Origin of the sequence: Streptomyces sp. AC550_RSS872, assembly GCF_019049285.1 — a bacterium.
Lineage (GTDB): Bacteria > Actinomycetota > Actinomycetes > Streptomycetales > Streptomycetaceae > Streptomyces.
The window spans coordinates 1-54,288 of the sequence record NZ_JAGMUL010000014.1 but is presented as its reverse complement, the minus strand read 5'-3'; the positions used below and the strand labels follow the sequence as shown (position 1 = coordinate 54,288).

General features: G+C 69.4%; 48 protein-coding genes, 1 tRNA gene and 6 pseudogenes. 23 read left to right on the top strand and 32 right to left on the bottom strand.

Features of this window, described 5'->3' with window-relative positions; genetic code table 11:
- Nucleotides 1–436 (top strand): annotated as a pseudogene (locus tag KUM44_RS05140) (carboxyl transferase domain-containing protein); the annotation flags it as partial.
- A gap of 157 nt (nucleotides 437–593) precedes the next feature.
- Here KUM44_RS05140 and KUM44_RS05135 read toward each other — a convergent pair.
- Both KUM44_RS05135 and KUM44_RS05130 read right to left on the bottom strand, forming a co-directional pair.
- Nucleotides 594–1,529: a hypothetical protein gene (locus KUM44_RS05135; protein WP_217206537.1), complete on the bottom strand. Its 936-nt coding sequence runs from the start codon at nucleotides 1,527–1,529 to the stop codon at nucleotides 594–596.
- A 201-nt stretch (nucleotides 1,530–1,730) separates the two neighbouring features.
- Nucleotides 1,731–2,021, bottom strand: coding sequence for a hypothetical protein (locus KUM44_RS05130; protein ID WP_217206536.1), 291 nt, complete (start codon nucleotides 2,019–2,021; stop codon nucleotides 1,731–1,733).
- Nucleotides 2,022–2,049: 28 nt separating this feature from the next.
- On the opposite strand from KUM44_RS05130, the gene KUM44_RS05125 reads away from it, so the two are divergent.
- Nucleotides 2,050–3,030, top strand: coding sequence for a threonine/serine dehydratase (locus tag KUM44_RS05125; RefSeq protein ID WP_217206535.1), 981 nt, complete (start codon nucleotides 2,050–2,052; stop codon nucleotides 3,028–3,030).
- Nucleotides 3,031–3,193: 163 nt separating this feature from the next.
- On the opposite strand, the gene KUM44_RS05120 is transcribed toward KUM44_RS05125, so the two are convergent.
- Genes KUM44_RS05120 through KUM44_RS05110 form a run of 3 tightly spaced genes read right to left on the bottom strand, consistent with a single transcriptional unit; the run spans nucleotide 3,194 to nucleotide 5,710 of the window.
- Nucleotides 3,194–4,354, bottom strand: coding sequence for an oxygenase MpaB family protein (locus tag KUM44_RS05120; protein WP_217206754.1), 1,161 nt, complete (start codon nucleotides 4,352–4,354; stop codon nucleotides 3,194–3,196).
- A gap of 32 nt (nucleotides 4,355–4,386) precedes the next feature.
- Nucleotides 4,387–5,442, bottom strand: coding sequence for a polyprenyl synthetase family protein (locus KUM44_RS05115; RefSeq protein ID WP_217206534.1), 1,056 nt, complete (start codon nucleotides 5,440–5,442; stop codon nucleotides 4,387–4,389).
- On the bottom strand, nucleotides 5,432–5,710 hold the full coding sequence (locus KUM44_RS05110; protein WP_217206533.1) for a polyprenyl synthetase: 279 nt from the start codon (nucleotides 5,708–5,710) through the stop codon (nucleotides 5,432–5,434). Before KUM44_RS05110 ends, KUM44_RS05115 begins: the two co-directional genes overlap by 11 nt.
- 508 nt (nucleotides 5,711–6,218) lie before the next feature.
- On the opposite strand from KUM44_RS05110, the gene KUM44_RS05105 reads away from it, so the two are divergent.
- Nucleotides 6,219–6,953 (top strand): family 16 glycosylhydrolase, encoded by a 735-nt coding sequence (locus KUM44_RS05105; RefSeq protein WP_217206532.1) that lies wholly within the window; start codon nucleotides 6,219–6,221, stop codon nucleotides 6,951–6,953.
- Nucleotides 6,954–7,210: 257 nt separating this feature from the next.
- Here KUM44_RS05105 and KUM44_RS05100 read toward each other — a convergent pair.
- Both KUM44_RS05100 and KUM44_RS45075 read right to left on the bottom strand, forming a co-directional pair.
- A pseudogene (locus KUM44_RS05100) lies at nucleotides 7,211–7,871 on the bottom strand (CoA transferase subunit B).
- A gap of 8 nt (nucleotides 7,872–7,879) precedes the next feature.
- Nucleotides 7,880–7,972, bottom strand: a pseudogene (locus KUM44_RS45075) (succinyl-CoA--3-ketoacid-CoA transferase); the annotation flags it as partial.
- Between KUM44_RS45075 and KUM44_RS05095 the strand changes: the two are divergent.
- A pseudogene (locus tag KUM44_RS05095) lies at nucleotides 7,971–8,286 on the top strand (transposase family protein); the annotation flags it as partial. The pseudogenes KUM44_RS45075 and KUM44_RS05095 sit on opposite strands and share 2 nt — an antisense overlap.
- A gap of 317 nt (nucleotides 8,287–8,603) precedes the next feature.
- Here the strand turns inward: KUM44_RS05095 and KUM44_RS05090 are convergent.
- Both KUM44_RS05090 and KUM44_RS05085 read right to left on the bottom strand, forming a co-directional pair.
- Complete coding sequence (locus tag KUM44_RS05090) at nucleotides 8,604–9,791, bottom strand: M20 family metallopeptidase (protein ID WP_217206531.1); 1,188 nt, start codon at nucleotides 9,789–9,791, stop codon at nucleotides 8,604–8,606.
- 200 nt (nucleotides 9,792–9,991) lie between these two features.
- Nucleotides 9,992–10,429, bottom strand: a complete 438-nt coding sequence (locus KUM44_RS05085; RefSeq protein WP_217206530.1) for an Lrp/AsnC family transcriptional regulator — start codon at nucleotides 10,427–10,429, stop codon at nucleotides 9,992–9,994.
- A gap of 169 nt (nucleotides 10,430–10,598) precedes the next feature.
- Between KUM44_RS05085 and KUM44_RS05080 the strand changes: the two genes are divergently transcribed.
- Entirely contained in the window at nucleotides 10,599–11,873 is a 1,275-nt protein-coding gene (locus KUM44_RS05080; RefSeq protein ID WP_254389064.1) for an ArgE/DapE family deacylase, read from the top strand.
- A gap of 327 nt (nucleotides 11,874–12,200) precedes the next feature.
- Here KUM44_RS05080 and KUM44_RS45070 read toward each other — a convergent pair whose 3' ends face one another.
- From KUM44_RS45070 to KUM44_RS05040, 8 genes are all read right to left on the bottom strand, one after another.
- Entirely contained in the window at nucleotides 12,201–12,377 is a 177-nt protein-coding gene (locus KUM44_RS45070; protein WP_254389063.1) for a hypothetical protein, read from the bottom strand.
- A 523-nt stretch (nucleotides 12,378–12,900) separates the two neighbouring features.
- Nucleotides 12,901–13,347, bottom strand: a complete 447-nt coding sequence (locus KUM44_RS05070) for a hypothetical protein (protein ID WP_217206529.1) — start codon at nucleotides 13,345–13,347, stop codon at nucleotides 12,901–12,903.
- The gene (locus tag KUM44_RS05065) at nucleotides 13,344–13,610 is read right to left on the bottom strand and encodes a hypothetical protein (protein ID WP_217206528.1); all 267 of its coding nucleotides are present in this window, start codon (nucleotides 13,608–13,610) and stop codon (nucleotides 13,344–13,346) included. The genes KUM44_RS05070 and KUM44_RS05065 overlap by 4 nt, the downstream gene beginning before the upstream one ends.
- A gap of 191 nt (nucleotides 13,611–13,801) precedes the next feature.
- Nucleotides 13,802–15,109 (bottom strand): helix-turn-helix domain-containing protein, encoded by a 1,308-nt coding sequence (locus tag KUM44_RS47105; RefSeq protein ID WP_217206527.1) that lies wholly within the window; start codon nucleotides 15,107–15,109, stop codon nucleotides 13,802–13,804.
- A gap of 64 nt (nucleotides 15,110–15,173) precedes the next feature.
- A complete protein-coding gene (locus KUM44_RS05055) occupies nucleotides 15,174–16,361 on the bottom strand; it encodes an FAD-dependent monooxygenase (RefSeq protein WP_217206525.1) in 1,188 nt (395 codons plus the stop codon).
- A gap of 76 nt (nucleotides 16,362–16,437) precedes the next feature.
- Entirely contained in the window at nucleotides 16,438–17,358 is a 921-nt protein-coding gene (locus KUM44_RS05050; RefSeq protein WP_217206524.1) for a fumarylacetoacetate hydrolase family protein, read from the bottom strand.
- A 64-nt stretch (nucleotides 17,359–17,422) separates the two neighbouring features.
- Nucleotides 17,423–18,505 (bottom strand): cupin domain-containing protein, encoded by a 1,083-nt coding sequence (locus KUM44_RS05045; RefSeq protein ID WP_217206523.1) that lies wholly within the window; start codon nucleotides 18,503–18,505, stop codon nucleotides 17,423–17,425.
- A 95-nt stretch (nucleotides 18,506–18,600) separates the two neighbouring features.
- Nucleotides 18,601–19,503, bottom strand: a complete 903-nt coding sequence (locus KUM44_RS05040) for a MarR family winged helix-turn-helix transcriptional regulator (RefSeq protein ID WP_217206522.1) — start codon at nucleotides 19,501–19,503, stop codon at nucleotides 18,601–18,603.
- A gap of 548 nt (nucleotides 19,504–20,051) precedes the next feature.
- Between KUM44_RS05040 and KUM44_RS05035 the strand changes: the two genes are divergently transcribed.
- The 6 genes from KUM44_RS05035 (at nucleotide 20,052) to KUM44_RS05010 (ending at nucleotide 27,037) form a co-directional block, all read left to right on the top strand.
- Nucleotides 20,052–21,497, top strand: coding sequence for an aldehyde dehydrogenase (locus tag KUM44_RS05035; RefSeq protein ID WP_217206521.1), 1,446 nt, complete (start codon nucleotides 20,052–20,054; stop codon nucleotides 21,495–21,497).
- A gap of 189 nt (nucleotides 21,498–21,686) precedes the next feature.
- Nucleotides 21,687–22,688 (top strand): hypothetical protein, encoded by a 1,002-nt coding sequence (locus KUM44_RS05030; protein WP_217206520.1) that lies wholly within the window; start codon nucleotides 21,687–21,689, stop codon nucleotides 22,686–22,688.
- Nucleotides 22,689–23,223: 535 nt separating this feature from the next.
- Entirely contained in the window at nucleotides 23,224–24,069 is an 846-nt protein-coding gene (locus tag KUM44_RS05025) for an IS5 family transposase (protein WP_217206518.1), read from the top strand.
- A gap of 308 nt (nucleotides 24,070–24,377) precedes the next feature.
- Complete coding sequence (locus tag KUM44_RS45060) at nucleotides 24,378–25,166, top strand: hypothetical protein (RefSeq protein ID WP_254389062.1); 789 nt, start codon at nucleotides 24,378–24,380, stop codon at nucleotides 25,164–25,166.
- A 27-nt stretch (nucleotides 25,167–25,193) separates the two neighbouring features.
- The gene (locus tag KUM44_RS05015) at nucleotides 25,194–26,354 is read left to right on the top strand and encodes a sensor histidine kinase (protein ID WP_217206517.1); all 1,161 of its coding nucleotides are present in this window, start codon (nucleotides 25,194–25,196) and stop codon (nucleotides 26,352–26,354) included.
- Nucleotides 26,351–27,037: a response regulator transcription factor gene (locus tag KUM44_RS05010; protein WP_217206515.1), complete on the top strand. Its 687-nt coding sequence runs from the start codon at nucleotides 26,351–26,353 to the stop codon at nucleotides 27,035–27,037. Before KUM44_RS05015 ends, KUM44_RS05010 begins: the two co-directional genes overlap by 4 nt.
- A gap of 545 nt (nucleotides 27,038–27,582) precedes the next feature.
- Here the strand turns inward: KUM44_RS05010 and KUM44_RS45055 are convergent.
- A complete protein-coding gene (locus tag KUM44_RS45055; protein ID WP_254389061.1) occupies nucleotides 27,583–28,992 on the bottom strand; it encodes an RNA polymerase sigma factor in 1,410 nt (469 codons plus the stop codon).
- Nucleotides 28,993–29,631: 639 nt separating this feature from the next.
- A pseudogene (locus KUM44_RS45050) lies at nucleotides 29,632–30,010 on the bottom strand (GNAT family N-acetyltransferase); the annotation flags it as partial.
- 229 nt (nucleotides 30,011–30,239) lie between these two features.
- On the opposite strand from KUM44_RS45050, the gene KUM44_RS05000 reads away from it, so the two are divergent.
- Nucleotides 30,240–30,800 (top strand): hypothetical protein, encoded by a 561-nt coding sequence (locus KUM44_RS05000; RefSeq protein WP_217206514.1) that lies wholly within the window; start codon nucleotides 30,240–30,242, stop codon nucleotides 30,798–30,800.
- A gap of 792 nt (nucleotides 30,801–31,592) precedes the next feature.
- Here the strand turns inward: KUM44_RS05000 and KUM44_RS04995 are convergent.
- The 4 genes and pseudogenes from KUM44_RS04995 to KUM44_RS04980 all read right to left on the bottom strand — a co-directional run bounded on the left by KUM44_RS04995 (nucleotide 31,593) and on the right by KUM44_RS04980 (nucleotide 33,604).
- Nucleotides 31,593–32,051 (bottom strand): hypothetical protein, encoded by a 459-nt coding sequence (locus KUM44_RS04995; RefSeq protein WP_217206513.1) that lies wholly within the window; start codon nucleotides 32,049–32,051, stop codon nucleotides 31,593–31,595.
- Nucleotides 32,051–32,575, bottom strand: a complete 525-nt coding sequence (locus KUM44_RS04990; RefSeq protein ID WP_217206512.1) for a hypothetical protein — start codon at nucleotides 32,573–32,575, stop codon at nucleotides 32,051–32,053. The genes KUM44_RS04995 and KUM44_RS04990 overlap by 1 nt, the downstream gene beginning before the upstream one ends.
- 57 nt (nucleotides 32,576–32,632) lie before the next feature.
- Nucleotides 32,633–32,932 (bottom strand): annotated as a pseudogene (locus KUM44_RS04985) (HAD family hydrolase); the annotation flags it as partial.
- Between the two features lie 186 nt (nucleotides 32,933–33,118).
- Nucleotides 33,119–33,604: a bacterial transcriptional activator domain-containing protein gene (locus KUM44_RS04980; RefSeq protein WP_217206511.1), complete on the bottom strand. Its 486-nt coding sequence runs from the start codon at nucleotides 33,602–33,604 to the stop codon at nucleotides 33,119–33,121.
- A 474-nt stretch (nucleotides 33,605–34,078) separates the two neighbouring features.
- Between KUM44_RS04980 and KUM44_RS04975 the strand changes: the two genes are divergently transcribed.
- On the top strand, nucleotides 34,079–35,677 hold the full coding sequence (locus KUM44_RS04975; protein ID WP_254389059.1) for a DUF4041 domain-containing protein: 1,599 nt from the start codon (nucleotides 34,079–34,081) through the stop codon (nucleotides 35,675–35,677).
- A gap of 10 nt (nucleotides 35,678–35,687) precedes the next feature.
- On the opposite strand, the gene KUM44_RS46705 is transcribed toward KUM44_RS04975, so the two are convergent.
- The 4 genes from KUM44_RS46705 to KUM44_RS04960 form a co-directional block, all read right to left on the bottom strand.
- Nucleotides 35,688–35,816, bottom strand: coding sequence for a hypothetical protein (locus tag KUM44_RS46705; RefSeq protein ID WP_302185963.1), 129 nt, complete (start codon nucleotides 35,814–35,816; stop codon nucleotides 35,688–35,690).
- Between the two features lie 180 nt (nucleotides 35,817–35,996).
- Nucleotides 35,997–36,069, bottom strand: a tRNA-Arg gene (locus KUM44_RS04970).
- Between the two features lie 109 nt (nucleotides 36,070–36,178).
- Nucleotides 36,179–36,715, bottom strand: a complete 537-nt coding sequence (locus KUM44_RS46700) for a nuclear transport factor 2 family protein (protein ID WP_302185962.1) — start codon at nucleotides 36,713–36,715, stop codon at nucleotides 36,179–36,181.
- Nucleotides 36,716–36,786: 71 nt separating this feature from the next.
- A complete protein-coding gene (locus KUM44_RS04960) occupies nucleotides 36,787–37,368 on the bottom strand; it encodes an isochorismatase family protein (RefSeq protein ID WP_217206510.1) in 582 nt (193 codons plus the stop codon).
- Between the two features lie 267 nt (nucleotides 37,369–37,635).
- Between KUM44_RS04960 and KUM44_RS04955 the strand changes: the two genes are divergently transcribed.
- Together KUM44_RS04955 and KUM44_RS04950 are read left to right on the top strand one after the other, a co-directional pair.
- A complete protein-coding gene (locus KUM44_RS04955) occupies nucleotides 37,636–38,640 on the top strand; it encodes a GlxA family transcriptional regulator (protein WP_217206749.1) in 1,005 nt (334 codons plus the stop codon).
- Between the two features lie 58 nt (nucleotides 38,641–38,698).
- The gene (locus KUM44_RS04950) at nucleotides 38,699–39,376 is read left to right on the top strand and encodes an NADPH-dependent FMN reductase (protein WP_254389057.1); all 678 of its coding nucleotides are present in this window, start codon (nucleotides 38,699–38,701) and stop codon (nucleotides 39,374–39,376) included.
- Nucleotides 39,377–39,415: 39 nt separating this feature from the next.
- On the opposite strand, the gene KUM44_RS04945 is transcribed toward KUM44_RS04950, so the two are convergent.
- On the bottom strand, nucleotides 39,416–41,131 hold the full coding sequence (locus tag KUM44_RS04945) for an IclR family transcriptional regulator C-terminal domain-containing protein (protein WP_217206509.1): 1,716 nt from the start codon (nucleotides 41,129–41,131) through the stop codon (nucleotides 39,416–39,418).
- 443 nt (nucleotides 41,132–41,574) lie between these two features.
- Nucleotides 41,575–42,855, bottom strand: coding sequence for a M6 family metalloprotease domain-containing protein (locus tag KUM44_RS04940; RefSeq protein ID WP_217206508.1), 1,281 nt, complete (start codon nucleotides 42,853–42,855; stop codon nucleotides 41,575–41,577).
- A 327-nt stretch (nucleotides 42,856–43,182) separates the two neighbouring features.
- Between KUM44_RS04940 and KUM44_RS04935 the strand changes: the two genes are divergently transcribed.
- Both KUM44_RS04935 and KUM44_RS04930 read left to right on the top strand, forming a co-directional pair.
- Complete coding sequence (locus tag KUM44_RS04935) at nucleotides 43,183–43,827, top strand: TetR/AcrR family transcriptional regulator (RefSeq protein WP_217206507.1); 645 nt, start codon at nucleotides 43,183–43,185, stop codon at nucleotides 43,825–43,827.
- A gap of 158 nt (nucleotides 43,828–43,985) precedes the next feature.
- Nucleotides 43,986–45,527 (top strand): MFS transporter, encoded by a 1,542-nt coding sequence (locus KUM44_RS04930; RefSeq protein WP_217206506.1) that lies wholly within the window; start codon nucleotides 43,986–43,988, stop codon nucleotides 45,525–45,527.
- Nucleotides 45,528–45,640: 113 nt separating this feature from the next.
- On the opposite strand, the gene KUM44_RS04925 is transcribed toward KUM44_RS04930, so the two are convergent.
- On the bottom strand, nucleotides 45,641–46,144 hold the full coding sequence (locus KUM44_RS04925) for a MarR family winged helix-turn-helix transcriptional regulator (protein WP_217206505.1): 504 nt from the start codon (nucleotides 46,142–46,144) through the stop codon (nucleotides 45,641–45,643).
- 118 nt (nucleotides 46,145–46,262) lie between these two features.
- On the opposite strand from KUM44_RS04925, the gene KUM44_RS04920 reads away from it, so the two are divergent.
- The gene (locus KUM44_RS04920; RefSeq protein ID WP_217206504.1) at nucleotides 46,263–47,051 is read left to right on the top strand and encodes a dioxygenase; all 789 of its coding nucleotides are present in this window, start codon (nucleotides 46,263–46,265) and stop codon (nucleotides 47,049–47,051) included.
- An 11-nt stretch (nucleotides 47,052–47,062) separates the two neighbouring features.
- Here KUM44_RS04920 and KUM44_RS04915 read toward each other — a convergent pair whose 3' ends face one another.
- Nucleotides 47,063–47,593, bottom strand: a complete 531-nt coding sequence (locus tag KUM44_RS04915; RefSeq protein ID WP_217206503.1) for a GNAT family N-acetyltransferase — start codon at nucleotides 47,591–47,593, stop codon at nucleotides 47,063–47,065.
- Between the two features lie 170 nt (nucleotides 47,594–47,763).
- Between KUM44_RS04915 and KUM44_RS04910 the strand changes: the two genes are divergently transcribed.
- Together KUM44_RS04910 and KUM44_RS04905 are read left to right on the top strand one after the other, a co-directional pair.
- Entirely contained in the window at nucleotides 47,764–48,762 is a 999-nt protein-coding gene (locus KUM44_RS04910) for an RNA polymerase sigma factor RpoD/SigA (protein WP_217206502.1), read from the top strand.
- 423 nt (nucleotides 48,763–49,185) lie between these two features.
- A complete protein-coding gene (locus tag KUM44_RS04905; RefSeq protein WP_217206747.1) occupies nucleotides 49,186–49,770 on the top strand; it encodes a TetR/AcrR family transcriptional regulator in 585 nt (194 codons plus the stop codon).
- Nucleotides 49,771–50,042: 272 nt separating this feature from the next.
- Here KUM44_RS04905 and KUM44_RS04900 read toward each other — a convergent pair whose 3' ends face one another.
- The gene (locus tag KUM44_RS04900) at nucleotides 50,043–51,005 is read right to left on the bottom strand and encodes a YafY family protein (protein WP_217206501.1); all 963 of its coding nucleotides are present in this window, start codon (nucleotides 51,003–51,005) and stop codon (nucleotides 50,043–50,045) included.
- 62 nt (nucleotides 51,006–51,067) lie between these two features.
- Between KUM44_RS04900 and KUM44_RS04895 the strand changes: the two genes are divergently transcribed.
- From KUM44_RS04895 to KUM44_RS04885, 3 genes are all read left to right on the top strand, one after another.
- Nucleotides 51,068–52,642, top strand: coding sequence for an MFS transporter (locus KUM44_RS04895; protein ID WP_374202014.1), 1,575 nt, complete (start codon nucleotides 51,068–51,070; stop codon nucleotides 52,640–52,642).
- Nucleotides 52,643–52,827: 185 nt separating this feature from the next.
- Nucleotides 52,828–53,589, top strand: a complete 762-nt coding sequence (locus KUM44_RS04890; protein WP_217206500.1) for a DeoR/GlpR family DNA-binding transcription regulator — start codon at nucleotides 52,828–52,830, stop codon at nucleotides 53,587–53,589.
- Between the two features lie 12 nt (nucleotides 53,590–53,601).
- The coding region (locus tag KUM44_RS04885) for a 1-phosphofructokinase family hexose kinase (protein ID WP_217206499.1) at nucleotides 53,602–54,288 on the top strand (687 nt) is incomplete at its 3' end.

The following is a 54,288-nucleotide window of genomic DNA, read 5'->3' as shown; positions in this document are numbered from 1 at the left end:
ACGTCCCCGGGTTCCTCCCGGGCGTCGACCAGGAGCACGGCGGAATCATCCGGCACGGCGCGAAGCTCCTTTACGCCTACTGCAACGCGACCGTGCCGGAGGTGCGTACATCGTCATGGACAGCCAGTCCATCGGTGCCGACCTCACCTTCGCCTGGCCGACGAACGAGATCGCCGTGATGGGAGCGGAGGGTGCGGCCAACGTCATCTTCCGCAGGCAGATCGCCGAGGCCGAGGACCCCGAGGCCATGCGGGCCCGCATGGTCAAGGAGTACAAGTCCGAGCTCATGCACCCCTACTACGCGGCCGAGCGCGGCCTGGTGGACGACGTGATCGACCCCGCCGAGACCCGCGAGGTGCTCGCCAGGTCCTTGGCGATGCTCCAGACCAAGCACGCCGACCTGCCACTTCGCAAGCACGGCAATCCGCCGCAGTGACGCGCATGGAGCGGTGACGACGCTGTCATACCTGGGCCTGCGGGCCGTGGAATCCTCGTCCGATGCCGGAAGCCGTATGCGGGAGAACCGCACGCACGGTTTGCAGCGGCCGGGACTGGACACGGAGCGGCGGCCACCGCGCCGGCCCCCGACGCTCCTAGGCTCGGTTTTCGGCAAGCGCCGGGTTCTGGGTTGGGGTGTCGGTCGGGGCCGGGACCTCCTTCCCGGCGTTCTCCGGAGCGCCGAACCAGGCCACCGCGACCGCGCCCGAGACCGCCAGGACGAAGCCCGTCACCGCCAGCCAGGCGAAGCCGGGGCGTGAGGCGTCCCCCAGCCACCAGACGCCGATCATGCCGGGCAGCACGGTCTCGCCGACCACCAGCGCCGCCGTCGCCCCGTTCACCGAGCCGATTTGCAGCGCGACGGTGTGCAGGTACATGCCGCCGATTCCGGCGACCAGAATGGCGTACAGGGCCGGGTCGGCGAGCAGCGTGCCCAGGTCGAACGGATCGATCCCGTTCAGCACCCGCACGCCCACGCCGAGCGCGCCGAAGCCGAGACCGGAGAGCAGACCGGCCAGGATCGCGGCCCGGGCGCCGAGCAGCCGGACCAGGACCGTGCCGCCCGCCATCAGCAGCAATGAGATCGCGAGGAGCCACCAGTGGGTGGTGATCGGCGTGTGCCCGCTGCCTTCAGGGCCCGCCGCGCTGGCGAGCAGCACCAGCGCCGAGCAGACGACTGCGATCGAGGTCCACTCCGCCCGGGTCAGCCGGATGCCGAGCAGCTTGACGCTCAGGACGGCCGTGATGACGAGGTTGGCGCTGATGACCGTCTGGGAGAGGAACAGCGGCAGCAGCCGGGCGGCGAGCGCGCCGAGCCCGAAGCCGACGAAGTCCAGGATCGTGCCGACGATGAACTCCCAGGTCATCGCGGCCTTGGCGGTGGAGGAGAGGCTGGGGCCGCCATGCGTGGTGACCTGTCCGGCGGCGGCCGCCTCGCGGCGGGCCGACTTGCGGGAGCCGACGGCCTGGAGGACGGAGCCCGTGCCGTAACAAATCGAGGCCGCGATGGCGGTCAGGAGTCCTATGAGCACCGAGCACTCCGTTTCAGGGGGTGGTTCTTGGATGTCCTCCCTGCCAGACGTGGGATCGACCGCCCGCGTTGCGCGGACCGGGTCTGCGTCGAGATGGACGTGAAGAAGGCCGTCCGGCCTCCCGCAGCGGACGCGGCGTCACGATCAAGCGGAGACGCCGCGCTGCGTGTTCACGCTGGAGTACGTACCTGCGCTGTTCGGTCAGGGGGACGGCGTGTCGCGGTGGCCGGTCAGCCAGGAGTCGGGGGACGGGACGCACCCGGCGGGGATCGGGGAGCGCAGGGTGCGGCGCATGTGGGTAGAGAGGCGGCGGCGATCGGTCTCGGTGCTCTTGAGACTGCCCCGGCGAGCGGAGAGCGCCGCCTCGAACTGCGCGCGGTCCACCGTCAGGGCGCCGGGGCCCTGGTGCTCCAGCAGCCGTACGGCATCGGAGTCGTCGTCGGCCGGCCACAGCCTCTGGAGTTTGCGCTGGTCGCGGTGGACTCGATGCACAGCGTCGGCGGCACTACGCTGCTGTGTCGTGCAGGAGACACGCCTCGACACTGCTCGGGTCCGGGCGGCCCGCCGGGTAATCGACCCGATTTTTCTCGACACTCCGCTGTACTGCTGCGAGGCGCTGGAGCCCGACCTGGGGTGCACGGTGAGCATCAAGCTCGAAACGGCGAACCCGGTCCGCAGCTTCAAGGCCCGCGGCACCGAGGTGGTCGCGAGCCTGCTCGCCGGCAACGGCTCGGCAGCCGTGGTGTGCGCCAGCGCGGGCAACCTTGGTCAAGCCCTCGCTTGGTCCGGTCGTGGCCGGGGGCTCGACGTGACCGTCGTGGCATCCCGCTTTGCGACTCGGGCCAAGCTCGATCGCATCCGCGCGCTGGGCGCCGGGTTGGAGCTGGTGGACGGCGACCACGAGATGGCTCGCGAGCGGGCGGCGGCCGTCGCGCGGTACGAAGGGGTCCGGCTGGTCGAAGACAGCCTGGACATCGAGACCTGCGAGGGTGCGGCGACGATCGGCCTGGAACTGGTGGAGGCTGCGCCGTCGTTCGACACCGTCCTGATTGCTCTCGGCGGCGGGGCGCTGGCCACCGGCGTGGGTCATGTGGTGAAGGCCTTGGCGCCCGAAGTCGAGGTGATCTGCGTCCAGCCGCTGGGCGCGCCGGCGCTGACACACTCGTGGCGCCAACGGCGTGTCGTCACCACCGACTCGACCAACACCATCGCTGACGGCGTCGCCGGCCGGCGTCCCATCCCGGCCGTCCTGGACGACCTCCTCCTGGTCGCTGACGACGCCGTCCTGGTCCGGGAGGCGTCGATCATCGCCGGTATGCGGATGCTCCTTGACCACGCCGGCCTGGTCGTCGAACCTTCGGCCGCGCTCGGTATCGCGGCGATCCTCGAAGACCGTGACCGCTTCGCCGGCCGACACGTCGTCACCATCGTGTGTGGCAGCAACGTCGATGTGGACGCCTACCACCGCTGGGTCGGTGCGGCTGCCATCCACAGGCCTTGACCACTCTGTAGTTCTCGCCTGCTCGCGGGGTTTCCCGTCCCCATGCGTGCTGCACCCGTGCGCTTCGTCTCTTGCGCTGGGATCAGTCCTGGCAACCAGCTGACGATTTCAGTGCGCACTGAACCCCGGAGCGTGCAATACCGGAGCTTGGGCATCTGCGTGATCAACAGACGGTGGCCGCGGGTGGATCCCATCGGCGGGTGCGGGGCACCGCAGGGGAGATGCCGTAGTCCTTCTTGAGCTGTTCGGGGATGGCGTAGTGCATGACGCGCCCGCGGGTGAGGGAGGACAGTTCGAAGACGGTGGTGAGGTGGCCGAGGCGGTCCAGGGCCCAGGCGCCGAGGGGGGAGCGGTCCTCGATGGTCTCCAGGACGCCGAGGAGGTGGGGCACGGCTTTGACGACGGTGTCCCACGGCGTGTGCGGTACGTCGAGCCAGCCCGCGCAGGTGTCGCCGATGAGGTGGCGGATCAGAGCGGAGACGATCGGGTCGAAGAAGGTGCCGGGCACGACCTCCTCGTACAGGTCGATGAGCTGCCGGGTCAGCTGCGCGCCCTCTTCGGAAGGCCCCATGTGCCGGATCATGTACAGGTCGAGGAACTGGCGGGCCTCGTCGAGGGTCTTGGGGACCGCGTCCTGGTCGACGCCGAGCATGGCTCCGACCACCCGCCACGCGTAGTAGTAGGCCTCCGCGCCTTCCTGCGACATGTGGATGCCGAGGCGGTGCAGGCTGTCGAGCACGAGCAGGGAGAAGAACATCTGGCCGCCGATCATGTCCTCCTGGCAGATCGGCACTCCCAGCGCGTCGGCGTCCCATCGGTTCTCGCGCCCCAGGTGGTGGCGGATGGAGGCGTGCAGGAGGCGGACCTTCTGGGCGGCGGGGACGAAGCGGCCGCCGGCTTCGAAGGCGTCGGGCTGCATCAGGTAGACGGTGAACTGACCTGTCTCCGCCATCCGTTTGGAGGGGTACTTCAGTCCGTGGGTGGCCGACAGCAGCTTCGCCACGTGCGGTACGACGTAGCAGGCGGGCATGGAGGCGAAGGACAGCGCGGTGGAGATGTGCACGTTGTTGTCGATGAAGAACAGCCGGGCCTTCTCCATCTCCGACCAGTCCACCCAGGCCGGCGGGACACGGGTGGCCTCGAGGTACTCCCGCGCGACGTCGGGCAGACCGTCCGGCAGGGGAGCGCCGGCGGTGGAGACGTAGCGCATCAGGCTGTTGAACGTGCCCACCTGGCCGCGTTCGAAGAGCGTGGCGACGGTGGCGTCGGCGAGTTCGTCACCGGCCTGCCGCAGGGCGTCCATCGACGCGTCGGTGTACGTCATCGTCATGGCAGGGCTCCGTTGTGGATGGGTTCTCAGAACTGGCGGTCCGCCGCGGAGCGGGCCAGTGCGGTCAGGGCGGTGCGGGCAGGGGCCGGTACGTCCAGCTCGTCGAGAGCACCGAGCGCCTCCTCGACCCGTACGCCGATCATGTCCTCGATGCGGTCGGGTGCCCTCAGCACGCGCATCACCTCGCGGACCGTGTCCAGGGCGTCCGCGTCCAGGCGCCGTCGGCCCAGCAGGGCGCGCAGCCGCGCGCGGTCGTCCTCCCCGGCCAGGCGCCAGGTCTCCGCCAGCAGGGCCGTAGGCCGGTGGCCTTCCACGTCGTCGGCGTTGGCCTTGCCGGTGCGCTCCGGGTCTCCGAACAGACCGAGCAGGTCGTCCCGCAGTTGGAACGCCTCGCCCAGCGGCAGCCCGTACGCGGAGTAGCCCTCGCGCAGTCGTGTGCCGGCCCCCGCGAGGGCGCCGCCGATCAGCAGAGGCTGCTCGACGGTGTACTTGGCGGTCTTGTAGCGGATCACCTTCAGTGACGCCTCGGTGTCCGGTCCGGCTCCGGTACGCAGGATCTCCAGGCACTCGCCCGCGATCAGTTCCCGAGCCATCACCGACCACAGGGGGCGGGCACGGGCGAGGTACGCGGCGGGCAGGCCGCTGGTGGCGAACAACTGCCCGGCCAGCGCCATCAGCAGGTCTCCCATCAGCATCGCCAGCGACCTCGCCGCCGCCGCGCCACGCGGACGACGCCGTACGGCATCGCGCAGGGCGACATGGGCCGTGGGGCGCCCGTGCCGCAGCGGACTGTCGTCGATGAGGTCGTCGTGAACGACCGCAGCGGCGTGCACCAGCTCCATGGACGCCGCCGCCCGCACCAGCGCGTCGCTGTCCGGCTGGCCCACCGCGCGCCAGCCCCAGTAGCAGAACGCCGCGCGCAGCCGTTTGCCCTCCGCGACCGCAGCCTCCAACTGCTCGGCCACCGGGCCCAGGAGCGGATCGACCGCGGCGAACTGATCGGCTTCCTGGGCGACGAACCGGCGCAGCACCTCGTCGATGCGGACCTTGAACGCGACCGGCTCCCAGCGGTCAGTCATCATCGGCGTTCTTCCGGGCCGACACGTGCCGGGCGAGGATCTCCAGGTGGGCCGGGGGCACGGCGGCGTACCGGTCCAGCACCAGGCGCCCACGCGCCGCGAGGTCGTGCTCGGCCTGCGCGGCGAGCTCCGCGGCGTCCGAACGGCGCAACAGTCCCCGCACCGCGCCGACAGCCGACCCCAGCGTGCTCACGGCCAGATCGGCCAGCCCGGCCGCCAGCAGCACCGCCTGCTCGTCCAGGCCTCCGCGCCGTCCCGTTTCTCGCGTCATGCTCTTCCCCACCCCCATCCGGGCGGCGCCGGTCACGCGCCGTCCCGTTGAGCATCGCGTCACATCGGGCGGGAGTCCGGAGAACTCACGATCGGGTGATCACATCGATCGATCGTGCGGACCGCCGCGGAGGTGACCCCGCACTCGGCGGTCTGGCGCCGGGCTGATCACTGTGGCGGTCCCACTGCCTACGCCTGCATGGTCGCTCCGCCGTCCTCACCGCGGCCGATACCCGACTGATCTCCCACGCGGGCCGGGTGCTCGGACATGGCCGGCACGCCCTGGGGCGCGCCCTCTCGTGGAAGATCATTTGGCTCCACTGGAATCACCGGGTGGCTCGCGATCGTCGGAGGGCCGGTTGCCCACCGGGCTCGTTCAACTTCCAAAGGCATGCATCGGCCCACGCGGCACATCTTGTCAACGATCAAACGGACTCCTACAGTCCAGCGATACGTGGGGCGCGGGATCGCTCCCACGCCCCTTCGTTCATCCAAGCAATGGAGCCGCGATGTCCCCCCACCTCGCCAGGCCGAGCCGCAGACGCATACTCGGTGCCGCACTGGCCGTGCCCCCCGCGCTGATGCTGGGTGCGCAGACCGCACGGGCCGCTTCCTGGGGCACCCCAGTGACCGTGAACTCCTGGAACAAGATCAACGCAAGGTGGACCGCCAACAACGAGTTGCAGACGTACCGGCCGGACTGCGTCTGGTACGAGGGCAACACTCTGGTGATCAAGGCGTACAACGCCGGGGGCGGGGTCTACCACTCAGGCCGTGTGGAGTCGACGGCGCTGTACGGGTACGGCACATACAGCTTCACCGCGAACATGCCCAACGGACGGGGACTGTTGCCGGCGGTATGGGCGGCGTACCTGAATCCGTGGCTGCCCGAATTCGACGCCGCTGAGATCGTGGGACAGAACCCGGGTGTCGTCTACCAAACGTCCCACGACGTCAATAACGTCCAGGAGCAGTTCTCGAAGACGAACTCCTCCGGCTGGACAAACTCGTACCACACGTACTCGTTCAGCTGGTTCCCGGACCACATCGATTTCGCCGTGGACGGCGTCATCACGGGCACCACCTGGTACAGGGCCCCGTCCGGAACGGGCCTGCGCTTCATCGCCAACATAGCGGTCGGCGGTGACTGGCCCGGCAACCCGGACTCCTCCACCTGGGCCACCGCTGACGGCGCCCGCTATCTCAGGATCTCCTCCATCACCCACACGCCGTACCACCCGTGAGGCGAACCCGCCAAAGTTCCCTGCTCCGTCCATGAGGAGCTGACGCGATTTCAGGTTCGATCAGCCGTTGCCTGATCGGCGCAGTGCTTGGCGAAAGGAACCGAGGCCGTCCGTACGGCCCGGCGACCGAAGCGGAGCCAGAAGGACCTGGAACAGGGGGCGCTCAAGACGCCTTGCGCGCCCCCTTTGGCCAGTGATGGAGGCAGTGGTGACGGGCCGCTGCCCGAACCTGCGAGCGGGGTCGTGGACGACCGCGTTCAGCAGGCGGCGATGACGGCGTCGGTCCGCAGGCGCGCGGCCGTCTTCGCGGTGATCTCGTCGAGGGGGATGCCGGGTGCGGTCTCGACGACGGCGAGGCCGTCGGGCGTGATGTCGAGGACGCCGAGGTCGGTGATGACGCGGTGGACGCACCGTGCGCCGGTGAGCGGCAGGGTGCACTCGGTCAGGATCTTCGGGCTGCCGTCCTTGGCGGTGTGCTCCATCAGGACGATGACCCGGCGGGCGCCGTGGACCAGGTCCATCGCCCCGCCCATGCCCTTGACCATCTTTCCGGGGATCATCCAGTTGGCCAGGTCACCGCGTTCCGGCACCTGCATGGCGCCCAGCACCGCGGTGTCTATGTGACCGCCGCGGATCATGCCGAAGGACAGGGTCGAGTCGAAGAACGAGGCTCCCGGCAGGACGGTGACGGTCTCCTTGCCCGCGTTGATGAGATCCGGGTCGACCTCGTCGGCGGTCGGATAACGGCCGGTGCCGAGGAGCCGTTCTCGGAGTGCAGCACCACCTGCACGCCGGGCGGGAGGTGGCCGGGGACGAGTGTGGGCAGGCCTTGCCGAGGTTGACGTAGGAGCCGTCGGTGAGTTCGGCGGCGGCGCGGGCGGCCATCTGGTCGCGGGTCCAGCCGCGGGGCGTGTCCATCGTCGTGCTCATGCTCGTACTGTCCTCTTCTCGATCTGTTTGTCAGCGGCCTGAGCGGGGGTGAGCTCCACGATCCGCTGGACGAAGACGCCGGGGAGATTGGCCGGCGCCGTCCATGACATTCGGGCTGCACGCGAGCACGGCATCATCGACGCCCTCGCCCAGGCCGGCATCACCTGCTGGGCAGACAAGGGCTAACAGGGCGCGGGTGGCACGGTCCGCCGCCCGTACCGCGGCCGGTGGGACCGTCTTTCCACCGGCCGGCAGGCTGTCAATCGGTCCCATGCGAAGGTGCGGGCACTGGTCGAACAGGCCATCGCCGCCCCCAAGCCCTGGCGTGTCCTGGCGTCTCCTGCGCAAGCTCCGCTGCTCGACAACCCGAATCACGAACCTCGTCCAGGCTGTCCTCACCCTCGTTCGCGTGCGTCCCATGCATCGACCATGCCAGGACGACTCACGACTCACGACTCACGACTCACGACTCACGGCGGCCGCCGGCCGCCCGTACTGTCCATTCGGACTCGTGACCTGCTGCCGGTGGCATCGGTGTCCGACGGGGCCGAGCCGGGCGTGTGACGCGTCAGGGCCCATCCGCCGGACGGGGGTGAGTCCTGTCATACGTGCAGGCCAGGGAGGGGAATGCGATGGGCACACGCGAGGACATTGCGCGGGCAGCGAGCATTTTTGCATCTCACGTTGGCGAGGTGCGCTGCCCGGCCGACCGGGTGCAGCTCAGGCGAGGGCGTCGAGACGGTGTGACAGGAACCCCGCCATCGCGCGGACCCCGATCCCGATCGCGTGCTCGTCGGCAGCGAAGTCCGGGGAGTGGGGGACCCCGTTGATGCCCGCTTCCGGGTTGGCGACGCCGAGGTAGAACATCGCTCCGGACACCTGGTGCAGGAAGTACGCGAAGTCCTCGCCGTTGAACGGATACGCCGCGTGCAACTCCATGACCGCGTCCGCACCGAGGGCGCCTCGCAGGTACGAGGCTGCCGCCGCGTTGAGCTCCGGCGAGCACACCATGGCGGGCAACGGAGGCTCGGTGAACTCCACCCGCCCACGGGGCAGCCCATCCACCCAGCGCCGCACCTCCTCACGGATCTCGGCGTACCGGCTCTCCGGCCAGGCCCGCAGATAGGCGTGCACTCGCGCGCCATCATCGCCCGAGCTCGAATGGGACAGGGCGTAGACAAAGCGTGCCAGCGGGCCGTCCGGGGTCTGCATGTCGTCCATGAGCTGCTGGAGCTGTCCGGGCGTCTGCGGGCGCCCGACAGTCGACAATCCGTCGATCATGGCGACGAGCCGCTTGGCGTCGTCGGCGGCGCCCGGCCCCGCCAGCTCGATCCGGAAGCGGTCTTGCCCCGGCTGACCCGGCCCGACCGCGAACGTGCCGACTGGAGTGGGGCCGCAGTGCAGCGCGTAGATCTCCCGCGGCGCGGTCCGCTCCAGGACCCCGTCCTCGATCATCGCCCGGGCGCCCTCGCACGTCTCCTCGGCCGGCTGGAAGAAGAAGGCGACCCGGCCGTTCAGCTGCTTCCGCAGCCGTGCGAGGACCAAGGCGATACCCACCCCGATCGCCGTGTGCAGGTCGTGGCCGCACAGGTGGGCCGCCCCGGGGACCTGCGAGGCGAAGGCACAGTCGAACAGTTCGTCGTCGTCGACCGCGTCCATGTCGGCCCGGTAGGCGACGGTCGGGCCCTCACCCGCACCGTCGAGCACCGCCACCACACCATGGCCGCCCACGCCGGTTACGACGGCCAGACCCGCGGCGCGAAGCCGCTCGGCGACCAGTGCTGATGTGCGCCGCTCCGCACCGGCAAGATCGGGATGCCGGTGGATGTCGCGGCGCATCCCGATCAGCTCATCGTCGATCTCGGCCGCAATCCTGTCGATTATCGCGTGGTCCAGCGCGGAAGACATGCGCCGGAGGCTACACGAGCCGATCTCCAACCCGGCCTTGAGCGGAGGGCCCGTGAGGCCGCCGAGACCGTGGCCGCCCTGGAGGAAGACGCCGCGTGATGTGTGCCTGCGGTAGCCACCGAGGCGACCACCGGTCCGCTGCGTCGGCCCGAGGCCGGCGGACGCCGGCCTCGGCACTCGCGGTGGTCCCACGGTGTCGATCACACACGAGGCCGGTTCAACAGCCGGGAGAGCACGATGGCGCTCTCGGTCCGTTCCACAGGAGCGGTGGCGCGCACGCGTTGGATGGCCTGTTCCAGGTGGGGGATGTCGCCGGCGAGGATGTGGACGACTGCGTCGGCGGCGCCGGAGACGGTACAGGCTTCGACGACCTCGGGGATGGCCTCCAGGGCTTGGCGCAGTTCGGCGGGGGTGGGATTGCCGGCGCAGTAGACCTCGACGAAAGCCTCGGTATGCCAGGCCAACGCCTGAGGATCGACGAGAGCGGTGAAACCGCGGATCGCTCCGGTAGCCACGAGGCGGTCGAGACGCCGCTTGGCGGCGGGCGCGGAGAGCCCGGCCGCCTTGCCGATCTGGGCGTACGTAGCCCGTCCGTCGTGCAGCACGTACCGGATGATCGCTTGATCGATGGCGTCCATGACCTCACTCCAGACGTCAGAACCTGCGGCCCAGCGCAAGAAATGGCCACCAGCCCCCTGACTTTGCAAGAAAACGACAGCAGGCAGCAGCAAATGGCGATTGCTTGCGTTATCCGCCGAACATAGTCTCCGGCTTGTCCTGATGTCACGTGCTGGGAGCAGTGTTGAGATGACAGCAAGCCTGAGCGATGTGGAAGCCTCGGCACTGGCCGCGGTGGACGAGGCGGCCATCGCCCGGCTGCTGCTGGAACTTCTCGCTGTTCCGAGCGTGACGGGGAGCGCCGCGGAGTCCGAGGTTCAGCACGTCCTTGCCCGGCATCTTCAGCGGATGGACCTCGATGTCGACCTGTGGTCCATGAACCTGCCCGAGCTACGTGACCATCCCCGTTTTCCCGGCAGCGAGGCCCCGCGCACCGAGGCGTGGGGCCTGGTGGGCGGCACGGCGCCCCAGGGCGACGGGCCGACCCTGATCCTCCAGGGGCACGTCGACGTCGTCCCTTCCGGAGACCTGGCGCGTTGGGAGGGTGACCCCTTCCGCCCTCGGGTTACCGGGGACGTGGTGCACGCACGTGGAGCGTGCGACATGAAGGCGGGGGTGGTGGCGATACTCGCCGCCCTGGCCGCGATACGGGAGGCGGGCGCAAGGCTGCGCGGCCAGGTGTCCGCGCATTTCGTAGTCAGCGAAGAGGACGGCGGACTCGGGGCGTTCGGCACCCTCCAACGCGGCCACACCGGCGACGCCTGCATCATCACCGAACCGACCAGCGGCGCGGTCATGACCGCGAACGCCGGCGCCCTGACCTTTCGCATCCAAGTACCCGGCCGGGCCACCCACGGCAGCACCAGATACGTGGGAGTGAGCGCCATCGACGCCTACCTGCCCATCCACCGCGCGCTCGCCCACCTGGAAGCCCGCCGCAACGTCGGCGCCGACCCGCTCATGTCCGAATACCCCATCCCCTACCCGCTGTCCGTCGGTACCGTCCAATCCGGCGACTGGGCCAGCAGCGTGCCCGACCTGCTGGTGGCCGAGGGAAGACTGGGCGTCCGGCTGGGCGAGGATCCGGCCCAGGCACGCGCCGAACTGGAGGCGTGCGTGGCCGAAGCCTGCGCGGCCGACCCCTGGCTGCGCTCCCACCCCGCCACGGTGACGTGGCCCGGCGGACAGTTCGCCAGCGGACGGCTGCCGGCCGGGCATCCGCTTACGGCCCAGGTCGCCGACGCGCACGCCGACGTCACCGGCGGCCCGCGACCTTCCGAACGAGGCGCCCCCTACGGCAGCGACCTGCGACTGTACTCCGGGGCGGGCATCCCCACGCTCCAGTACGGCCCCGGCGACGTACGCCTCGCACACGGTCCACAGGAACAGGTCCGCGTGAGCGACATCGTCACCGTCACCCGGGCACTGGTGCTCGCCACACTGCGCACGGTCGGTACCAAGTAGCAGCCCTCAGCCTCACCCCCTACCGGCTGCTTGTGACCCTGTGGAAGTGACCGTTGCGGCGAGCCGGAGGCGGTCGCGGGGGTGGCCGGCGGCGGTTCCGACAGTACGGCAGTCCTCGGCCACCGGCACCGGCCCGAGAGCGATCACCGCAGTCCTCTCATCACGGCCGAACCGCTCACCTGCCTCGTACGTACCCGATCCGCTCACGAAGCCGTCGCCTCTCGGCGGTCAGCCCGCCAACCTGCGCGTACCGCATACCACCGGCCTACCGCAGGGAGCACCCCACCGCGCTGATGCGGTGGGGTGCCCCCTTGCGTCTTCCTCGGATCAGGTCAGACGCAGCCCACGGCTTTCGTACCGGAACCGGTCCATCGCAGCAGCGGCCGCATCCCCGGCCAACCGCTCGATCCTCTCGGGCACCTCGCGCTCGTCGAGGACGAAGAGCCTCCCGCCGAGGCGGGTGGTCGTCTTCCAGCAGACGCCGTCCCGCCCCCCTGGCGGCACGCCGGACGTCCTTGAGCTCGCCCATCTCCGCAAGACCGTCAGCGCCAAGGATCAGCTGCCCGTAGTACCCCTCGTACTCCGGCCTCAGCGCGGCCAGCATCAGCGACTCAAGCCGGGCGACCAGCCTCTCGTACCGGCGCCGGGCCAGTTCGTCTTTCGCAGGAATCTCGCACAGCTCCCCACCTCCGCCCACAGCCGTATGTGTGCCATATATGTGCCGCGAGCACGAAGGCCCTCCCGTCCGATGGACGGAAGGGCATCTGACCAGGCATTTTGCTGTGTCGCGGCAGGATTCGAACCTGCGACACCCGCTTTAGGACTTTTCCCGGGACGAGGCGCTGACCTGCGGAGATGTGGGCCGCAGGGCGTCTGACTGGGGAAACACTCCCCGCAGTTCTCATGTGTTCACAGTGCTTCCCGCTCCCATATGTGCTGGATACGTGCCGGTGGTGCTGTCCGGCATGGGCATGGTTTGCTCGGAGGAGCCGGCGAGTGGTCGGAGTGCAGCGCGGGCGGCGTTTCGTCAGACCTTCTCGACTCGCACGGGGTGCCCCGCGAGGAGTTGATTCATGTCGTCGGTGTCGGAGGTGAAGACTGTTGCCTGAGCTCCCTGCACGGCCTCCCGCCCGGCCACAGCCGCCAGAATGGCGTCGATGGCGTACTTGTGCCCGTGTAGGCCAGCTGTCTTCCGCATGTCGCGCGCCATGGCGATCACCTGATCGTCCGTGTGCACGATGCGGATCCGGGACAGCGTCCAGTTCCACAGTGCCTGCCTCGACGTTTCGCGTGGATCCCATGCCTCCAAGGTCGTGAGCGCCGAGGTGACGATCGGGATGTCGAGCCGCGGAGCCGTCTTGATCAGCGCAGCCATCTCCCGGTCGCCCTGAACCGCCTTGGACAGAGCCTCGGAGTCGAACACGAAGACGCGCTGTCGCGGCCGGTGCAGCTTCGCTCGCGAGGTGCGGCTCACGCGGCCTCGTCCGAGTGTGATCGCTGCTCGTCGTGCCAGCCGTCGATGGCGGCGATGCGGTCGAGTGCTGCTTGCTGCTCGTCGTCTGTCACGGTGCCGTGCTCTTCCTCGAGGCGTTCGGCCAACTCGCGAAGTCGGTCCATGGCGTCCTGATGAGCGGCGGCGGCCGCGATGTAACCGGACACCCCGCGCGCGTCGACGCGCTCCTTGATCGATTCCACAAGCTCTTCTGGCACAGTGATGGTGATCTTCCGCGTTGCCATACTTTGAGTATGCCAGGCCCTGTCAGGCTTGGCCTGGCCGCCTCCTCGAGGCCTCGCCCTGCTCGGGCCGTCCTCCCGACGGAAATATGCAGGTCTGGGAGAGGCGCGTCCCCGGGGCAGGTGGGGATGTGGCAGTCGATCATGGAAGCGGCCCCCGTTCGAATTGAACGGCGGCCAGGGGCTGTTCGATGTCAGTCGGCCTGGGGGCTGTGCCACGTCCCGGCGCCGTACTGGACGGCGAGGCGGAGTGCGAGGTGGATCTTCAGGCGCTGTTCGCTGAGGGGAGCGGGCAGCAGCTCCTCGATGCGGTGCATCCGGTAGACGATCGTGTTGCGGTGCACGTGCTGCTCCTCGGCGGTGCGGATCAGGCTCTGGCCGGTTTCCAGATAGCTGAGGAGGGTGGCCCGGTGCTCGGCGGCGGTCGGGTCGTCCTTGGCGAGAGGGCCGAGCGTCTCCTGGACGTACCACCGCACGCGTTCCAGATCTGCGGAGACCGTGGCCGGCAGGCTGACGGTGTGCCAGTCGGTGACGTCGTCGGGTGTGGGCGTGGCTTCGACGACGCGTGCGGTGTCGAGTGCCTGCAGGTGGGTGCGCCGAAATCCGTCGGTACCGGGTGCTGACGGCCCGATGACCGCGCGGGTGCCGGCGAGCGCGGGCCGTACGGAGGCCAGAGCCTCCCGCTCCCGGTCTCCCGGGCGCAGGGCGCGACTCAGCCAGGCCCAGAGCCGGTCTCCCTCAGCGGTGACCGTGAGCAGGGTGGCGCCGGGCAGCCGGTCGGCGAACTGGGCGGCCACGCGGTTCAGCCGTGGGCCGGTGGCTCCACCGGGCCGCCACAGCACGATGCCCGTGTGGTGGTGGCCGAGGGTGAGGCCGAGGTCCCGCTCGGCGCGGTCGATGTCGAGAGGGCGACGGTCGAGGATGGCCTGGACGGTGGCCCGCTGCCAGGCCGCCCTGCCCTCGGCGAGGCGCTCGCGTTCGGCCAGGTAGTCCCCGACCACCAAGGTGATGGTGCTGTCCATGACCTCGGCGACCGTCAGCGGTACGGCGGCCAGAGCCTCGGCGGGCAGGGTGGGCCCCATGCGGGCCAGCAACTGCTCCAGCCAGAGCCGCTGGCATGCGCGCATGCTGCGGACGACCGTGTCGAAAGGAACCGCCTGCTCGGCGGCGGAGGCCGCGATCTGCCGGTAGGTGTCGGTGACATCGGGCTGGAAGTCGTGGCCGGCGAGTCTGGCCAGGATCTCCAGCAGCAGGGCCTCGCAGGAGCGGTGGATCGCCTGGACCGGCAGGTCGGTACGCTCCGACTCCTTCAGGACGACCGTCCCCAGAGCGCGGGCGCCCCATTCGACGGCCCAGGCCACGGGCCCCGGGCCCAGGACACGAGTGGCCTCCTCCAGGGCGTCCGTGCCCAGGGCGGCACGAGCCGATGCGGCCCTGGGACGCGGCCCGGGACTGAGTGCCGCGATCGCGGCGGCGATGTCACCGGCAGCTGGCTTCCGCACGGCATTCCCTCGCTTCTTCCCAGGTCAAATGTGCTGCGGATCTGGGGTGGTCATCGTATGGGGATCATTCGGAGGCCGGGAGGTACAGCCAGTCCGTGTGGGTGTAGTCGTCGGCGGCGCGGCTGGTGAGGATGTGGTTGCGCAACGTCCTGCCGACGCCGTCGGTGTGCCAGATCTCGCCCCAGGTGCGGGCCGTGGTCTGGCAGCGGGTGGCCCGAGGTATCCGCCCCTGCTCGTACGCGGCGAAGACCTTGGTGAAGTCGTCACCATGCTCGGCGAGCCCGCGGCCGAGGGCTTCGGCGTCCTCCAGGGCCTGGCAGGCGCCCTGCCCGAGGTACTGGAGCATGGGGTGGGCCGCGTCGCCGAGGAGGGCCACCCGGCCGGTGGTCCAGCGGTCGAGGGGTTCCCGGTCGTAGGTCTTCCAGTGCCGGCTCCGGTCGACGAGCGCCACGCCGCGGCGCACTTCGTCGCACGCGGTGGCGAAGCGGGCGTCCAGTTCCTCGGGGCCGCCCCAGTCGTCCTTGCCCTGCTGGAAGGAGTCGCTGTGGAAGACGGCGACTGTGTTGTACAGCTCGCCGCGCCGGATCGGATACTGGATCATGTGCATGCCGGGCCCGATCCACAACACCACGCTGTCACCGTCGATCCCCGAGCCGAGGTCACCCACGGGCATGGTGCCGCGGTAGGCGGCGTACCCGGAACACACAGGCTCGTCGTCGGCGATCAGCCCCCGCACACGGGAGTTGAGGCCATCGGCGCCGATCACCGCATCCGCTTCGTAGGCGCTTTTGTCGGCGCACTCGACCCGCACGATGTCGCCGTCGAGTTCCCGAACGGCTACGACCTCCTTGCCGTTCTCCAGGACGATTCGGTCGTCGGCCCGACAGGCGTCGAGCAGGATGTCGAGCAGGTCGCTGCGGTGCATCACCGCATACGGCGCCTGGTAGCGCTCCCGGAAGGCGGGACCGAAATCGAGCGAGGTCAGGTACTTCCCGGTGAGGGCGTCCATGAAGACGCCGCGCCTGGGGAAGACCGCGACCTCCTCGATGCGCTCGTACAGGCCCAGGTTCATCAGGACCCGGATGGCGTTGGGGCCGACCTGGAGGCCGGCGCCGATCTCGGTGAAGGCAGGTGCGCGTTCCAGCAGCCGGACCGGCCGCCCGGCGCGGGCGGCGGCGAGCGCGGTGCCCATTCCGCCGATGCCGCCGCCGATGACGAGCAGCCCGGTGCGCTCGATGTGGTGGGTCGTCATGGTGTCTCCGTAGGTCTTGGACGGCATAGGCCGTACGTCTGTGACGGCACAGGCCCTACGTCTCAGAAGGCGCAGGTCACTTGCTGCGCTCGGGGGCGGGCGGCGGCACAGGACCACGACCGGCTCCTCCGGTCGGGCAGGGCACCGCACCCTCGGCGGACACCTCCACGGACAGGCGCCCGATGCGGTCCACGGTCAGCTCGACGCTGTCGCCGTCCTCGATCGGGGCGACGCCGGCGGGGGTGCCCGTCGTGACCACGTCACCGGGTTCCAGCACGGTGACGGTGGAGGCGTAGGCGAGGAAGCGCGCCGCGGACCAGATCAGGTCCTGGGTGTTGGCCTTCTGCCGGAGCTCGCCGTTGACGGTCAGCTCCAGGTCCACGTTCTCGGGCGAGCTGAGCTCGTCCGGGGTGACGATCCAGGGCCCCATGGGGGTGAAGGTGTCGAAGGACTTACGGGTGGAGCGGTCCTCGCCGCCGCGCATAGTGATGTCCATCAGGCCGGTGTAGCCGAAGACATGGTCCAGAGCCTGCTCCGGGGTGATGTGGCCGGCGCGGCGGCCGACAATGAGCGCGAACTCGGCCTCGTGGTCGAAACGCCGGTCGGTGTAGGGCAGGCGGACCGTGCCGCCGGGGTCGAGGATCGAGGACGGCGACTTGAGGAAGAAGCCGAGGGAACTGATGTGGAAGGCCTCGTTCATCTCGGACTGGTGGTCGCGGTAGTTGACCGGCGCCGCGACGATCTTCGTCGGGTCGGCCACCGGGGCCAGCAGCCGCACGTCCTCCAACGGGTGGCCCGCGTCCGGGCCGAGCTCGGCCACCAGCTGCTCCAAAAGCGGCCGTACGGTGGTGAAGTGGGTGATCAGCCGGCGGGTGAGGCTGAAGGGGGCCCGGTACGGGGACGCGTCGAGCTGAGCGGTGATCTGGTCGGTGACGTCGAGGACGCGGTCGTGGACGACGATGCCGATACGGTCGTCGTCGAAGCGGGCGATGCGCATGAGAATCTCCTGGCTGGGTTGGCGAGACGTCGGTGACAAGTCGGGACAGGGGCGGGCAGCGGGCTCAACCGGCGTCGGTCTCGGCCCGAAACAGGGACAGGGCCTCCAGAACGGGGGCGTCGCTGACCGAGAACAGGTCCATGGACTCGTCGGCGAGGACGCGTACGGAGGTCCAGGACGGGATGGCGATGAGGTCGCCCGGGGCGAGGGCGTGCGGGACGCCGTCCAGCTCGACGGCGCCCGCGCCGCGGAAGACCGCGACCAGCGCCGAGCCGGTGCGCCGCTCGGCCGACGCGGCGTGCCCGGGCAGGTAGCGGTGCATCTCGCAGCGCATGGTGGGCATCACGTCCCGCCCGTTGGTGGGGTCGGCGAAGCGGACGTGAGCGTGACCTGTCCGCTCGGCCTTCGAACCCGCTTCGGCCAGCTGGTCGGTGAGGGCACGGTCGGTGTCCGCCCACTGGTAGCGCAACAGCGGGGAGTGTGCCGGGGCCGGCGCGGTGGAACCGCCGGGAAGCAGGCCTGGACCGCCGCCGAACCGGCGCTCGGAGGCGGAGCGCCCGGCGGTCGCGGACGGGACCGTACGCCCCTCGCCCGGTTCGAAGCCCGGCTCGAAGAACACCGCGTCCAGCGCCTCGACGAGCGGCAGGTCCAGCGCGTCGAACCACGTCATCGACGTGTCACCGGGGTTGTGGTGCTCGTGCCAGGTCCAGCTCGGCGTGAGGACCAGGTCCCCTGCGGACATGTGCAGTGGGTCGCCGTCCACGAGGGTCCACACGCCCTCGCCCTCCAGTACGAATCGCAGCGCGGCCGGTGTGTGGCGGTGTGCGGGAGCGGTCTCGCCGGGGCCGAGGTACTGCACGGCGCCCCACAGCGTGGAGGTGGCGTAGGGGGCACCTCCCAGGCCCGGGTTGCTCAGCGACAGCACCCGGCGGTCGCCACCCCGGTCGACCGGCACCAGCTCTCCGGCCCGCTCGCCGAGCTCACGCAGTTCCTTGCCGCGCCAGCGGTGGGGCACGGCCTTCACCTTCGGGGTCGGGGTGAGCAGCCCGCTCAATTCCCACAAGGGCTGGAGATCCGTGTGGGCGATGTCTTCGTACAGGGCATCCAGAGCAGCGTCATCGGGCGCTTCGAACCGACATGTTGCCATGTCTGCATCTCCCTTTCTTGGCGATTCTTAGTTCCTGCTAGTTCGTGCAGTTACTAAATTCTTGGAGTGGCCGCATGCTCCTCGCACGGAGCGCTCTACGCTGCGCCCATCCGGTGGAGCAGTGCGAGCAGTTCGGCCCGCTCGTCGTCTGTGAGGTCCTGTGTCAGCCTGCGCTGGACGTCCAGGACAGCGGGCATCACTTCGTACAGCACTCGCAGTCCTTCGTCCGTCAGGGTGAGCAGCTTGCGACGGCCGTCCTGCGGGTCCGGCTCGCGCCGTACCTCACCGCGGGCGATCAGACGCTTGACGATCTCGCCCGCCGGCGCTTTGGCCAGGGCCACCCGTTCGGCGAGGGTCGTCTGGTCGATGCCCGGTTCGCGGGCGAGCCGGTAGAGCACGCCGTACTGAGGCGAGGTCAGCCGAAGTCCCACGGCATCTGCCCAGTAGCGGGTGTGCCGCTGCTGAGCGGCCCGGATCAGGTGGCCGGGGATGTGCGCGGGGTCGGCGGGCAGACCGACCAGCACCGCGCCGGACGCCGTGGAGGTCCAGGCGGCGGGAGCGACACCGGCGACCGTTCGCAGCAGATGCAGCAGCCGGTCGGTCTCCTCGGGCCTCAGGTCCGTGGTCAACCGCAGCTGTACCTGGGCGACCCAGGGTGCCAGATACGTGAACGCGGTTTGTCCTTCGCCGGTGAGCCGCACGGCATTGCGGCGGGCATCGGCGACAGTGCGCTCGCGGGCGACCAGGCCCGCCTGTTCCATCCGGGCCACCAGCTCCGCGACGGTGGCCTTGTCCAGGCTCAGCGCCTCGCCCAGGGTGCGCTGGTCGACGCCCGGACGCATCCGCAGCCGGTGCAGTACGGCGAACTGCGGCGAGGTGAACCCGTCGGGCACCAACTCCTGCCAGAGCCTGTCGTGGACCTGCTGGGCTGTGCGCAACAGGCTGCCCGCGGCGAAGACCGCCTCGTCCGGGAGCGCGCCTGCCGACCCCTGCACCACCTCGCACCGCTCCCTTCGGTGTTCGCCGCCCGCGACGCCCCGGTCCGCGGCAGAGTAGCGGGCCGGCTGCGGGGGAAGCCGGGGGCCTTGCCGCGTCACAGTGCCGTCACCCGTTCCGTACGGCGTTCAGGGTCGGGCCGCATACCGGTGTCGATGGTGACGCTGCCGCCCATGACCCGCGACACGCATACGCACATCCGCTCGCCGCCCGCCTTCGCCTGAGGGTCCGTGACACGAAAGTTCGTGCCGTTACGGCTATTGGTCGTCGATGCGACAGGCGCGTCAACCCCTGGAAACAAAGCGGGGTAAGGATCGGCGGAATTCTGTACCGGGCGTACAACGAGTCGTCCCATCTTTGGATGGCGGGCCCAATCCCCTCGCTGTCGCCCCGCCTCATCGTGAGGTTCTCCAGGTGCGCGCCGGAAACATCGCTTTCACGCCCCCGTACACCTGGCGCTTCTCCTCCCCGATCCGCCCACGGCTGCGCGTCTTTGCGCACCGCACTGTGGCCGCACGGGCGGACCCCTTCACACCGGAAGAGACAGATCATGGACCTGCGTTACGACACTCTCTACATCGGCGGGACGTGGGCCGCGCCCAGCACGGACCGCACGATCGTGCCGGTCAACGCCAGCACCGAGGAACCGCTGGGCCACGTGCCCGAGGGCGCTGAGACGGACATCGACGCGGCCGTGGCCGCCGCCCGCCACGCGTTCGACGAGCCCGGCGGCTGGGCCAGTTGGGAGCCGGCCCGGCGTGCCGAGGCCATGGAGCGGCTGGCCCATGCGATGGAGCAGCGCGCAGACGGCTTCGCGGAGCGCGTCAGCAGCCAGAACGGCATGCCGGTCGTGGTCTCACGGCAGTTGGAGGCCGACTTCCCGGTCGCGATCCTGCGCTACTACGCACAGCTGGCGCGCGGCCTGGAGACGAGCGAGACGCGCACGGCGCTGCTCGGCGGATCCGTGGAAGTCCGCAAGAACCCGATCGGGGTGGTGGCGGCCATCGCTCCGTGGAACTTCCCGCAGACACTGTCCATGCTCAAGATCGCGCCAGCGATGGCGGCAGGTTGCACACTCGTCCTCAAACCGTCCCCGGAGACCGTGCTCGACGCCTTCCTGCTGGCCGAGGCCGCGGAGGACGCCGGGGTGCCGGCCGGCGTCCTCAACATCGTCCCCGCGGGCCGGGAGGTCGGCGCCTACTTGGTCGCCCACCCCGGTGTGGACAAGGTGGCCTTCACCGGCTCCACTGCCGCCGGCCGCGCCATCGCCGAGACCTGCGGACGTCTGCTGCGGCCGGTCAGCCTGGAGCTCGGCGGCAAGTCCGCGGCGATCGTCCTGGACGACGCGGACCTGGACCTGGCGAAGATCGGCCAGGACCTGTTCTCCGCCACCCTCCTCAACAACGGCCAGACCTGCTTCCTCGGCACCCGCGTCCTCGCCCCGCGCAGTCGTTACAGCGAGGTCGTGGACACCTTCACCGCGCTCGTCGAGTCCCTCACGATCGGCGACGCGCTCTCGGAGGCCACCCGGATCGGCCCGATGGCCACGGCGCTTCACCGCGACCGCGTGGAGTCCTGCATCGCCAAGGGCCAGGCCGAGGGCGGCCGCGTCACGACCGGCGGCGGACGTCCCGCGGACCGGGACAAGGGCTGGTTCGTCCAGCCGACCGTCTTCGCCGACGTCGACAACAACGCCACCATCGCCCGCGAGGAGATCTTCGGCCCGGTCCTCTCCGTCATCGCCTACGACGACGTCGATCACGCCGTCAGCATCGCCAACGACTCCGACTACGGCCTCGGTGGCACCGTCTGGACCTCCGACCCCGAGCGTGGCGCGGCTGTCGCCCGCCGCGTCCACACCGGCACCATCGGCGTCAACCACTACCTCCCCGACCCCGCCGCACCGTTCGGCGGCATCAAGGCCAGCGGCATGGGCCGCGAGTTCGGCCCCGAGGGGCTTGCCGGATACCTGCAACTCCAGACCGTCTACCTCTGACCGACCCGGGCGAACGCCGTGCGAGGCCCTGCGAGGTTCAGCGGGCGCCTCGCACGCAGCCCCTCCGCGCGCTCCTGTACGCCGCGTACAGGGGCCCGTCCAGACCTTGGCCCCGGCAACCGATGCCTGCGGCACTGGCTGCCGGAAGGGTGGCGTGCACGGGATGAAAGACCCGGAAAGGACACGATCATGAAGCAGCCGCGCAGGTGGATCGCCCAGCGGGTCGAACAGCTGGATCCGGAGACCGACTACGTGGAGATCTGGCGCCTGACGAGCACCTACGGCCTGACGGACTTCGCACTGAACCTGGTCTACACCCACCTGTTCCCGCACTTCTACGTCCCCCGGCACGGGGCTCAGCCGCTGTGGAACAAGGGGGACGGCAAGGTGGTCGAGCGGGCCACGCAGCGCGTGGAGGACACTGTCCGCAACAATCTCCTCTGGTGGCACTACGGCCCGCACCACCCCAAAACACAGAAGTCGGTGGAGGGCATCAACAAGCTGCACGCCTTCCACGCCAAGCGTTATCCGGGCAACTTCGCCCACATGGACGACTACGTCTACACCCTCTGCTTCAGCGCCGCAGCCCTGCATCGCTTCAACCTCAAACTGGGGCTGCCCGGGTACACCGAGAAGCAGAAGATCGCCGCGCACCGTTTCTGGCTCGAGATGTCCAAGCTCTTCACCGACGAGCACGGCAACACGATCATGGACATGCCTGCGGACTGGGACTCCCTGATGGCCTTCGTGGACGAGTTCGAGAACCGGCCCTGGCCTGAGAACGAGGAGGGCCGCTGGGTCACGCTGGCCATCCTGGACCAGTTCGCCTACCGGAACTTCCCCAGGCCACTGCACGGCCTGGCCCGCGCTCTGGCCACGTCGACGATGCACCCGACCACCTGGCGGGTCCACGGCTTGACCCCGCCCCCCGCACCTGTCCGGGCCCTGCTCCTGAAGACCACGGGACTGGGCCTGCGCATCCAGCAGACCCTACTGCCGGATCCCACGACCAACTACCAGGAAGCGATGGAGGCACAGACACGGCAGGAACGCCGCGACCGGTCCGACGGTATCCGCCGTCTCGACGAGGACTTCTCCACGTACTTCCGCAAGCGCCACGGCCTGCCCCCGCGCGGAGCCTCCGCGGAAACGGCGGCCCAGGTCCCCGCCGAGACCTCCTTCACCGCCTGAACACTGAGACCAGTTGCCGCACATGCGGCGGCAACGTTTCACGTCGAGGAGCCGCGCCCCACCGCAGCCGACGGGTGCGGCTCCTCGACGTCCTGGTGACGGGTGCCCTGCACATTCGGCGCTGCTGTCCTGCGACGTCACCAGAGCCTGCGCGCGGAGAGCGGGTATTCGCCGACACCAGCCGATGGGCAGACCTGCCCGCGACCGAACTCGTCCGCGCGGCAGTGGTCGAAACGGTCGGCGTGTTCTTTCGCCACGAGCGGTTCCTGCGGGCCGTCGTCCTGCAGCTGGGGGACGGGTTCGTCGGCGTGGTCCTGAGAGCGGCCAACGCCATCACGCACCCCGACACCGAGACCGCGGGGAGGAGTTTCGGAGATCAACTCCCCGTCCGCTCACGCAAACGGCCCCGGACGAGGAGTCCGAGGCCGAGTAAGAACCTCCCTGGGTGAGAAACCCCAGTTAGAGGGCGTCTGAAAAGCCCGTCAGCGGGCAAGTTGCCTGGTAGCGGGGCGGTGGCGCAATTCCGGGGGCTGGGGTGTGCGGGCTGCGTACCCGTTACTCGACGGATCTGTCCGATCCGGAGTGGGAGATCCTCCGTCCGTTGGTTCCGGCGGTCAAGTCCGGTGGGCGACCGGCGAAACACACGCGGCGGGAGATCCTCGACGCGTTGGCGTACTGGCTGCGGGCCGGCTGTGCCTGGAGACTGCTGCCGCATGACCTGCCGCCGTGGCAGACGGTCTACTACTACTGGCGGCGATGGCAACAAGAAGGCGTGTGGGAACGGATGCTGACGGCGCTGCGCGAACGCGAGCGGGTGCAGCTCGGCCGTGATCCCACGCCCAGTGCGGCCATCGTGGACAGCCAGAGCGTTCGGGCCAGTGAGCGTGGCGGCCTGCACGGGTACGACGGCGGCAAGAAGGTCAGCGGCATCAAGCGCCACCTGCTCGTCGACACCCGCGGCACCGTCCTGCTGGCCTGCGTGAGCCCGGCGAGCGTCGGCGATCGCGACGGCGCCGTGGTGCTGTTCTCCCGGGCTGCCGATGCCTTCCCGCGCCTTCGGCACGTGTGGGCGGACCAGGGCTACCGGGGCGCCGACTTCCACACCTGGGCCCGGGAAGCCACCGGCCTCACCGTGGAGGTCGTGCAGCGCCGCGACGGTGGATTCCGCTCGACCTGGGCTCGGGTGGGGGAACCGCCTCCAGCAGTGCCCCTCTTCGCGGTGGTCCCGCGGCGCTGGGTGGTAGAGCGGACGTTCGCCTGGCTGGGACGGTGCCGCCGCCTGTCGAAGGACTACGAGTACCTTCGCGTCTGCTCGGAGAATGCCATCTACCTCGTCATGGTCATGCTCCTCGTGCGGCGCATCGCAAGATCAGCCCGCTGACGGGCTTTTCAGACGCCCTCTAGGAGTTTTCCTTGCGTAGGGCTGTGACCTGCGAAAACGTCGGCTTTGGGGTGTCTGGCCTTGGGAAACACCCCTCGGTAGTTCTCAAGTGTTCGCGGGCTGTCCCGGCCTTATGTGTGCTGAGCGCGTTTCGTAGGGATGCCTTCCTGGCAAGGCGTCAATTGCTCATGCATCGAGCGAAAGTCGCTGCCTGTACAGGTGGCCCGACGGGTCATACCCAGGTCTGATCCCGCAGTTCAGCTCCTGGTTCGACGCCCCGCAGGGACGGCGAGGGCATCGTCGTCCGCATGACGAACCCGACGACATCCATGACCACCCCGGTCACAACGATCGGTGTCCGACTGCGTGGCGCGCTGCCTGTGGAGCGGTGGGAGGCCACCGGCTTCCCCGGACGTTGGGTGGGCGGCGCCGCCATGGTGCTCGGCCCACTCCTGATGCTGACCGGCGCGCTGCTGCGAGCCCGCTTCCACTTCTTCTTCCCCGACCAACTCGCCGCGTACGACCGGCACCCCACCCTGATGGCCACCGCATATGGCCTCTTTGCCGCAGGCAGCCTGCTGCTCTGGCCCGCTGTGGCGTTGGTGGCCGCACGGATCGGGGTGCGAAGTGCCGGCTGGGGTCTGTGGGGCGGGGCCCTCGCGATGTTCGGGCTGTTCGCCCGCGCCTTCCACGCGGGGGTGGACCATCTGGCCTTTCAGCTGGTGCGTTCCCAGGGAGTCGGGGCCGCGACCGAAGCGGTCTCCGCCGGCTACGGCGCCTTCCATGTCTTCGCCACGCTGAATTTCGCCATTCTCGCCGGGTGGGTGGTCCTTGCCCTCGGTGCCTGGCGCACCCGGGTGCTCGGCCCGGTCCGCGCTGCCGCACTCGGCCTCGCCGCGGCACTGCCCCTCGGAGTACTCAAGGGGACCACCCCCCTGTCGCTGGTGGCCCTGGCCGGACTGTGCGCCGCACTCGTGCCGCTGGGCCTGGGGCTGCTGCGCGAAGCGCCCCGCCCCAGCCGGTCGGCGGTGCTGCGCTGGGTGCCGCTGATCCTGCTGACGCTCGGGCTGATGGTGCTGCTGGGACAGGCCGGTTGAGTGCACGCGTACAGGTACGGTCGGGCCATGAAGCCCAAGGGGCAGCGCCATCTCTACGCCCTCGATCTCATTGCGGCCCTGGCCCTGACCGCCGTGTACGTCGGCTTCGCCAGGATGACTTCCGACGACGGCCAGCCCGCCTACACAGGGCCTCCTTGGCTCGGCTGTCTGATCGCCGCCACGGTCGGCCTGCCGATCGCCGTACGCCGCCGTTGGCCGCTCCCGGTCCTCGTGGCCGTACTGACCGCCCTGGCTACGGCATCGCTCCTCGACATCCCCCGTGAGCCATACGCCGCCGCGGGGCTTGCGGCCTACCTCGTCGGACTGGCCGAGCCTGCCCGCCGGTCCGTGCCCGCCCTCGCGGTGTCGCTGCCGGTGGCGTGCGGTGCTGTCTACCTCGGCGAGGCGGTGGTCACTCCCGCCGAAGACTGGCAGGGCGCCGTCGGGGTGGCCGGGCTCGTGCTCCTGGTGATCGGCGGGTCCTGGGGCGCGGGGTTCACCGTGCGCGGCCGCCGGGCCGAGGGCGCCCGGGAACAGCGGCGCCGGGCGGAACGCGCACTGGACGAGGAGCGTCTGCGGATCGCCCGCGAGCTGCACGACATCGTCTCGCACAACCTCAGCCTGATCGCCGTCAAGGCAGGCGTTGCCGGGCATGTGGCGGAGGCCGACCCGGGGGAGGCGCGGGCCGCCCTCAAGGTCATCGAGGAGACGAGCCGTTCTGCGCTGGCCGAGATGCGCCGTACGCTCGGCGTGCTGCGTACCGAGGGCGCGCCCTTGGGACCCGTACCGGATCTCGACCGGATCGGCTCGCTCGCCGCCGAGGCACACAGGGCGGGCGTGGACGTCGACTTGTCGGTGCACGCCACGGAGGGTCTGGCCGAGGGGACACAGCTGACCATCTACCGGATCGTCCAGGAGTCCCTCACCAACGTGGTCCGGCACGCTGCCCCGACCCGCTGCCAGGTCATCGTAGAGGCGAATGCGCGAGAGGTCCGCATAGATGTCGCGGACGAGGGACCACCGTCCGTACCCGGCAGGACCGTCCGCGAACTACCGGGCGGTCATGGCCTCTTGGGGATGAGGGAGCGGGCGATGATGTACGGCGGCAGCTTCGAGGCGGGGCCACGGCCCGAGGGCGGCTTCGCGGTATCCGTCCGCCTGCCCGTCGAAGGGAACCAAACAACATGACCGACGTGACTCCGGTCCGGGTACTGATCGTGGACGACCAGGCGATGGTGCGCGGCAGCTTCCGGGTCCTCGTCGACCACACGCCCGGCATGACGGCCGTGGGCGAGGCTGCGAACGGAGCGCAGGCCGTCGAACTCGCCCGCAGCGGACGGCCGGACGTCGTGCTGATGGACGTACGCATGCCGGACTGCGACGGCATCGAGGCGACCCGGCAGATCTGCTCGGATCCGGCCCTGTCCGGCGTCCGCGTCCTCATCCTCACCACCTTCGACCTGGACGAGTACGTCTACGCCGCCCTGCGCGCCGGCGCCGCGGGCTTCCTCCTCAAGGACACCCCGCCGGCCGAGGTCCTCACCGCCATCGGTGTCGTCGCCTCAGGGGAGGCGCTGCTCGCCCCCTCGGTGACCCGCCGCCTGATCGCGGAGTTCGCCCGCCGCCCAGAACCTGCCCGCCCGCCCAGCCGCTCGCTGGACGGGGTCACCGACCGGGAGCTGGAGGTCCTTGGCCTGATCGCGCGAGGTCTGTCCAACACGGAGATCGCACAGCACCTCCACCTGAGCTTGGCCACGGTCAAAACCCACATCGGGCGGCTACTCGCCAAGCTGCGTGCGCGCGACCGAGCCCAACTCGTGATCGTCGCCTACGAGACCGGGCTCGTGGGCGGCCGCCGATGTGGAGGGTGATGTTCACAGGACCGATGGCTCGCATCAGAGTCCCGAGGCGCACGCCTCATGTGTGCTGCGAGATCAAGAGGCCCTGCCGCCCAATCGGACGGCAGGGCCTCTGACCTGCTGCTTCTCGGTGCCCCCGGCAGGATTCGAACCTGCGACACCCGCTTTAGGAGTTTTCCTTGGGTGGGGTGTGACCTGCGGAAGCATCGGTTGCATGGCGCCTCGTCCGGAAAATACCCCTCCATAGTTCTCACGTGTTCGCGGAGTTTCCCGGCCTCATGTGTGCTGAATCCGTTCTGCTGGGGCGCCTGTCCACCGACCGCACGGCGAACGTGGTCGCGACGCCGTCTGATGCGGAGTTGCGGGCTTTCGGGGGCTCGGGGGCTCGGGGGTCCGCTCGTGCTGCCAGGAGACGGTTGGCCCGGTCCAGTTGTCGCTGCCCTTGCCCTTGCCGTTCGACTTGGCAGTCAGTACCTGGTCGCGATTCCCTTCGCCGGGACGGCAGGTTCATCGTTTCGCTCCCGGCGCCGTCGCTGATCGCATAGGCGCTCGCGCCGCTATTTCCCGGTAAGTCCCAGGTAGCGCTGTATGCCGCGCTGGGCCTGGCGGTCGATCTGTCGTGCTGTCGCCGGACCGACGCCGAGGTGGTGGGCAGCTTCGGTGATCGAGCGTCCGTGGAGGCGGGTCAGCACGGTAAGGTCCCGCTGCCGTTCGGGAAGGGCATCGATGGCCTGGAAGAGGCTGAGCGTCTCTTCCAGTTGTCCGACTGGATCCGCTGACTCACGCAGCGCGATGGTCTGGAAGGCCGCCGAGTCGACGAGGCTGTGGCGTCGGCCGAGCGACTGGGCAAGGCCGAGGGTGTGGTGCTTCATCACCTGCCAGGAAGATGCCGCCGCGCTTTCTGTCTTCAGCACCTCCGGCCAGTGTCTGAGCAGCTCCTCGAACGCCGCGTTGACGGCGTTCTCGGCATCGGCTGCGTCGCCCAGGTACGTGTGCGCCCAGTCCAGATATGCCGGCGAGTGCACTTGGCGGAATGCCTCGAATGAGACGCGACCTCGCTCCACCGCGGGGAGCACGGGGTTCTCGCGTTCGGAGTCCTGGGCATCGTCCGAGGAGTTGTCCGCCGTGACGTCCGAGGTGGAGGAGTTGTCCGGCGGGTTGTCCAAGTGGAGCTCGTCGGCGAGCTGATCGAGACGGTCGGCACGGTCATCCAGGTGACGCGCGGCCTTGATGAGCGCCACATCGATGTCGTCGGCTGTGCCGTTCCACGAGTCCTGCACATCGGGCGCCGTGGTCGGCAAGGGTGCGGAGTCATCCATGTCCGGTTCGGAACAACCCTCATCGCGGAGACGTTCGAGTTCCTCCCTCAGGAGACGTACTTGTTCGCCTGCCTCTTCGGCGAGTTGATCAGCCTTCTGACGCTCGGCGCGAGCACGCTCCAGTTCGGCCTCCGCCGTGACCCGCTGCTGCTCACTCCGCGACAGGCGCTCATGCGCCTGTTCCAGCTCAGTGTGTACGGACCGGGAGGAGCGCAGACGGTCGCGTTCCCGGGCCAGAGTGGCCACGTCGCGGTGCAGCTTGTCCACCATGGCCAGCAGCACGAGCACCATCTGGTTGGCGTCATTGCGCTCGCGCTCCAACTGGGACGCACGTTCCATCGCCCGTACCAGCTTGTCGGAGACCGCAAGCGATCTCTGCTGCACGATCACCAGCTCTGCTTCAACCGCGGAGTTGCCAGTTCCTGTACTACTGGAAGCCCTGCCCGCGTGCTGCCGGGCAGCCTCTGCCTCGGCAAGAAGCCGATCCCTGCCCGCAGCGTTCTTCGAGCAGATGTCTGCCAGGGCCTCGACAAAGTCATGCCGCAACCCGACACCCGCCAGACGCTCGCTCACTGTCGATCGGCTGGGGATTCGTCCGTCGGTGAAGTGCTCTGACGTCAGCTTCCGCAGAACGTCGTCCACCCGCATGCCCGCCCCATCCAGCCACTGCCTCAGTACCTGAGCCACAGCGTTCGCTTCATTGGACGGCCCTTTTAGCGGCCCCCATGGACGGGTCCGTCGGCCCTCACCGGTCACGCAATCCTCCTGCTCGGCGAACAACCCCACTCTTGTCCGGGCTTATCCAGACCAAGGACCGAACAAGTAGACCAGGCCCGGTTCACCCCAGGAGATTGAAGTCGTCATCAAGCCGCAACTGGCCACTCAGCCTCAGCCATTCGGGAGTCCGAACGATGAACGCCCTCCGGCACGCCTTCGATCTCGCTGTCCACGGGCTGCTCACGGAGCTTCCCGCCCAACTCGTCACAGCGGCGGTGGCAGCAGCCACAGCCGCTGCCGTTCGGGCATGGAGGAAGCGACGTGCTGGAGCTGCCACTGAGGGCAAGGCCGCCGACAGGCACGACACACGTCCTTCTGCCAGCGCATGACCGAGGCATCGAGGCCGGCGAGACGATCAGGGATGAGCGCCTGGCACCACCCCGGATTCACCGTCGGTTTCGTCCAACTGGGCCTGCTGTGCCGCTCGTTCTTGGTCACCGGTCGACCCAAGCGCGCGGAGTCTGTCCGGGAGCCACTGCTGAGCGTGCATCAGCTTGTCGGTGGGGCCGGTCAGCGGCCGGCGCGAATCATCATGGTGAGCACGGGCGAGGCCGGTGATGGCTGGCTCTGGCCGATGTCCTCGTATCCCCACGACTTGTAGAGCGCGTGGACGTTCCCGCGCCGGCGGCAGGGTTGACCATGAGCGTCACGAACGGCTCGTCGCGAGTGACGAGGAGCCGTCATGGACACGACGGGCAGCGCCGGTCTTCCGCCAGGCCGGCCCGATGCCGACCTCCTGCGGAGCCGCGGCGGATGCTTGGTGTCCATGTCGGTCGGCGCCGGGCTGGTGCGAGGCCAGTGGCGGTCACCGCGCTCGATGGCGGTAGGCGTAGCCGACCGGATGTGCGTCCGCGTACGCGACGACGGCCACGAAGCCCGGCTCGGCGCCGCACGGCTGTGGCGCGGACCGCAAGGCGTCGTGGTGCGTGCTGACCTTCTGGCAAACGCTTCGGTGAAGGCGGGTGAAGGAGATGGTTGGTCGGCCTGTGGTTGCCGGAACCTGCCTAGACTCTCGGATCATGTCGATCTCCCCCACATCTGGTCCCGCCCCCACCGCTACAGTCATTCACTACGCCCAGCGCGTCGCCCGACAGGGATTTGTGCTCGGTGGGATCTTCATGGTGATCGGAGTCTGCTTCGTGGTCCTGGCGGTGATCATCACTGCCGGGCTCAACGGCAACGACCCCCAGCCGGTGGGACTCGTAGCACTGCTCTTCGCGACCATCGGCTACTCGGGGTTCAAGCTCATCCGCTCGGCCCTTGCGCTCCGCCCGCAGGCCGTAAGCATCGACGACACAGGGCTGTGGCTGCGCAACAGCGCGGGGCAAAACGTCATCCGCTGGGACATCCTCGTCGGCGTTGCCGTCCACTGGAGCGAGACCGACCGGGGTGTCAGGCAGTACTCGATCGAGCTGTGCCCCGGCGGCCCGATCGACCGGGACGATCCGGTCCTGTGGGGCCTGGTCCGCGACGAGGAACCCATTCACCCCGGCCTCCCGCGCCTGCGCTATCGCTTCGCGACCACAGGCGAGTACGCCAGGTACCGGGAGCCCCTGGTGGAGGCGATCCGGAAGTACGTCCCGCACCTGTGGCTCGGCGAGGCGCAACGCGAGCCGGGCCACTGCGGCTCCCCCGACCATGAGGGACACCGGGAGCGCACCGCAGGCACCGTGCGCTGAGCTGCGCGTGTGGCACGGCATCTGTAACGACGAAGGGCCAGCCTGGGAGGAAACCCCTCCTGAGCTGGCCCTTTGTTCTGTGCCCCCGGCAGGATTCGAACCTGCGACACCCGCTTTAGGAGTTTTCTCTGATCAAGGTCGTGACCTGGGGAAACTCCGCCATGACCGCGTTTGACCTGAAAAACATGTCTCGGTGGTTTTTGCAGGTTCCCAGGGTTTCCCGGCTCATGTGTGCTGAATCCGTTCCGGGCCGACTGGGCGACCTCGTGCCACAGGTCGCGGGTGCGCGCGGCGTGGCCAGGGGGAGGCACAAGACGCGGAGGAGTACGCGCCCGTGTGGTGGATCATCACCCCGTTCACGGGGCCCCAGTTGCCGTGCTGGTCGCGGTTGTGGGTGCGCCAGGATCCGTGTTCGACAACGCCAAGTCGTGCGTTCTTGAGAACGGACAGGAACTTGTCCGCGGACAGAGGGGTGGCCACCTTCGCTTCACCTTCACCCGATGCGTCAGGGGCGGTCGGCCGTGCCCGGGGCCGCCGGACCGGTCCCTCGAGGACGAAGGGCACTTCGCTGCCGGCGGAGAGCCGTCCTGACAGCGGCCGGAGTCTTAAGGAAGCCAAGCGTTGTCTCAAGCGTCGCCTGGCCGACTACGTCTGGCGGGTCATGCTCACCGATGAACAGCGCAACCGCAGGCTGTATCAAGCCGGTTGACAGATACAGAGCCACCCCGGGTTTGATGGAGGCTCCGGCCTGCCCCGCGTTGGGCGGATGCTCACGGGGGCTTCGCCAAGGCGTCAGCTGTGGACGGTCTGCCTCACACCGTCCTTGTCGGTGATGTCCACGGACATACGCCACCTCGTCCGCTTGTCGACCGTGACGGTGATCTCACTGCCGAACTTTCGGCCGTTCAGATCCTTCGCCTTGATGCTGGCACCGTACGTGGCGTCGTCGTGGCAGTCGCCGACGTCGGCATTCAGCGCCGTCCCGTTACGGACCACGAGACCCCCTGCGGGTCCGAGGCAGGTATAGCGCACGCCGAGTTCGGCGATCCGGTCGGCAGATACAGGCAGTTTGACCGTACCGGGTCCGAGGCGGCCAGGTTTCTTTTCACCGCCGTCGGGGTGGTCCGGATCGGACACCCGTGGGACGGCCGACTCGGTGGAGGTGGGGGCCGGGCGGGGTGCGGCGTTCTCGCTGCATCCGGCGGCCAGGACGACGATGACCGGCAGTACGGCCAGACGTGTTCTGCGCATCAGTTCGTTCCGTGCCAGGTTTCGCGACCCTCGTAGACCAGCCGCGCTTCTCCGCTGCGTATCACCCTGGTGGTGCAGTCGGGCCGCGTCTCGTTGTAGTTCCACTTCGTGTACTTGACCTTCACACCCGCGTGCAGGTAACCATGCCTCATCGTGTCCGGCACCTTCCACGACCACGTGTAGGTCGAGCTGTTCGTCCACTGCCACGCGAAATGGTAGTCGAACTGCGCCTCCGCCTTGGCGAAGACCACCTTCGCTTCGCCCGAGATTGATCCGCCCACGGTGGACGTCGTCGTCTTTCCCTTGTGGAAGGTGATGCTGATTGTCGTACCGCTATCACCTCCGGATCGGGGTTCCATATCCCTGTAGTAGTTGCGGCTGCCGGAGAAGTCGTATCCCCGGTCCGGCGGACACACCAGGGGACCGACCCCCGCGCGTGTGTCCGCCGACGCGGGTGCGATGCCTATGCCGGCGAGTACGACGGTGGCGCAGCCGGCTGTGATGATCCTGGGCGCGAGGCGCACGTGATTCCCCCTGATTTCCTCGGTGAAAACGACCGAACAGGCCGCCGATCACCGACCCTATGTGGCAACTCTGTTCGACGTAAGCGCAGTTGAGTGAAACCTGAGGCTTTCAGCGCAAAACCCGGTACACACAAGGCTCTCCACTCGGAAGGTGGGGAGCTTCTCGGCTTCCTCGCTTCGCCACCGGATCGTCGCCCAAGGGCCACGGTGGACCAGCGCGGCGTGCATGCCCGGGGCGACGGCCGGGCAAAGGTCGTTGTCGACGCGGTCGCCAACGTAGAGGATCTCGTCATTGCAGAACGGAGTGACCTCGGCGACGCGCTCGAAGAACAGCGCGTTCGGCTTGCTCGCGCCCCAGGGGTTCAGCGCCTGAGCAGCGAGATTGCGGACCTTTCGGTTGGCCGGCCACTTCGTCAGCCGGGTAGCGCTGGCGCCGCGGGCCGATAGAAGAATGTGCGTGGCGCAGAGTTGACCTTGACCGGATCCATGACAGCTGGTCCGCCTATTACGTAGGCGTCCAGGCCCATGCCGGCCAAGCCATGATCATTCGGCCAGAGATGTCACATGCGCGAGCTCGAACGCGGGCTCGACTCCGAGCTCCTTCCGCAGGCGGCGCCGGAATTCTTGGTACAACTCCGTGGATCTTCCCGGGGCGCCCAGCTTCAGGTGGGCACGTATCAGAAGAAGATGGCTGGGCTCGTCAAGCGGTTCCCACGTGACCAGGAGCTCCGCGATCTCGACGGCTTCCCGCAGTCGCTCGCCGGACAGCAGGATCTCGCCCGCTTCACGCAGGGCATAGAACCTGCGCTGATCCCACGTCCTTTGATGTTCCTCAATCCATGGCGAATGCACGTCGACCAACAGAGGGAGCAGCAGCAGTTCGAGATCGTTGGTGAGGGATGGCGTGTGCGGCCAGTCCGGGTGGGCGAGAGCATCGTGTGCCTGCTGCCAGTCGCTCGTGAGCACTTCCGAGATGCGTACGGTCTCGCCCTCCGTGATCACCAGCTCCCGGGGTGCGGCCTGGTTCACCCGCCACAGCAGTCGGCTCGGCCTGCGCCGCCCGAGGCGCTCCGCCTTGTCAGGCCACAGGGATCTGATGATCGCGGAGCGGTGAGCGGTTCGCCCTTCGCGCAGTTCGAGGTAGGCCAGAAGCTCCGCGGTCTGCGGTGGTAGGCGGTAGGACTCGTCGGGTCTCCTGGGTCTCGGTCGGCTTCGCAACCCCGAGCTACCAAGAGGCCCTGTTCTCATGCCCACAGCCGACGCCGATCACCCGATCGAGACTCCTGTTCGACACACACCCCTCAAGATCGGAACGACAACAGCGTCTAACGGCTCCCTGCGGCTCACCCACCTCGTCGGATCTGCTGCCAGGAGGGCCAAAAACAGGAGATGGCAGGACGAAGGTCCACAAGGCCGAGTACGTTCGACTCGGCCCGCTGGCTGCCGGACGGCATCGGGGTTACGTCGGCCGTCTCTCGCCCTCGCGACAGGAGTCGTTGCCCCATGACCTACCGGTTCAACCCGCCGCCCACCTGGCCCGCCCCGCCGGAGGGGTGGAGCCCGCCACCGGGCTGGGAACCGGATCCCGCATGGCCCACACCCCCAGGCTGGCAGATCTGGATCCCGGAAGGGGCCGTGCCGCAGCCGAGCGCACCCGTTCCTCGGCAGTCCCCCTACGGTCCCCAGGCGACGGTCCCGGCCACAGGCGGTGGCCTGTTCGGCCGGCGCCGTAAGCAAGCGGAGTCCGAGGCGGCGCGTCTGGCGGGCGAGCTGGCGCTGATGGAAACACAGGTACGCGGACTACAGGAAGACAACCGTCAGCTGACGGAGCAATTGAGTCGTCTCATCGGAGCCGACAGCGCTCAGATAGCCGCCGAGCAGCAGCGACTGCGCCGCGCGCATGAGGAGAAGCTCCAAGAGATCGGACGGATCGACGCTCTCCTCGACGAGAAGATAGAGCACGCCGCCGAGAGCGCCGCGCAGTCCCTGGTTGACGTGCGCCGCCAAGCCGACGACATGGCTCGCCAGACGGCGGAGGCCGAACAGCGCCTCACGGCCGCGCGCCGGGATCTGGTGCTCACCGATGAGACGCGGATGCTGCAAGAGGCCGGCATTTACGAGTACCGCCATCCGCTCGCCGACGCGCTCGCCTACAAGGACCGGCTCGACAGTCTCAAGGCCCGCTACAAGCAGTTGGCGAGGGACGATCGGGCCGTGCTCGGGAACCAGTACTGGATGGTGGACGGCTCAGCTGCCAAGGGCCGCAAGATGGTCCGTGACTTCTCCAAGCTGATGCTGCGCGCGTACAACGCCGAGGCGGACAACGCAGTGCGCGGCATGAAGCCGCACCGGCTCGACTCGCTGATCGACCGGCTCGGCAAGACGCGGGAGTCGATCGCCCGGCTCGGCGCCACCATGCAGATCAGCATCGGCGATGACTACCACCGGCTGCGGGTGCAGGAGTTGGAGCTGACGGCCGACTACCTGGTGAGGAAGGAGGCCGAGCGGGAGGAGCAGCGGGAGCTACGGGCCCAGCAGCGCGAGGAGGAGCGCCTGCAGCGCGAGATCGAGCGCGAGCGTCAGCGGCTGGAGAAGGAACGCAGCCACTACGAGAGCGCCCTGCGCCGCCTGCGCTCCGGCACCGGCGATGCGGCCGCCATCGCCGAACTCGAAGGAAAACTCGCCGAGTTGGGCGCCGAACTGGAGGCGGTCGAGGCCCGCGAGGCCAACATCCGGGCCGGATATGTCTACGTCATCTCCAACGTCGGAGCGTTCGGCGAACGCATGGTCAAGATCGGTATGACCCGGCGCCTCGATCCCATGGACCGCGTCATCGAACTCGGGGACGCGTCCGTCCCCTTCCGCTTCGACGTACACGCCCTGATCTTCAGTGAGGACGCCGTCGGCCTGGAACGCCGCCTGCACCAGGAGTTCGAGTCCCGCCGCGTCAACCGGGTCAACCTCCGCCGGGAGTTCTTCTACGTCACACCGGCAGACGTACGCGCCGCCCTGCAGCGGCTCGCCGGACAGCACCTCCTGGAGTTCCAGGACACGCCCGAGGCTCCTGAATGGAGGGCCAGCCAGACCGCTGCCGGGCGGTGACGGGCTCGACTCAGTCGACCTCGTCGGGTGCGTCCAGGCGGCAGGCGGCGCCATCCAGACTGATCCAGGTGACGTTGGAGGTACTTCCTGCCGCCAGGTGAGCGGTCACATCTCCGGTTGGGGTGATCGCGAGCCACACGGACACCTACACCTTGCTGATGCCCCAGTTCGAGCAGGAGGCCGCCGACGACCCCGTGGGGTCGGTAGAAAACCCGTAACTAAGACGTCGCCTAGCGTTACCTCCCCGCATACACGAAAACAGCCCCTCGGAGATCACTCCGAGGGGCTGTTCGAAGCCCCGTGCCTGGTCAGGCACCTGTGCCCCCGGCAGGATTCGAACCTGCGACACCCGCTTTAGGAGAGCGGTGCTCTATCCCCTGAGCTACGAAGGCAAGGAACATCCGGATCTCGCGGAGATCCGGCGCCTAGCCTAGCGGATGCGGGATCGGTCGTGGGCAGGTTCTCGTTTGCGCAGGTCAGGCGTGGCTGTGCGCCGGTGTATTAGCGGCCCGCGGGGGCTGCTCTGGTCCTTCGGATCTTGGCCGTGCGGGCCGGGACCAGGCCGGCCGGGAGGTGGGAGGGGTGCCCTGGGGCCAGGCCTCGCGGAGGGATGTGGCGGAGATGCGCCAGCCGTCGGGCGTTTTGACGACTTCTGTGTCGGAGTGGCCGGCGGAGAGGAAGACGTCGGCCGAGCCGTCCGCCAGGACGTGCGGGACGTGGGTGCTGAGACTGCGCGCCGCGGGCCGTGACTCGGGGGCCGTCGATCTCGATGACGGTGTTGGTGCCGAGATGCACGGTGCGGTCGAACAGGGTCATTCCCTGGCGGACATGGGCCGGCAGGGCAGCGCGGCCGTGGACGGTGCCGATGGGCATCTCCGCGGTCACGTGCTCGGTGTGGAAGGCGTCGGCCCACTCCTGGTCGAAGACGCCGTCGTCCAGGGAGCGCAGGTAGCGGTCCAGCAGGTCGGTGATCTCGGCGCGGTCGGTCAGGTGCTGGTGCTGGCGCTGGCGCTGTCGGTCTATCCCGTTGGTGTTCATGCGGGAAGACTCCTTCCTCAAGCTTGCTCGAGGTCAAGGGCGCCTCTCCCGTCGCGCCGCCGTCCGACGCGTTAGACCAGCTCGCTCCCCGACGCGACCACGACCCCGTACGCATCCGCGATGGCCGCAAGCGCACTGCGGTGCAGTTCGTCGGCGGTGACGTCGACGATCGACCTGGTGGCGCACGTGTCCGCCGGGACCGTGGGCTCGTTGCCGCGCAGGGCGGCCGACGCGGACGTGTACGCGACGCACATGTGGGTCATGAACCCGGCGATGATCACGGTCTCGTTCCCGGCTTCGTCCACGAGCTTGCCGAGGTCGGTTCCGTGGAAGGAGTCCGGGGCCTGCTTGACGACCACGGGCTCGCCCTCGATCGGCGCCACGCTGGGGTGGATCCGGCCGATGTCCTGGCGGATGTCGTAGAGCGAACCCTCTCCGTCATCGTGCTGGACGTGGATGATCGCGGCGCCGGCCGCGCGGGCCCGGGACAGCAGGTCCGACGCGGCGTCCAGGGCCGGCTGCCAGCCGTCGAGTTCCATCGCGCCGCGGGTGTAGGTGTTCTGGTAGTCGACGAGGATGAGGGTCGAGGACGCGAGGGCGGCCGGCGTGCTGTTGTCGGCACCGGCGAGTTCGCGCAACGTCTTGCTCGGCACAGTCGTCTCCAAGGGGCGGGGGAGTGGGTGGGTGGGGGTGTGGTGAGTGGGGTTCAACAGTCCGTTGAGCTGTCCGTACAACCGTCCGTTCAACGGTCCGTACAACCCTCCGTTCAACGGTCCGTTCATCGGACCGTTCAACAGCGTGGTCAACAGTCCGTTGAACCCGTATGCGACGCTACGGCCCGGACCGAAGCACCCGCAATGACGCACTACTTGCAGAAACCGACGCCGGCGGGGCAGCACGTCAGCGCGGCACAGGGTGGGGTGGGGAACGTGAACCGGTTGATCGTGATCGTGCTGTTCGAAGGCGTCGATCTCCTCGACGTCACCGGCCCGCCGGAGGTCTTCTCTCTCGTCCCCAGGGAAGCCACCGAACAGGGCGGCTACGAGGTCGTACTGGCCGCCGAGACGCTGGAGCCGGTGACCACGGCGGCCGGGGTGCGGATCCTGCCCGACGCCACGTTCGACGAGGTCGGCGCGCGGGCGATCGACACCCTGCTCGTGCCCGGCTCGGTCGAGGTCGACAGCGAGCAGCGCATCCACCCCGTTGCCGAGCCCGGCACGGTGGCCCGGGTGAAGGCGCTGGCCGGACGCACCCGGCGCGTGGCCTCGGTGTGCGTCGGTGCGCACATCCTCGCCGCCGCGGGGCTCCTCGACGGCAAGCGCGCCACGACGCACTGGTCGACCGCGCAACGGCTCGCCGCCGACCATCCCGCGGTGCTGGTCGACCCGGATCCGATCTTCATCCGTCAGCAGGGGGAGCACGGTGAGGTCTGGACCGGTGCGGGTATCAGCGCCTGCCTCGACCTGTCCCTCGCGCTCGTCGCGGAGGACTTCGGGGAGAGCGTCGCGTTGCGCGTGGCCCGGCGGCTCGTGATGTATCTGAAGCGGCCCAGCGGGCAGTCGCAGTTCAGCGTGCCGTTGGAGCAGGTGTCCACGACCCGGCGCGTCGAGGATCTGCGGCATCACATCCTGAACAACCTCGACCGACGCCTCACCGTCCCGGACCTGGCCGCGTACATGCACGTCGGTGACCGTCAGCTCACCCGGATCTTCAAGACCGAACTCGGTACGACGCCGCACGCCTACGTCGAGTCGGCCCGGGTGGAGCGAGCCGCCAACCTGCTGGAGACCACCGACGACACGCTGGAACGCGTCGCCTCCCGTTGCGGGTTCGGCACCGTCGACACCCTCATCCGGGCGTTCCGCCGCCGCCTTGCCACTACGCCGAGCGAGTACCGGGCCAGGTTCCGCATTGACCTCAAGTGAACTTGAGATTTTACGTTGCCTCTACCGACCTCCCCTCACGGAATCGAGGCACACGCCCATGTCCAACTCCATGTCCAACCCCACCTCCACCCTCACGTCCCGGACCTCCCCGGCCCGCCACTCCTCCCACTCCTCCCAGCCCTCCCAGCCCTCCCAGCCCCCACTCAAGATCGGCGTCCTCATCGGCAGCGTCCGCCCCGGCCGCTTCGCCGACAAGGTGGCCCGGTGGTTCGTGTCGGAGATCGGGCGGCGGGACGACATGGAGACCCATGTCATCGATCTCTCCGAACCCGCCCTCGCCGACGAACTCAAGCTCACCCTGGAGCGCTCCGACGCCCCGGGCGACGCGCCGACCCTCGCCCAACGCATCGAAGGCCTCGACGGGTTCGTCGTCGTCACGCCCGAGTACAACCACGGCTACCCGGCCGCCCTGAAGCTGGCCATCGACTACGTCTACCGGGAGTGGCGGGCCAAGCCGGTCGGGTTCGTGTCGTACGGAGGCATGGCCGGCGGACAGCGGGCCGTGGAGCAGCTGCGGCAGGTATTCGCCGAACTGCACGCCGTCACCCTGCGCGACACCGTCAGCTTTCACATGGCCTGGGAGCAGTTCGACGAGGCCGGGCGGCCGCACGATCAGGACGGGACCGGCAAGGCCGCCGCCGTGCTGCTGGATCAGCTCGCCTGGTGGGGGCTCACCCTGCGCGAGGGCCGCGCCGCCAGGCCCTACGACGGCTGAAACCGAAGCGGTCCCGAATACCAGCGAGCCCCGCGGGCCTCAAGCCATCGCCACCCGGGCGAACCGGCCCGCCACCCGCAGATCCCCCTCCACCCGACCCGCCGTCTCCATCAACACCGGCAGCACGTCCCGCACGCACTCCTCCACCGAGCGCCGAGCAGCGTGCATCGCCACGTTCACCGCCGCGACGACCCGCCCCGTACGGTCGCGCACCGGTACCGCCACCGACCGCAGCCCCGCCTCCAACTCCTCGTCGACCAGGGCGTATCCCCGCTTCCGGACGTCCTCCAGGGTGGCCCGCAGCGTCGCGGGGTCCGTGGTCGTACGCGGGGTCAGGGGAGACAGGTCGCCCAACTTCCGCTCCTCGGGCGGGAGATCGGCCAGCAGCACCCGGCCCAGGGACGTGGCGTAGGCCGGCAGTCGGGTGCCGACCGTGACGTTGACGCTCATCACGCGGCTGGTGGCGGCCCGGGCGGTGTACTGGACCTCCTCGCCCGACGGCGTCAGCACCGCAAGGGACGCCGACTCGTGGACGCGGTCGGCCAGTTCGGCCAGATGCGGGGTCGCGATCTGTGCCAGCGAGACGCGGGACAGGGGCGGGTAGCCGAGGGACAGGACGCGAGGGGTCAGCGCGAAACCCCGGTTCCCCGACTGGCGTACCAGGCCGAGATGTTCGTAGGTGATGAGCGCGCGGCGTGCCGTGGCCCGGGCCAGCCCGGTGGCACGGGCCACGTCCGTGAGGGTCAGCTCGGCCCGGCCCTCGCCGAAGGCGGTCAGCACGGTCAGCCCGCGCGCCAGTGACTCGACGAACTCCCTGCCGAGTTCCTGCTTGGAAGCCCCCGTCCAGACGGCGAGGCCCGCCGGAGCCGTGCCGGGGCGCGGCTCCGGCGCCTCACGCAGCTCGCGTTCCATCTCCGCGACCGCGGCCCGCAGCCGGGGGAGGAGCGTGTCGCGCAGGTCAGTGGCGGTGTGCCGGCTCGTGTGGCTCACCACGCTCGCCACACACGCGATCCGACCGCCACCCGCACGCGGATCACGCGGATCACGCGGATCACGTTGATCACGTTGATCACGCGGATTACGTACCGGCACGGACACCGCCACCAACCCCGGCTCGATCAACTGGTCGTCCAGCGCCCAGCCGTCCTCCCGCGCCCGCTGCGTCCGGCGGGCGAAGTCCTCGTCGGAGGACAGGTGTTCCCGGGGCGGTACGGCCGAAAAGCCCCGGTCCTCCGGGTCCGCCGCCCGGCGTTCGCGCCAGGCGTGCCACCGTGCGTCCGTCCACTCCGTGGCGAACAGCGGGCCCGGCGCGGTGCGTTCGGCCGGGAGCAGGTCGCCGATGCGGAAGCTGAGGGACATCGCGCGGCGGCGGGTGGCCTGGTGGATGAAGCGGATGCCGTCGCGGTCGCCGACCGCCAGCGACACCGACTCGTCCAGGTCGTCGGCGAGTGCGTCCGCGTGGGCGGAGAGGAGGGCGGGCAGGCCGAGGGCGGCCAGGTAGGCGTTGCCCAGTTCCATGACGGGGGGTGCCAGCAGCACGTCGCGTCCGTCGAGACGGACGTACCCCATGCGGGCGAGCGTGGCGGCGATCCGGTCCACCGTGGAGCGCGCGAGTCCGGTGGCCCGCTCCAGTCCGCTCGCGCTGAGTGTGCCGTCGGCCTCTGTCAGCTGCCGCAGTACCGCGACGCCACGGATCAGCGGTGTGACCGCCTCGGGGGGTACGGTGCGGTCGTCCATGGGCGTCTTCGCGGGCATCGGTTCTCCGGTCGGCGTTCGTGGCAGGGCCAACCGTAAGTGGTTCTCGCCCCCGCCGCCCCTACCCGTCCCATCCCCAGGGGCTCCGCCCCTTCGACCCCGCCAGGGGGCTCCGCCCCCTGGACCCCCGCTCCTCAAACGCCGGAGGGGCTGAAGAAGCCAGACGCCGGAGGGGCTGAGAAGCCAGACGTCGAGGGCTGAAAGCCAGACGCCGGAGGGGCTCAGAAGCCAGACGTCGAGGGCTGAAAGCCAGACGCCGGGGGAAAAGGCCAGACGGCGCAGGGGCTGAGAAGCCAGACGGCGCAGGGGCTGAAAAAGCCAGACGCCGGAAGGACTGAGAAGCCAGGCGCCGGAAGGACTGAGAAGCCAGGCGCCGGAAGGACTGAGAAGCCAGGCGCCGGAAGGGCTGAAAGAGCCAGGCGCCGGAGGGGCTGGAAATGCCCCTACTCCCGTGTCACCCGCACCCGATACCCCCCGTCCACATCCGCCCCCACCACCTCCACCCGCACCCCCCGCTTCTCGTCCCGGAATTCCTCCCCCGGCACGAACGTCGCGTCCGAGAGCTCGGCGTGGACGTTCGGGCTGCGTGTGCAGCCGCCGCTGTCCTCGTGGGAGTCGAGGACCTTCACCGGGCCCATCCCGGTGTCGACGTCGGCGTCGACCTTGTAGATCAGGACGCCGGGGCGGCACACGGCCTCGTCGTTGCCCTCGCGGGTGCGCAGTTCGACGGCGTAGCCGGTGCGGCGGTCCAGTGGTACGAACACCAGCTTCGGGCCGCCCTCGCGGGCGAGCGGCGTCAGGGGGTACTCGGCCGTGCCGGGCGTGGCCACGCAGCGGACCTGGGCCGCGTCCAGCCAGCCCAGCTTCCACTTGTGCCAGCCGAGCAGGTCGTTGTTGGCCCCCCAGTCCTCGCTCATGATGTCCCAGTGGCCGACCGTGCCCCCGCCCTCGGCGGTGTAGAGGTCGGGCAGACCGAAGACATGGCCGTTCTCGTGGGGGAGGACGCGGTAGCCGGTGCGGTGGTAGGTGCCGGAGCCGTCGTCCTGGCGGGAGTAGACGAAGGACGCGTTGGTCACCGAGACGCCGTCGGCCACCGGCGCCTCCGCGTTGCCCGCGAAGGTCACGGACAGGACCGTGTCCAGGGCCGAGGGGCCGGCGTTCGGGGTCACCAGTACGTTCAGGAAGTCGTACGACCGGAAGTCCACCTTGGGATCGGCCGCGACCACGATGTCCTGGACCAGCTTCCGGTACCCGGGATCGAAAGGCGCGCCGCGCTCTATGCCGTACGCCCGGAACGACTTGGGCATCCTCAGCCAGCGGGGGACCGGGGTCTCGGGGCGGTAGTCGAGGCGGCCGTAGGAGCTGGTGCGGAACCAGTTCTGGGTCTGCGGGAAGAACTCCGCGAAACGGTCGAAGGCCTTGCCCGGGCCGGGTGCGTCGGAGAAGTCGACCATCAAGGTGAGGGCGCGGACGGTGCCGGTGGAGCGGGCGTAGCCACGGGTGGTCGGCATGCCTTCCGACATCTGGACGGTGGGCCGGCCGCTGATCAGACAGGGGCCGAGTGCGGAGGAGTGGACCGGAGGCATCGGGCTGGCTCCGGCCGCCGTCGAGGTACCCGCCGTGAGGTGTCCGGTGCCTGCCGAGGTGCTGACCGCCACGGTCAGGACGGTCACGGAGGCGAGGGCGGCCACACGGCGGGGGCGTATCCGACGCTTCGGCTGCATGCATGGGCCCTTCAGTCCATGGCAGCCGCCGGACTGCGTGCTGCACCCTCTCGATCACCCTGTGGGGAGGGCTGCGCGGGCGCGCGCTGGAGGAGACCGAACGTGGGTTCTTCCGCCAACTGCTTGTGACTCAGGTCACATAAAATCTGATGCGGGACGGGAAATAACCGGGGACCCTCTCCCCGTTTAGCCATGTGTCCGAGCGAAACGGGGAGACCTTCCCCGGATCGCCGCCACATCAGCATCACCTCAGCAGCATCACTTGAGCAGCATCACTTCAGCAGCATCACTTCAGCAGCATCACTTCAGCAGCATCAGGAGTACGCCGTGCAGACCGTGACCCCCGTAGCGCGCAAGGCGCCCCGGCCGCGCGCCGACGCCCTGCGCAACCGGGAGCGGATCGTCACCGCCGCCCGGGAGATGTTCGTCGAGTTCGGCCCGGACGTGCCGCTCGACGAGATCGCCCGCCGGGCCGGTGTCGGCAACGCCACGGTGTACCGCAACTTCCCCGACCGCGACGCGCTGGTCCGCGAGGTCGTCTGCTCCGTCATGGACCGTACGGTGGCGGCGGCCGAACTCGCGCTCGCGCAGACCGGGGATGCCTTCGAGGCCCTGGAGCGCTTCGTGCACACCGCGGCCGACGAGCGGATCAGCGCGCTGTGCCCGATGATCCAGAGCACCTTCGACGCGAACCACCCGGACCTGGAGGTCTCGCGGGTGCGGTCCGAGCAGCTGATCGGGGCGATCATGGACCGCGCCAAGGCGGCCGGCCAGCTCCGCTCCGACGTGGACGTCGGCGACGTCATGATCGCCGTGGCCCAGCTCAGCCGGCCTCCGGCAGGCACCGGGTGCGCCAACGCCGACCGCTACGTCCACCGCCATCTGCAGCTGTTCCTGGACGGACTGCGGGCCCCGGCCCGCTCGGTCCTGCCGGGTACGGCGCTGACCATGGAGGACCTGCGCCAGGCCTGACCGATCAGTTCAGAGCGCCACAGCAGTCATCACACCGGCGCTCGTCGCCGCACCGATTCTCACCGGCCGTCACAGCCGACGAGCCGTCCCCTTGAGTCACCTTTTTCGTTCCGCCAGACGCCCTTTTTCCGTCACGAAGTCCCGAAGTGGGTACCCCCATGTCCGAAACGGCCGCAAAGGCTCCAGGCAGCACCCTCGGTGCCGCCGATTCCAACCGCTGGAAAGCGCTCGTCTTCATCGCGCTGGCCCAGCTCATGGTCGTCCTCGACGCGACCATCGTGAACATCGCCCTGCCCTCCGCCCAGCAGGACCTGGGCATATCGGAGGGCAACAAGCAGTGGGTCGTCACGGCCTACGCCCTCGCCTTCGGCGGTCTGCTGCTGTTCGGCGGCCGTATCGCCGACCTCTGGGGCCGCAAGCGGGCCTTCGTCATCGGTCTCGGCGGCTTCGCCGCGGCCTCCGCGCTGGGTGGCGCGGCCACCAACGAGGCCATGATGTTCGGCGCCCGCGCCCTCCAGGGTGCCTTCGGCGCGCTGCTCGCCCCGGCCGCGCTCTCGCTGCTCGCCGTGATGTTCACCGACGCCAAGGAGCGCGCGAAGGCGTTCGGCATCTACGGCGCCATCGCCGGTGGTGGCGGTGCCGTCGGTCTGATCCTCGGCGGTTTCCTCACCGAGTACCTGGACTGGCGCTGGACGTTCTTCGTGAACATCCCGTTCGCCGTCATCGCCGCGGCCGGTGCCTGGTTCGTCATCCGTGAGCCGGAGGGCGGCCGCAACCGCTCCTCGCTCGACATCCCCGGCGTGATCCTGTCCACCCTCGGTCTGGTCTCGCTGGTCTACGGCTTCACCCGCGCCGAGTCCGAGGGCTGGGGCGACTCGATGACGGTCGGCATGTTCGTCGCCTCCGGCGTGCTGCTGCTGGCCTTCGTCCTCGTCGAGGCCAGGGTCAAGGCCCCGCTGCTGCCGCTGCGCGTGATCACCGAGCGCAACCGCGGCGGTGTCTACCTCTCGCTCGGCCTCGCGATCATCGCGATGTTCGGCCTGTTCCTCTTCCTCACCTACTACCTTCAGATCGTCAAGGGCTACTCGCCGGTGAAGACCGGCTTCGCCTTCCTGCCGATGATCGCGGGCATGATCGTCGGGTCCACCCAGATCGGCACCCGGCTGATGACCCGGGTGGCGCCGCGACTGCTGATGGGTCCCGGCTTCCTGGTCGCCGCGCTCGGCATGCTGCTGCTGACCCAGCTGGAGATCGGCTCTTCGTACACCACGCTCCTGCTGCCGGCGATGGTCCTGCTCGGCCTCGGCATGGGTACGGCGTTCATGCCGGCCATGTCCCTGGCCACGCTGGGCGTCAAGCCGCAGGACTCCGGTGTCGCCTCCGCCATGGTCAACACCTCGCAGCAGGTGGGCGGCGCGATCGGTACGGCCCTGCTGAACACGATCGCCGCCTCGGCCACCACGTCCTACATCGCCGACCACATCGCCGGCGCGTCCAGCCGGTCCCAGCAGCAGCTGGTCCAGCTGGAGGGCATGGTGCAGGGCTACACCAGCGCCATCTGGTTCGCCGTCGGCATCCTGGTCGTGGCCGCGGCCATCGCCCTGACCTTCATCAACGCCGGCCGGCCGGGCGGTACGACGGTGGGGTCCTCCGAGGAGGGCGCGGCGGAGGAGGTGCCGGTTCCGGTCGTCGCGCACTGAGCCCGACGACGACCGTCCCGGCCGTACCCCTCGGGACTCGGCCTACGTACGGGGATGGGGACGCTCCGTACGTACGGCCGCCAGGACCTGCCCCGGCTCCCTGAATGAGCGGTTCAGCGGAGCCAGGGCAGGTCCGCACCTGCTTCGCTCGGCTGTAGGCCCTCGGCGACGATCCGCATGATCTCGCCGAGGGCTTTCTGCTGTTCGGTGGTGAGCCGGTCGAACATCGCCTGCTGTACGGCCTCCACATGGCCCGGCGCCGTCTGCCGCAGCACGTCCTGGCCCGCGTCCGTCAGCACCGCGAACTGGCCCCGCTTGTCGTCGGGGCAGTCCTCGCGCCGCACCCAGCCGTTCTTCTCCAGCCGGGCGACGGCGTGCGAGAGACGGGAGCGGGTGATCTTGGCGTACATCGCCAGCTCGGTCATCCGCAGCCGGCGGCGCGGTGACTCGGCGAGCTTGACCAGAAGGCCGTAGTAGACGTGCGGCATGCCGGCGTCCCGCTGGAGCTGGCGGTCCAGGTGGTCCTCGAGGAGCGTGGTCGCGTCGATGTAGGAACGCCATACGCGCTGCTGCTCGTCGGTGAGCCAGCGCGGTTCCGAGGTCGATGCCGTATTCATGTACTCCACTGTACGAGAGCTCTCCTTGAAATTTTAATTACCTGGGCGTACGGTCTTCAACAGGGAAGCTTTAGATTTGAAGCATTTGGGCTTCGGGCCCCAGGAGGGAGTCGCCGTCATGTCCGCCGCCACGCAGGAGCGCATGCCTGCCCTCTATCTCAGCCACGGCGCACCGCCGCTCGCGGACGACCGGATCTGGCCCGCCGAGCTCGCCGCATGGTCCGCCGACCTGCCACGCCCGAAGGCGATCCTCATGGTCTCCGCCCACTGGGAGGAGGCTCCGCTCGCCATCGGTGCCACCGAGACCGTTCCTCTCGTCTACGACTTCTGGGGATTTCCCGAGCACTACTACCAGGTGACCTATACGGCCCCCGGCGCTCCCGAACTCGCCGAGTCCGTACGGAAGCTGCTGCGCGCCCCCGGCACGCCCGTCCAGGACATCCCGGACCGCGGCCTCGACCACGGCGCCTACGTTCCGCTCGTCGAGATGTACCCCGCCGCCGACATCCCTGTCCTACAGATCTCCATGCCGACCCTCGACCCGGTGAAACTCATGGAGATCGGCCGCAAGCTGGCGCCGCTGCGTGACGAGGGCGTGCTGATCGTCGGCTCCGGCTTCTTCACCCACAACCTGGCCGCCCTCCGCCAGGGCGGCATCCCCGCCTGGTCCGTGGAGTTCGACGACTGGGGCCGCCGGGCCCTGGAGACCCGCGACTGGGACTCACTCCTGGACTTCCTCCACAAGGCCCCGGCCGGCCGCTACGCCCACCCGCGCACCGAGCACTTCGCCCCGCTGTTCGTGACGATGGGCGCGGCGGACGCGGCGGGCGAACTGGAGGCCACGCAGAGGTCGGTGATCGACGGCTTCTGGATGGGCCTGGCGAAGCGCTCGGTGCAGTTCGGCTGAGCCGCGCCGCCTCAGAGCTCCTTCTCGTACCAGGCGACGTCCCAGTACCGGCCGAACTTGCGCCCCACCTCCCGGTACGTGCCGACGTGCCGGAAGCCGAACCGCTCGTGCAGCCGGGCGGACGCCTCGTTCGGCGTGACGATCCCGGCGTAGGCGCGATGCACGTCCTCCTCCGCCAGGGCCTCGAACAGGGCCTTGTAGAGAAGGGTGCCGACGCCCCGCCGCCCGGCGTCCGGCGCGAGGTAGACGGTGACCTCCACCGAGGTGCCGTACGCGGGCTTCGGCCGGAAGGCGCTGGACGTGGCGTAGCCCAGAATCCGCTGTGACTTCCCTCCGGACCCGCCCTCCACGGCAACCATCAACCGGTGCGGGCCGTCTTCAGGGTGGGAGAGCAGCCAAGGGCGGCGTTCTTCCGGCGTGAAGACAGCAGTATCGAACGTGATGGGCGTCTCACGTACATAGTGGTTGTAGAGGTCGGTGAGGGCTTCGAGGTCACCCTCGACTCCCGGTCTGACCTGCACCTCTGTACGTCCCGACGGCATCGTTCCTCCTCATGTGGCCGGACAGGGTACTGCAAGATCAGAAAAATAGGGGTGCGGGTTGGGAATTCTGTCCTGATTCCAGTCGTTGTTTCCATCGGATGCAGGGCACTCGAGGAGAGTCCCAAGCGTTCAAGGACCACCCGCCCGCCCCACATCGCAAGGGAGCACGCATGGCAACCCGTGCCGTCGCCCGTCGTCAGTCCGCCACCGGCGAGGCCGTCGACGCGGCAAGCAGTGTTCGCGCCCATGGCGGCGAGATCGCGGACCGCGACCTGGTCGGCATGTACCTCGACGAGATCGCGCGCACGCCGCTTCTCGACGCAGCCAAAGAGGTCGAGCTGTCGCAGATCATCGAGGCGGGTGTGTTCGCAAGGCAGGTCCTCGACGGATGCGAGGAGGCCAAGGCGGACGCCACCCGCGAAGAGCTGGAAGCCCTGGTCGCCGAGGGCGAGCGGGCCAAGGACATCTTCATCCGCTCCAACCTCCGTCTGGTCGTCGCGGTGGCCCGCCGCTACCCGCGCAGCGGCCTGCCCCTCCTCGACCTGATCCAGGAGGGCAACGCCGGTCTGGTGCGCGCGGTGGAGAAGTTCGACTACCGCAAGGGCTTCAAGTTCTCGACGTACGCGACCTGGTGGATCCGCCAGGCCATCACCCGCTCGATAGCCGACCAGTCCCGCACGATCCGCCTCCCCGTCCACCTGGTGGAGGAGCTCGGCCGCATCCGCCGAGTCCAGCGCGAGTTCAACCGCGAGCACGGCCGAGACCCGGAGCCCGCCGAGATCGCCGCCGAGCTCGGCTCCAACGCGGACCGGGTGATCGACGTCCTGGACTGGGCCCGCGACCCGGTCTCCCTGAACATGTCGGTGGACGACGAGGGCGAGACCCAGTTCGGCGACCTCCTGGAAGACACCTCCGCGGTCTCCCCGGAGCAGTCGGTCCTCACCCTCCTGCGCAGCGAGGAACTGGACGACCTGATCGGCCGCCTGGACCAGCGCACGGCCTCCATCATCAAGATGCGCTACGGCATCGACGACGGCCGCGAGCGCACGCTGACCGAGGTCGGCAAGGAGCACGGCCTCACCCGCGAGCGCATCCGCCAGATCGAGAAGCACGCCCTGCTGGAGCTGAAGAAGCTAGCCCGCAGCACCGGCTTCGACGCGGCGGCGTAGTCGACCCGGGGGCGTGCGACCACCGGCGGTCGCGTACGCCGGGTGGCGAAAGACCGCGCAAACATGGCGATGTAACGCCGCTTCAACCGACAGGCCCCCGGGAACAAGCCCTTAGGGCAAGGGAGTTCGGGCTCTGGACCCACCCGGGGCCCCATCCCGCACCGCCCCCACAGACCAAGTCCCGACGCACTCCCCCCGGCGCCGGGACTTTCCCCGAGCCGGGCTTCGGCGCCCATCCCCCCTGGGTGCCGGGCCCGGCTCCTCTTCGGCTGGAACCCCTTCGCAACCGTTGGAAGGGCGGGCCACCCCGTACCTGAACCACGGGGTGGCCCACCCGAATGGCAGATTGTGTCACATGGGCATAGCCTGCCGAACGTGAGCACCTCCCCCTCCCTCACAGAGCGACGCAAGGCGGCGACCCGCATGGAGATCGCCCGAGCCGCGGCCGCCCTCTTCGTGAAGCAGGGCCTGCGGGCCACCCGAGCCGAGGACATCGCCCAGGCCGCCGGCATCGCCCCGCGCACCTTCTACCGCTACTTCGCCACCAAGGAGGAGGCGGTGGCCCCCCTCTACACGGCCGGCGCCACCCGCTGGACAGAGGCAGTCCGCGACGCCCCCACCGACCTCTCCGTCCCCCAGGCCCTGGAACACGCCCTCCACCACACCCTCACCCCGGGCGCAGGCATCTCGGAGTCCTCCTGGCAATGGGTCCGCACCCTGGTCCGCCTGGCCATCTCCAGCCCGGCCCTACGCAAGGTCTGGGCCGAGGCCTGCCATGACTCCGAGCGAACCCTGGCCGAGGCCCTGTCAACAAGAACCGGCCAAGACAACGTTGCCGCCCTGAACTTCGCAGCAGCCGTAGCGGCCGCCGCCGTCCGGGTAGCGGTAGAAACCTGGGCCTCCGGCAACGCCCCCGCCGACGGCCCCGAGGGCCCGGCAGCCCTGGCCCAGGCCAACCTGGCGGCGTTGAGGAACTTCCCTTGGACGGGCATGGGCGGGCACCAGTAAGACGTCGGCTGCGGGCTAGTGGGGGCCGGCCGCGCAGTTCCCCGCGCCCCTAGGGGTTGGGCCGCACCGAGACGCGCTCGCAGCCGCCCGCGGTGTGAAGGGGCCGTGTCGGGGGGTGTCCGCCCGCAGCGGCGGGCGTCAACGCAGAGCACATCTTGAACTCACCGAGCCGCCCGACCGAGGACGGACACCCCCCGGCGCGGCCCCGCCCCCCAACGCACCGCAAGGCGCTACGCGAACCCCCACCGAAGAGCCACGGGCCGCCGCAGGCATCAAGCCCCGGCCCGCGTCAACCGCCCACCCAACTCCCGAACGCACCGCACCAGTTCCCCCGGCCCCTCCACCGAGAACTCGCACCCCACCATCGCCAACCGCACAGCCAGCCACTCCACAGGCTCACTCACAGCCGCCCGCACCCGGCACCCACCCCCGCCCACCGCCTCCGGCACCCCCAACCACGGAGGCAACCGAGCCCCGACAACCTCCACCCCCGCAGCGAACGTGACCATCACCTCGTACGTCTCCTGCCGAGGCCGAATCGACTGCCGCAAATACTCCGCCGCGCTCCCCGTCGGCAACTCCCGCTCGGCGAACCGCACCCCGGTGGCAAACGGCTCACTCACCCGGTCGACCCGGAACGTACGCCAGTCGCCCCGATCGAGGTCGTACGCCACGAGGTACCACCGCCGCCCCGTCGACACCAGCCGGTGCGGCTCGGTCACCCGCCGCGACCCGGCCCCGTCCTTCGCCCGGTACGCGAACCGCAACCGTTCGCGCCCCGCCACGCACGACGCCATCACGGTCAGCGTCTCGGGCGCGATGCTCGCCCCGTCCCCACTGGTCAACGGCGTGGTCGCGGCCTGAAGCGTGCTCACCCGGTGCCGCAGCCGCGACGGCAGCACCTGCTCCAGTTTGGCCAGCGCCCGAACCGACGCCTCGTCGACGCCCTCGACCGCGTGCCCCGCGCCCGCCCGCAGCCCGACCGCGATGGCCACGGCCTCCTCGTCATCCAGCACGAGCGGCGGCATCGCCTTGCCCGCGACCAGCCGATACCCCCCGTCGGCGCCCTTGGTCGCCTGCACGGGATACCCCAGCTCCCGCAATCGGTCGATGTCCCGCCGGACCGTACGCCGGGACACCCCGAGCCGATCGGCGAGCTCGCCGCCGGGCCATTCGCGGGGCGTCTGAAGAAGCGAGAGGAGCGTCAGCAGCCGTGCCGGAGTATCCGTCGTCATGATTCCGAGCATGCCGCACCACTAGGACACCATCTGACCTATTGCCGGACTACCTTCAAGCCATGACCTCAGCCGAGACAGAACAAACACCCAAGCCCCACCCCAAGCCCCACCCCGCGGCACAGCCCACCGCGCAGCCCGCCGCAGGCGACCGCCGCCGCTGGTTCGCCCTGGCCATCGTGATGACCGCGGCGTTCATGGACCTGGTCGACGTCACGATCGTCAACATCGCCATCCCGTCGATCCGGCGCGAGGCCGGCGCGACGTTCGGCCAGATCCAGTGGATCACCGCCGGCTACGCCCTGGCGTTCGCCGCGGGCCTGATCACGGGTGGCCGTCTCGGCGACATACATGGCCGCAAGCGACTGTTCCTGATCGGCATCGGCGGCTTCACCCTCGCCTCGGCCCTGTGCGGCTTCGCCGTGAACCCGGAGATGCTGGTCGCCTCCCGCATCCTCCAGGGCGCGATGGCCGCCCTGATGGTCCCGCAGGTCCTGTCGATCGTGCACGCCACCTTCCCGGCACACGAACGCGGCAAGGTCTTCGGCCTGTTCGGTGCGGTCGTCGGCCTCGGCGCGGTCACCGGCCCCCTGCTCGGCGCCCTGCTGACGGAGTGGAACCTCTTCGGCCTCGAATGGCGCCCGATCTTCCTGATCAACCTCCCGGTCGGCATCGCGGGCCTGATCCTCGGCAGCCGTTTCATCACCGAGTCCAAGGCACCCAGGGCCCTGAAGCTGGACCTCGTCGGCGTCGCCCTCGTCACGCTCGGCCTGCTGATGCTGCTCTACCCGCTGATCCGCGGCCGTGAGCTGGGCTGGCCGACGTGGGGGTACGTGATGATGGCGGGGGCGCTCGTCGTCCTCGGGGCGCTGGTGGCGTACGAGAAGAGGAAGGCCACCCGCGACGGCTCCCCGCTGATCGAGCTCTCCCTGTTCAAGGTGAAGAGCTTCGCGGCCGGCATCGCCGTCCAGACCGTCTTCGGCGTGGCGCTCGGCATCTTCTTCCTGGTCTGGACGCTGTACATGCAGTTCGGCCTGGGCTGGAGGCCGCTGAAGGCCGGCCTGACCGGCATCCCGTTCTCGATCGCCGTGTCGACGGCGGCCGGCATGTCGGTCCAGAAGCTGGTCCCGCGCTTCGGCCGCAAGGTGCTCCAGGCGGGCGCGCTGGTGATGGCGCTCGGCGTCCTGGTCTACATCTGGGAGGCGAACCGTTACGGCCTGTCCATCGCCCCCTGGCAGATGGCGCTGCCCCTGGTCGTGATGGGCGTCGGCATGGGCCTGATCGTGGCGCCGCTGACGGACGCGATCCTCTCCGAGGTGCCGCGCGAGCACGCCGGTTCGGCGTCGGGCCTCATCAACACGGTGCAGCAGATGGGCAACGCGCTGGGCCTCGGCCTGGTCTCGGTGGTGTTCTTCGGAGTCGTCGACGACCGGCTGCCCCAGGCCGCGCAGACTCCGCAGGCGACTGCGGCGGCCTTCACGGACGGCTTCCAGCACGCGCTGGGCTGGGTGGCCGCGGTGATGGGCGTGATCTTCCTGCTGATGTTCGCGCTGCCGGGCCGCCCGGCGCAGCACGTCGAGGGAGCGGCAGAGGGGCCGGCGCCGACCCCGGAGAAGGAACCGGCGCTGGTGTCATGACAACGGGGCAGGGGTGAGGGGCCCGGCACTTCGGTGCCGGGCCCCTCGTCATGTCTCCTCACCTCAGAGCCCGTCGGCGAGCCCGTTCATGCCCGATTGAGCCCGAACCTGTTTACTTTCCGGAAATCCGGGCGTAGCCTCCCAGCGAAACCACAAGTTCGGGCACAGTTCGGAGGCGAACGGACATGTACGCACCGGAGCGGCAGCAGGAGATCCTCCGGCTGGCTCGTGACGGCGGCCGAGTGGACGTCCTGTCGCTGGCCGAGGAGTTCCAGGTGACGGCGGAGACGATCCGCCGGGACCTGAAGGCCCTGGACCGGGCCGGACTCGTACGCCGTGTGCACGGTGGCGCGATCCCGGCCGGGCGCCTGGACTTCGAGCCGGACCTCGCCGAACGGGAGTCGACGGCGGCCGACGAGAAGGACCGCATCGCGAAGGCGGCCCTCGCCGAGCTGCCCACCGAGGGCACGATGATCCTCGACGCCGGTACGACGGTGGCCCGCATGGCCGCCGCGCTGCCGCTGGAGGCGTCGCTCACCGTCGTCACCCACAGCCTGCCCATCGCGGCCCGCCTCGCGGACCACCCCAGCGTCCAGCTCCACCTGGTCGGAGGGCGGGTACGGCACCGTACGCGCGCCGCCGTGGACGCCTGGGCGCTGCGGGCGTACGGCGAGATCCGCGCCGACGTCCTGTTCGTCGCGGCCAACGGCTTCTCCGCCGAGCACGGTCTGACCACCCCCGACCTCGCCGAGGCCGCGGTGAAGCGCGCGGCCGTCGCCGCCGCCCGCCGTGTGGTGCTGCTCGCCGACTCCTCCAAGCACGGCCAGGAGCACTTCGCCCGCTTCGGTGACCTGAGCGACGTGGACCTGCTGATCACCGACAGCGGGCTGAGCCCCGAAGACGCCACCGCGATCGAGCGCGGCGGCACGGAAGTGCTGTGTGTTTAGAAACGAGTGCGCATGATCCTCACCGTCACCCCGAACCCGTCCCTGGACCGCACCTACGAGGTGCCCTCCCTCGACCGCGGCGAGGTCATCCGCGCCACCGGCGAGCGCATGGACCCGGGCGGCAAGGGCGTGAACGTCTCGCGGGCCGTCGCGGCCGCCGGGCAGCGCACGGTCGCGGTGCTGCCCCTGGGCGGCGCGCCCGGCGCGCTCGTCGCCGACCTGCTCGACGCCCAGGGCATCGAGGTCGCACCCGTCCCGGTCGCCGGAGCCACCCGCTCGAACATCGCGCTCGCGGAGTCGGACGGCGTGCTCACGAAGATCAACGCGCCCGGCCCCGAGCTGTCGGCGGCCGAGCAGGAGCTGCTCCTGGAGACGGTGCGTGAGCAGTCGCGCGACGCCGCCTGGATCGCCTGCTGCGGCAGCCTGCCGCGTGGGCTCGCCCCGTCCTGGTACGCCGATGTGGTCACCCGGGCGCACGCAGGGGGTGCGCGTATCGCCCTGGACACCTCCGGGCCCGCCCTCCTCGAAGCCCTGCGCGCCCGTCCCGATGTGGTGAAGCCGAACGCCGAGGAGCTCGCGGAGGCGGTCGGGCGCCCCCTGACCACCGTAGGCGACGCACTGAAGGCCGCCGAGGAACTGCGCGAGATGGGCGCCGGCGCCGTACTGGCGAGCCTGGGCGCGGACGGGCAGCTGCTCGTG

What these genes read in the sequence shown, in the direction of transcription:
- KUM44_RS05055 (WP_217206525.1), bottom strand. Translation starts at nt 16,361, where the DNA reads ATGACGACCCACCACATCGAGCGCACCGGGCTGCTCGTCATCGGCGGC.
- KUM44_RS04905 (WP_217206747.1), top strand. Translation starts at nt 49,186, where the DNA reads ATGGAGATCGCCCGAGCCGCGGCCGCCCTCTTCGTGAAGCAGGGCCTG.
- KUM44_RS46700 (WP_302185962.1), bottom strand. Translation starts at nt 36,715, where the DNA reads ATGAACACCAACGGGATAGACCGACAGCGCCAGCGCCAGCACCAGCAC.
- KUM44_RS05035 (WP_217206521.1), top strand. Translation starts at nt 20,052, where the DNA reads ATGGACCTGCGTTACGACACTCTCTACATCGGCGGGACGTGGGCCGCG.
- KUM44_RS05000 (WP_217206514.1), top strand. Translation starts at nt 30,240, where the DNA reads ATGGTGATCGGAGTCTGCTTCGTGGTCCTGGCGGTGATCATCACTGCC.
- KUM44_RS05030 (WP_217206520.1), top strand. Translation starts at nt 21,687, where the DNA reads ATGAAGCAGCCGCGCAGGTGGATCGCCCAGCGGGTCGAACAGCTGGAT.
- KUM44_RS04925 (WP_217206505.1), bottom strand. Translation starts at nt 46,144, where the DNA reads ATGAATACGGCATCGACCTCGGAACCGCGCTGGCTCACCGACGAGCAG.
- KUM44_RS04890 (WP_217206500.1), top strand. Translation starts at nt 52,828, where the DNA reads ATGTACGCACCGGAGCGGCAGCAGGAGATCCTCCGGCTGGCTCGTGAC.
- KUM44_RS05105 (WP_217206532.1), top strand. Translation starts at nt 6,219, where the DNA reads ATGTCCCCCCACCTCGCCAGGCCGAGCCGCAGACGCATACTCGGTGCC.
- KUM44_RS05080 (WP_254389064.1), top strand. Translation starts at nt 10,599, where the DNA reads ATGACAGCAAGCCTGAGCGATGTGGAAGCCTCGGCACTGGCCGCGGTG.
- KUM44_RS05010 (WP_217206515.1), top strand. Translation starts at nt 26,351, where the DNA reads ATGACCGACGTGACTCCGGTCCGGGTACTGATCGTGGACGACCAGGCG.
- KUM44_RS04950 (WP_254389057.1), top strand. Translation starts at nt 38,699, where the DNA reads ATGTCCAACTCCATGTCCAACCCCACCTCCACCCTCACGTCCCGGACC.
- KUM44_RS04895 (WP_374202014.1), top strand. Translation starts at nt 51,068, where the DNA reads ATGACCTCAGCCGAGACAGAACAAACACCCAAGCCCCACCCCAAGCCC.
- KUM44_RS04900 (WP_217206501.1), bottom strand. Translation starts at nt 51,005, where the DNA reads ATGACGACGGATACTCCGGCACGGCTGCTGACGCTCCTCTCGCTTCTT.
- KUM44_RS05045 (WP_217206523.1), bottom strand. Translation starts at nt 18,505, where the DNA reads ATGGCAACATGTCGGTTCGAAGCGCCCGATGACGCTGCTCTGGATGCC.
- KUM44_RS04920 (WP_217206504.1), top strand. Translation starts at nt 46,263, where the DNA reads ATGTCCGCCGCCACGCAGGAGCGCATGCCTGCCCTCTATCTCAGCCAC.
- KUM44_RS05120 (WP_217206754.1), bottom strand. Translation starts at nt 4,354, where the DNA reads ATGACGTACACCGACGCGTCGATGGACGCCCTGCGGCAGGCCGGTGAC.
- KUM44_RS04915 (WP_217206503.1), bottom strand. Translation starts at nt 47,593, where the DNA reads ATGCCGTCGGGACGTACAGAGGTGCAGGTCAGACCGGGAGTCGAGGGT.
- KUM44_RS04975 (WP_254389059.1), top strand. Translation starts at nt 34,079, where the DNA reads ATGACCTACCGGTTCAACCCGCCGCCCACCTGGCCCGCCCCGCCGGAG.
- KUM44_RS04910 (WP_217206502.1), top strand. Translation starts at nt 47,764, where the DNA reads ATGGCAACCCGTGCCGTCGCCCGTCGTCAGTCCGCCACCGGCGAGGCC.
- KUM44_RS05015 (WP_217206517.1), top strand. Translation starts at nt 25,194, where the DNA reads ATGAAGCCCAAGGGGCAGCGCCATCTCTACGCCCTCGATCTCATTGCG.
- KUM44_RS05050 (WP_217206524.1), bottom strand. Translation starts at nt 17,358, where the DNA reads ATGCGCATCGCCCGCTTCGACGACGACCGTATCGGCATCGTCGTCCAC.
- KUM44_RS45055 (WP_254389061.1), bottom strand. Translation starts at nt 28,992, where the DNA reads ATGCGGGTGGACGACGTTCTGCGGAAGCTGACGTCAGAGCACTTCACC.
- KUM44_RS04945 (WP_217206509.1), bottom strand. Translation starts at nt 41,131, where the DNA reads ATGCCCGCGAAGACGCCCATGGACGACCGCACCGTACCCCCCGAGGCG.
- KUM44_RS04995 (WP_217206513.1), bottom strand. Translation starts at nt 32,051, where the DNA reads ATGCGCAGAACACGTCTGGCCGTACTGCCGGTCATCGTCGTCCTGGCC.
- KUM44_RS04930 (WP_217206506.1), top strand. Translation starts at nt 43,986, where the DNA reads ATGTCCGAAACGGCCGCAAAGGCTCCAGGCAGCACCCTCGGTGCCGCC.
- KUM44_RS05115 (WP_217206534.1), bottom strand. Translation starts at nt 5,442, where the DNA reads ATGATGACTGACCGCTGGGAGCCGGTCGCGTTCAAGGTCCGCATCGAC.
- KUM44_RS05085 (WP_217206530.1), bottom strand. Translation starts at nt 10,429, where the DNA reads ATGGACGCCATCGATCAAGCGATCATCCGGTACGTGCTGCACGACGGA.
- KUM44_RS05110 (WP_217206533.1), bottom strand. Translation starts at nt 5,710, where the DNA reads ATGACGCGAGAAACGGGACGGCGCGGAGGCCTGGACGAGCAGGCGGTG.
- KUM44_RS05090 (WP_217206531.1), bottom strand. Translation starts at nt 9,791, where the DNA reads ATGTCTTCCGCGCTGGACCACGCGATAATCGACAGGATTGCGGCCGAG.
- KUM44_RS04940 (WP_217206508.1), bottom strand. Translation starts at nt 42,855, where the DNA reads ATGCAGCCGAAGCGTCGGATACGCCCCCGCCGTGTGGCCGCCCTCGCC.
- KUM44_RS45060 (WP_254389062.1), top strand. Translation starts at nt 24,378, where the DNA reads ATGACGAACCCGACGACATCCATGACCACCCCGGTCACAACGATCGGT.
- KUM44_RS05065 (WP_217206528.1), bottom strand. Translation starts at nt 13,610, where the DNA reads ATGGCAACGCGGAAGATCACCATCACTGTGCCAGAAGAGCTTGTGGAA.